The sequence below is a fragment of the Methanosphaera sp. WGK6 genome (assembly GCF_001729965.1).
In the GTDB taxonomy this organism is placed as follows: Archaea; Methanobacteriota; Methanobacteria; order Methanobacteriales; family Methanobacteriaceae; genus Methanosphaera.
Genome location: NZ_JRWK01000010.1, coordinates 1 through 57,671, shown reverse-complemented (window position 1 = coordinate 57,671; position 57,671 = coordinate 1). Strand labels below are relative to the sequence as shown.

Below are 57,671 nucleotides of genomic sequence, written 5' to 3'. Positions count from 1 at the left end.
CATCGTTATGGTTATTATAAAATAGAAACATTTGCTTCTATATTTATTGCAATATTATTGTTTGTAGTTGGATATGAAATTATTGTATCTGCAATAGATAGATTTAATGGTGTAGGTACGCCTAGTGTTACGTTTATTAGTTTCCTAATTTTATTAATAATCTTAATAATTAATATTATCTTAGCTATATATGAATATAGAAAAGGTGTAGAATTAAAGAGTGATTTATTAATATCTGATAGTCAGCATGTTAAAAGTGATGCTTTATCAACAACTGTTGTTTTAATAGGTTTAATTTTTATTTATTATGGTTATATCATCATAGATTCAATACTTTCAGTATTGATAGCAATACTCATATTTAAAGTAGGTTTTGAAGTATTATATAAAAATATGAATGTATTACTCGATAAAACAATGATAAATGAAAAAGAAATTAGGTCTATATTAAGTGATATTCCTGAAATAGAAGATATTCATAATATACGTTCAAGAGGAACACCTGCAAGTATTTTTTTTAGATATGCATATAGTATTAAATAATAATTTATCATTAGAAGAAGCGCACCACATATCAGAAATATGTGAAAAAAAGATAAAAAAAGAATTTTCAGAAATAAATGATGTTTTAATTCATATGGAATCTAAAGAAGGATTAAATGATAAAATAAAATATAAATAAACTCTTTTTACTATTTTTTTTTAAAAAAATTTCTATTTTTTCTTTCAATTTTTTTAATAACTTTTAAATTATCTTAGAAATAAATATTTAAATAATTATTAATTAAACTAAGAAATATTTTCACTATTTTTTTAGAAATATTCACAGTCCCTAAAAGAATATTCTAAAAAGATAATATGAAAAAAAGGAATTGTTTGATATAATGGAAAATAAAACTTATGAAAATAATAAATATTCGGATTATAATTTAATTAAAGAATCAAAATACTTTGATGAAAAATTTTACCGTGAAAATAATCCAAATATAACAGAGGATATTGATTGTATTGAATATTTTTTAGAAAATGGATGTGAAGAAGAATATCCTACAAGTAAATATTTTAATCCAGCATGGTATTTAAAAACACATGAAGATGTTGCATCATCTAATATTAATCCATTACTTCATTTTATTAAATATGGAATAAATCAGAACAGAACTTATAGATATGCTAGAATAGACATGAATTCTTTAGATATAGAAGATAAAAAATCTGTTGAAAAATATTATAATACAATTTATGATTCTGATGAATTTGACATTGAATACTATTTAAAACAAGCTGTAAATATAACTCAAGATATGGATCCAATTATACATTACATATTATATGGAGCAAAAGAATGCTTGGATCCTAATAAATATTTCTCCACAGATGAGTATACAATACATACAAATCCAAACAATGTATCCTTAAATCCATTATATCATTACATTAAATATAATGACATGTTAGTATCAGATTATCTAAAAACAAGAGATGTAAATAATAATTTCGACTCTAAATATTCAAATATACAATCAAATATTATAATTAAACAGCTTAAAAATAAAATATCAATAATAATACCTATATATAATGCATATGAAGAAACAAAAGAATGTATTAGAAGTGTACTGTTAAATACTCATTTAAATTATGAATTAATATTAATAAATGATTGTAGTACTGATTCAAGGATAAATGAATTATTAGACACGTTAAAAGAAATACCATTTGTCAAAATAATTCAAAATAAAGAAAATAAAGGATTTGTAAAAAATGTTAATATAGGTATAAAAGCAAGTAATGGTGATGTGGTTTTACTAAATAGTGATACAATAGTAACACCCAAATGGTTATCACACATTATATTAACAGCATACTCAAAACATAATATAGCTACAGTAACACCATTTTCTAATTCCTCAGACATATCCATACAAGAATTAGGCTTCAAGAAAGACACAACATTTTTAAATAAAATGGCATACCAAGTAAATAAACTACCTAAAGAACATTTAGTAAGTCCAACAGGAAATGGATTTTGTTTATTTATCAAAAGAAAAGTTATAAATGAAATAGGATTATTTGATGAAATATTTGGTAGAGGATATGGTGAAGAAACAGATTTCACATCACGTGCAAGAAAATCTGGCTGGATAAATGTCAGAGATAATTCAGTATTTATATATCATAGACGACATGCATCATTCACAAAAGAAAAAACAGATGAACTTAAAAAACATAATAAAAAAATTCTACAAAAAAGACATCCTGAAGTATATGATGAATGGGATGCATTTGTAACTTCACTGAGCTTAAGAAGATCTATTGAAAATATAGAAGAGAATATAACGCCATATAAAAATGCTGAAAGAATATTATATGTAACTCATCTTGATGAAAATGAGAAATTAGTCTTGGATAATAATTTTCATAAAATAGCAAGAAATTATGAATGTTATGTACTTACATTAACAAGGCACCAAGAAAAATTAACACTACAATTCTATAATAAAGTAAGTAAATTTATAAAAATACGGGAATGGCCAGTTAAAAATTATAGGGATAAAGAATACTATCGTAATTTCTATTTTAATTTATTAACAAATCTTAAAATAGATTTAATTTATGTTAAACATTGTTATGAGTATTTTACACCAGTATATCCTAATTTATCTTATTTCATGAACTTAAAAATTCCTCTCGAACTTAGTGTAATGTATGAAGGAACATTTTTCAAAAATCATGAAGTTTTAAATGAAATTTCAAGGAAACTAAATCCAATAAATACACTTGAAAAAGTTGTTGAAGAAAAATCTAATGTCTTTGATTTTACTAACAAAAAAATAGCAGTATATACGGCAATAACTGGAAACTATGATGATTTAATAACACCATCAGTAATAGAATCTGATTTTGACTATATCTGTTTTACAGATAATCCTGATTTAAAATCAAATTTTTGGGAAATTAGACAAATGGAAGATTTAGATTTAGATGAAATTAGAAAAGCAAGACATTATAAAATATTACCTCATAAATATTTAGATAATTATGATTATTCAATATGGATAGATTCTAACTTTGATATAACAGGTAATTTAAAACATTATATAAAAAAATTCTCTAAAAAACATAAATTACTAGCAATTAAACATGAAGAAAGAGAATGTTTATATAAAGAAGCCCAAACATGTATTGATTTAGGAAAAGATGACATAGAAATAATTAATTCACAAATACAAAAATATAAAAATGAAGGTTTTCCTGAAAATTATGGTCTTATTGCAAGTGGTATTTTATTTAGAAATCATCATGATACTAATGTAATCAATCTTCTTGAAACATGGTATAATGAAGTAGTAAATCATAGTCGTAGGGATCAATTAAGTTTTAATTATGCCTGCTGGAAGACTGGATTTAAATATGATGAAAGTAATATATTCTACTTTAAAAATGAATATTTCCAAAGATATTTACATTCAAAAATAAATTCAATTGATATGAAAATAAGTAATAAAAGAAAAGATATTATTCTAACAGCTATACAAGAAAAAACATCAATCATTATTCCAATTTATAATGCTTATGAAGAAACAAAAGAATGCATTGAATCTGTAATAAAATATACAAATATGCCCTATGAATTAATACTTATTAATGATTGTAGTCCTGATAAAAGAATAACTGAATTATTAGATAATTTAAGTAAAGAAGAGAATATTAAAGTAATTCATAATAAAATCAATCAGGGATTTGTAAAAAATATTAATATAGGTTTTAAAGAAGCAAAATATGATGTTTTAATATTAAACAGTGACACTATTGTAACAGATAAATGGTTAACAAAACTTAAAACCACAGCTTATACTCGTGATGATATTGCTACAGTAACTCCACTTTCTAATAATGCAGGAGCATTTTCAGTACCTAAAATAGGTGAAGATAATATTATTGATGAAAGATTAGGAATTCAAGGAACTGCTAATATCATTGAAAAAATTAGTGATGATACATTAATAACAACACCTACTGGAAATGGTTTTTGTATGTTTATCAAACGAAAAGCCATAGATGATGTGGGCTGCTTTGATTTGCTCTTTGGTAGAGGTTATGGTGAAGAAAATGATTTCTGTATGAGATTAGTTAATGCAGGATGGATAAATGTTATAGATATATCAACATATATTTATCATAATCGTAGTGTTTCTTTTGGTGAAGAAAAAAGAAAATTAATTGAAGAACACAAAAGTTATATTAGAAACAAACATCCATCATATAAGAAATTAATTGATGAATTTATTCGTTCAGAAAAATATGCAAAAATCAGAAGCGATATAAACTTTACATTAAAGTCAGCTGATGTTTCTAAATATAATCGAAAAAGAATATTATATGTTCTTCATGAAGGTAAAGGTGGTACATTATATACTAGTGTGGATTTAATGAAACATGTCTATAACGACATGGATGTTTATCTATTAACAGCTGGTAGAAAACAATTTAAATTATTCAAATACACTTCATTTGAATCAAATAAAGGAGTAGATGATGAATTTAAAGGACATTTAAAACAAATAGCATCATTAAATATTAAAGAGAAATATACTCTTGCAAAACCAACAATTTATCAGTATGCTGCAGTATATTTCAATGTTCTTAAGAATTTACATATTGATATAGTACATATTAGACACATGATTAGACATTCATTAGACATGCCACATATTGCACATGCATTGGGTATTCCTGTAATAATGTCATTCCATGATTTCTACTGTGTATGTCCATCACATAACTTAATTGATGATACTAATCAATATTGTGGAGGTCATTGTAATTCAAGTACTGATAATGATAACATAGAACAATGTAGAATCACTATGGGTCTTGGAGCACCATTACTTAAACCATTTATTAATACCTGGCGAGAAAACATGAATGATGTATTTAAATGTTGTTCAGCATTTGTAACAACATCACAATCAGCATATGATATACATACTGAATTCTATCCTGAACTTAAAGAAAAACAATTTAAAATAATAGAACATGGAAGAGATATTAAAACACCATCTAATATGGATAATATAGCCACAATAGATGATAAAGTCATAAGAATAGTATTTCCAGGAAATATAAGTACAAGTAAAGGAGCTTCATTTATAAAAGCAGTGAAAAAATATGATGTGGAAAATAAATTAGAATTCCATTTTTTAGGTAATATGGATTCTAATTATTGTCTTGAAGAAATTGGTATAGTTCATGGGCCTTATAAACGAAGTGAGTTTTGTAAATTAGTTCATGAAATAAAACCACAATTCATTGGTATCTTTTCAATATGGCCTGAAACATATTGTCATACAATGACAGAATCATTAGGTTGTGGAATTCCTATTCTTGCAATGGATATTGGAGCTTTAGGTGAAAGAATTAAACGAGATGGTGGAGGATTTTTAATATCATCTAATCCTAAAGAAGCATACACTAACATATTAGAAATAGTAAATGATTCTGATAAATATAATAATGTAGTAAAACAAATACCATCAATTAAATTTAAAACTACTAAAGAAATGGCTGAAGAATATATGGAATTATATAATAAATATCTCAATGATGGAGTATAATTAGTACTATTCATTTTTTTGAGAAAATTATAGAAAAAATATATTAGTAATATTATAAATATATTTAATATAATATTTAATGTAAGGGAAATAAAATTTTAAGATAGTTGATATAATGGATGAAGTAACAATAATGTCTTATGAACATATCATTGGAGGAATTGTAGCTGGAATAATATCTTATTTATTTAGTGTTAAAGGAATTTTACCTATCACAAATGAATTTATAGGAGTTATAATCTCAGTTGTAATAGTATATTTATTAGGAAAAATAGCAGAAAGTAAGTATGGTCGAGAAAAAATATCATTAGGTTCATGGATAATGAATGGTATTTTACCATTTTATTTCATGTGGATGGTAGTTTGGATTATGTTATTAAACTATATAGTACTCTAATATGACTATTCTTAATCTCCATTTTAATCTTTTTTTTATAATAATTTTCATGGTATTATTTTATGTGTTCAATAGTAGGAATTAACGGACAAAATGTTAAAACTCAATTACTAGAAATGATGAGTGTTTTATCTCATAGAGGGCCTGATGGACAAGGAATTTATTCAGTTAATAAAATTTATTTAAATGATGATATATATGATGCAATTGATTCAAATTTTATGTTAGGTCATAATTTATTATCAATAGTAGGAATAAATGAATTGCAACCCTTATTTTCAAATAATTTAGTTTTAATTTCAAATGCAGAATTATATAATTATGAAATATTAATTAACCAATATGATATTAATGATTTAAGAACAGGATCTGATTGTGAAGTAATTTTGAAAATTATTGAATATAATTATAAAGGTAATCTTAAAGAAGCTGTTTTAAAATCAATAAATTTATTTGACGGAGATTATGCTTTCTGTATAACTGATGGTTCTGATTATATTGTTATACGTGATGATGTTGGTGTTAAACCTATCTATTATGCAATAAATGATAATTGTTTTGCTTTTGCTTCAGAACAAAAGGCATTAAAAAAGATAGGTTTGACAAATGTAAGAAATTTAAAACCAACATGTATGATATTCAATGATGAAATTATAGAAATAAGAAAAGAAAAAGTACATGGCAATTATTTTAAAGATTATGAAACTGCAAAAAATACTCTTAAAAAAGTAATAAAAGAATCAGTTTCAAAAAGAGTACATAAATTAGATAATGTAGCATTATTATTTTCAGCAGGAGTTGATAGTACTCTTATTGCAATTTTACTTAAACAATTAGGAGTTAACGTTACATTATATACTATAGGAACTGAAAATAGTCAAGATTTAAAATATGCTAAAAAAGTTGCAAAGGATATAGATTTACCTCTCAAAACAAGAATAATTAATAAGGATATTATTGAAGAATCATTTTGTCCTACAATAAAAACAATAGAAGATACAAATCTTATGAAAATAGGAGTGGGAATGATAATTAAATTAACATCCCAATTAGCAAGAGAAGATAATCATAAAGTAATTTTATCAGGTCAAGGAGCAGATGAATTATTTGCAGGATATAATAGATATAAAAGGAAATATAATCAACCAAAAGAACTCCTCATTGAATTAGATCATGATTTGAATAATATTTATGATGTTAATTTAGAACGTGATGATAAAGCTACTATGAGTAATTCAGTAGAATTAAGAGTACCATTTCTTGATAAAAATGTAATTGACACGGCATTAAAAATGCCAATAGACTACCTACTTGATTCTGAAGATGATAGTATAAGAAAACATATACTTAGAGATGTAGCTTATGAATTAGGAGTACCCAAAGAAATAGCATACAGACCCAAAAAGGCAGCACAATATGGAACAGGTATTGATAAAATAATAAAAAAGAAAATAATAAAAAAAGAACCATATAATGAAATCTTAAACTAACACGAACTAGTTTAATTAACTATTACATTACTTATAGAGTAAATCTATTTAAATAAATTTAAACATATTAAATAACATAACTAACTAACATAAAACTAAAAAAATTAAGGAGCAGTATAATAATGGAAATAGAAAAAGAAGCAGAAAATATATTAAACAAATTCTCAGAAGTATTAGATCAAATACCTGATTTAGAAGAAACACAATACATAGTAGACAACCTAAACAGGACAAGAGAAGATAAAAAACTAAGTAAAAATCCTGAAAAAATATTACGTAACACACACCTTGATAAACAAGGAAGTGTAATTGCTGAAAAAGGGAAATGGACAAAATGAGACTAAAATTACTAATAGAATTACCAGATACTCCTGGACAATTAGTTAACATACTACGACCATTATCTGGACTTGGTGCAAATGTATCTACAATAATACATGAACACGATAACAGAACAGCTGATGGAAAAATTCCAGTACACTTTACAATAGAAGGATCCCGTGAAATATTAAAAAGAGGAATTGAAGTTATACGTGCAGAAAATATTGATATTGTGGAAATTGATGGAGTTTTACAAAAAGAAACACAAACTTTTCTATTATTAGGAAATATTTCTACAAATAATATGATGGATACAGTTCATAAAATTGATGAATTACATGATATTAAAATATCAAGTATTGATCTTAACATAGGAAATGACCTTAAAGAATCTGTATGTAAAATAGTTGTAGAAACTAAGAATAATAAACGTTTAGAATCTATTCGTTTAATACAAGAAATTGTAGATCAAGATAATCTTGTATTAATTAAAGAAATCTAGGAGAAATATTCAATGACTACAAATAAAATGAGATTATGTATTCTTGGTTTTGGAGCAGTAGGTCAAGGATTAGCAAAAGTAGTACTCATGAAACATGATGAATTAATTGAAAGATATGGCTTAGACTTAGTAATTACAGCAATATCTGATAGATCAGGCGCAGCAATAAATCCTGATGGTTTAAATCCACAACAAGCATTAGATATCAAAGAAGAAACTGGTAAAATCAAAGATTATCCTGAATATGGAATAGCTGATATTGATGGTATAGGTGTATTAGATAAAGCAGAATATGATTGTCTAGTGGAAGTAACTCCAACAAATATAGAAGATGGAGAACCAACACAATCACATATATTAAAAGCTATGAATGATAATAAAGATGTAGTAACATCTAATAAAGGACCATTAGCATTAAACTTTAAAACATTAATTGAAGAAGCCCGTAAAAATAATGTTAAATTTAGATTTGAAGCTTCTGTTGGTGGAACAATGCCTGTTATTAATTTAGGTCGTGAATCATTAGCAGGAAATAAAATTCATTCAGTTCAAGGTATATTAAATGGTACAACTAATTATATATTATCACGTATGGCTAATGAAGGAACTGAGTATGAACCAACACTTAAAGAAGCTCAAGAATTAGGAATTGCTGAAACAAATCCTTATCAAGATGTAGAAGGTTTGGATGCTGCATGTAAAATAGTTATTATTGCAAATTCATTAATGGGTTGGGATGTATCATTAGATGATGTTTCATTACAAGGAATATCAAATATATCATCAAATGCAGTTAAATTAGCACTTAAGGATGGATATTTAATAAAATTAGTAGCTGAAGCAAATGATGGTAAATTAACTGTAGCTCCAATGTTAGTTAAACAAGGTTCACCATTTGCAGTAAATGGAACATTAAATGTAATTACATTAAAAACAGATTTATCTGAAGATGTTACTGTAGTGGGAGTAGGTGCAGGGTCAATAGAAACAGCATCTGCATTATTGAGTGATATAATTAGTATAGGAAAATATAATACAAATTAAGTATTATATTCTGCTTCTTACTTTTTTTATCATCTATTAACTAATTTTAAACAAAAATATTTCTTTTTGAAAGATATAATAAAATTTAAACTAATTTTTAAAAATATTATTTTATATAAAGGTGATAATAATGTCTGATGAACAAAAAACATATATAGCACCACCATGGATTAAATATCCTACATATCCTGAAAAATCAAATTTTTGGCGTACTGGAACTGGTGCTGAATACTTAATACAATTTAATGAAAATGTCAATGATAAAGATGAATATTATAAAATATTTCCTAAAGCACCTTCATTTGGTGATAAAATAATTGCTGATGATTCTTTAAGTGAAAATACTAAAAAATTATTGGGTGATTCAACAAAACCTTTATTTATTAATTTATGGAGTTCTACAGGAAAACCTAAATATAATATTGATTTTAATAAAAATAATGATTATATTTTCATGTATGATCAATTGATTAAAGATGAATCAACACATATTCATATAGGTACAGACAAATATTCTTCAGCTAAGGAAATAATAAGTGTTATAGAAAATAATTTTAGAAATAAATCTGATAAAATATGGGAAGAATTAAAATACACAGTATACATCAATGCTTTATATTATAAAATCGTAACAGATATTAATTTCACAAAAGAATTAATAAAAACTGGTGATAAAGGCATAGTATTCAAGAGTGATAATTTAGAATGGGGTGTTGAAGAAGAAAATGGTAAATTCATAGGTAAAAACTTATTTGGTTTAGCTATGATGGAAATTCGTGATGTATTAAATGCAGTTTATAAAAATTATGATAAAATAGATTGGGATTTATCTGGTGATCCTTACAGTAAAGAAAGATGCATGTGTTCACATATGCATTAAATTTAAGTTAACCTAAATTTTAGGAAATAATTAATAATCTAAAAATAATATATAATATTAAACAAATGAAAACAATAAATTATAAGTGATTCGATGAAATACGTAATAGTTATAGCTGATGGAATGGCAGATGAGCCATTAAAAGAAATCAATGGAGAAACTCCAGTAATACATGCAAATACACCTAATATGGATTTTATAGCTAAAAATGGTTATACAGGTATGGTAAAAAATGTTCCTGATGGAATGACTCCTGGATCTGATGTAGCAAATACATCAATTATGGGATTTGATCCATCCATGCTTAAAGGAAGAGGACCATTAGAAGCACCTAGTGTAGGAGTAAAACTTGGAGATACTGATGTTGCATTCCGTCTTAATTTTATAAATATGAAAGATGGAGCAATTAATGACTTCACAGCAGATCATATATCAACAGAAGAATCTGATGAACTTATAAAAGCATTGAATGAACATTTTGGTGATTTAGGAACATTTTATACTGGAGTAAGTTATAGAAATTTATTTGTAATTGATGATTTAGCAATGGAAGATTTAAAATCAACACCACCTCATGATGTAGTAGGTCAACAAACAAAAGATAATTATCTTAAACCAATTACTAATGAAAAAGCACAAATTATTAATAAATTAATGGAAGACTCTGTAGAAGTACTTGAAAATCACCCTGTTAATAAAAAACGTGTAGCAGAAGGAAAATTACCTGCTAATATGATTTGGTTATGGGGTCAAGGAGCAAAACCAGTTATTGGTAATTTTCCAGAAAAATATGGTTTAAGTGGTGCAACAATTACTGGTGTAGATTTACTTAAAGGTATAAGTACATATATTAACTTAGATGTAATAGAAGTTCCAGGAGCAACTGCATATTTCGACACTAATTATGAAAATAAAGTTGATTATGCATTAGAATCTCTTAAAACACATGATGTTCAATATATACATATAGAAGCACCTGATGAAGCAGGACATGAAGGTAACTTACCTGAAAAATTAAGAGCTATTGAAAATATTGATAGTATAATTCTTGATAAATTATTAAAAGAATTACCAAAAATTGATTCAAATTTCACAATAGCATTATTACCTGATCATCCAACACCTATTGATATAAAAACACATACAATGTCTCCTGTTCCATTTGCAATATATAATCCTAATATTAAAGAACCTGATGCAACAGAAGTATTTTCAGAAGATATGTCAAAAGGAAACTATGGTACTATTATTGGCCATACATTACTTAGTGAAATGATAAAAATTAGTAAAGAATAATTGTTAATTAATTATTTCTAATTTTTTTTTAAAAATATTTTTTTATAAAACTTTTTTTTAGACATTGACTTATTAAATGTAAAATCTAAATATAATAAGTTATAAATATTAAAGTAACAGTAAATTTTTTATAAATTTTACAAAAATATATATTAAATAATTAATATAATTTAGTCTAAGTATTAGTATATTATTCAAATAACCATAAATTATATTAATAATATTACAACATTAAAGGGAAGAGTTGATATTTTGTCAAAGTATATAGTAGTAACTGGTGGTGTAGTAAGTTCCATTGGAAAAGGAATTACTTCAGCATCAATTGGAAGAATTTTAAGATCATATGGCGTTAACGTAACAGCAATAAAAATTGATCCTTATCTTAATTGGGATTCTGGTACATTAAATCCTTATCAACATGGTGAAGTTTATGTAACTGATGATGGGATGGAATGTGACTTAGATTTAGGACACTATGAAAGATTCCTTGATGTAGAATTATCTGGAAAAGCAAATATTACAACAGGTAAAGTTTACTCATCAGTAATAGAAAAAGAAAGAAAAGGTGAATATCTTGGTGCATGTGTACAAATTATACCACACATTACTGATGAAATTAAATTAATGATAAGAAATGTTGCTGAAAAAACAAAAGCAGAAGTTGTCATGGTGGAAATTGGTGGAACTGTTGGTGATATTGAAAGTCAACCATTTATAGAAGCAGCAAGACAACTTAAAAATGAAGAAGGACATGAAAATTGTATGTTTGTTCATGTGACATATGTTCCTTACTTAAAAGCTGCAAAAGAATTTAAAACTAAACCAACACAACACAGTACTAAAGAATTAAGAGGTTTAGGAATAAATCCTGACATGATTGTATGTAGATCTGAGCTTGCTTTAGATAAAAATCTTAAAGAGAAAATAGCACATTTCTGTGATGTACCATTTGAAGCTGTAATTAATACGCCTGATGCTCATTCAATCTATGAAGTACCATTAGTTATGTATTCATCCAATGTAGGAAATTATGTTTTAAATAGATTGAATATAGAAGCTCCTGAAAAAGCAGATTTATATGAATGGAGTCAAATTGTAGAAGATTTAAAAATAGAAACACCTAAGGTAAAGATAGCTGTTGTAGGTAAATATGTAGAATTAGAAGATGCATATATCAGTATACGTGAATCTTTAAAGCATGCAGGTGCAGCTAATAAAGTTAATGTTGAAATTGATTGGATAAAAGCAGATAATGAATTTAATTTAGATTCATTAAATCAATATGATGGTTTATTAATACCTGGTGGATTTGGTGAAAGAGGAATTACAGGTAAAATTGAAACCGTGAAATATGCAATTAAAAATAACATACCTATCTTTGGTATATGTCTAGGTTTACATGCTATGGCAATTGCTATTGCTCAATTAAATGGTTATGAAGATGCTAATAGTACTGAATTTGATGAAAATTCAACATGTCCTGTTATTGATATGATGGAAGAACAAAAGAAAATCAATAATATGGGTGGAACCATGAGACTTGGTGCTTATCCATGTAAAATAAAAGAAGGAACTATTGCTTATGAAGCATACAAAGATACTCAAATCTCAGAAAGACATAGACATCGATATGAAGTAAATAATGAATATAGAGATGCATTAATTAAATCTGGAGCTATTATATCAGGTACATCTCCTGATGATTTCTTAGTAGAAATGATTGAACTTAAAAATCATCCATGGTTCTTAGGATGTCAATTCCATCCTGAATTTAAATCAAGACCAAATAAAGCACATCCTATATTCAAATCATTCATTAATGCAGCAAAGATTAATAAAGAAAATAAAATATAATCTTTCTCTTTCCCTTTTTTTTAATTTAAGTAAGTTATGAATTTAGATATTTTAATAAAAATCTTAGGAATAGTAATTATAGTAGTATGTTGTAGTATATCAACATATACTGATATTAAATGGAATATTATACCAAATAAATTAACTTTAACTACTATTTTAATAGGTTTAATGCTTGTTAGCATTTATCATCTTTTAATTAATAAATTTAGTTTATTTTATTATATTTCTGTCATTATCACGTTTATAATATCTTATACTTTATGGTATTTAGGTGTATGGGCCGGAGGGGATGTTAAATTACTCACTGCAATATCTACTTTATTTATTCCAGAGTTTTTAGATATTGTACCTATGTATCGTATTGGGTTTTTAAAATTACCCTTTTATTTTTTAGAGGATAGTATTCCTAGTTTATGGGTAATTATAAGTAGTATTTTTTCAGTAATGCCATTAATTGTAGTAATTATGTTTTATATTATATTAAAAAGAAAACCATTTTTAATTAAAGATTTAAAGAACACTATCAAGATTAAAGAATGTATTTTTAATTTGGATTTATTAATAATTAGTTCTATATTAATTGGTTCATGTCATGTAGATAATATACTTTTAAAATTAATAATTATGATTATATTCTTATGTTTAATGAATAAATTATTTAAAGAAAATAAATATGTTATTATTTTATTTACAATTATAGTTTTAATATGGGAATGTATTGAGGGAAATTTTTTAATATTTTTAAGTCAATTTATAATAATTGAATTTATAGTTATTATAAGAAATATTATGAAAATACGATTATTTAATAAGGTATTCACTGATTTTTATGATGTGTCTTGTTTAAATAATGGTATGATTCTAGCATATCCATTATGTAGATATGATAATCAGTATTATTTCAATGAATTATCATGGTTTAATAAACTAAAAAATAATAGTCTTTGTGAAGTTATAATTTATGCAAATGCTGCAGGTTTAGAAGATAATGATATTTTATTACTAAAGAAACTAAATGAGCGTAATTTTATTTCAAATGTACCTATTAAAAAAGGTTTACCATTTGCACCTTTTATTTTAGTGGGTCTTATTATAACTTTATTATTTGGAAATATATTTCAAGTATTTTTATTTATAATGGAGTTGATTTAATGGATAAATATGGTCAAATTGCTGTAGAGTATTTATTAATTTTTATTATATCTATGATTATATTATCCATAATTTCTATACCTTTATGTATTGATGAAATAGATGATATAAGTGATATTAAAAATACTGTTGAAGTTAAAAATACTTTGATTGAACTTTCAAATAATGTTAGGATGATTTATTCATCAGATTATGGTTCTTCTAAAGTTATTAGTATTAAGTGTCCAGTGGATATGAAAATTTATTATAGGTTAGTTAGTGGTAATCATTATTTATATTCTTATGTAGATTTATCGGATGATGAAACAAAGGAAGTTCGTGTTTTGGTTCCTTGTAAAATTAGTTTTAATGGTAAATCTACTTATTATTATGTTAGTTTAAAAAATCGTTGGTATTATAATACAGAGATTAAGTGGATTAATTCATCTACTGGTGAAAGAAGTGTAAATATTTATTTTAAATGAGGATATTTTTTTATTATCCTCTTATTTTTCATGATCATAAGTGTTTTTTGCTAGTTCTTGTAATTCTTTATACATTCGTTTTCTATCTTCAGCTGAACGATTTTCATGATATACTATTTCTTCTAGTTCTTCTTGTCTTTGAATTAATAAGTTTAGTATTTCTGTGATAGGATCAGGTATTTTTCCATGTTCAAGGTCATGTTTTTGTTTTGTTTGTTTTCTGATTGATTCTAATGTTTTTCCTGGAATTCCTACTATTGTAGATCCGGCTGGTGCTGGTTTTGTTACTACTGCTCCAGCTCCTACTTGACAATTATCACCTATTTCTATGTCTCCAAGTACTATTGCATTAGTTCCAACTACTACATTATTTCCTAAAGTTGGATGTCTTTTTTTACTTTCAAGGCTTGTACCTCCTAGTACAACTCCTTTGTATAATAAAACATCATCTCCTATGATTGTGGTTTCTCCAATAACCACTCCCATTCCATGGTCTATAAAGAATCTACGACCTATTGTAGCTCCAGGATGTATTTCAATTCCTGTTAAGAATCTATTAATGTGTGATATAAATCTGCTTAATAATTTATTATTTTTTTTCCAGAACCAGTGTGCAATTTTATGAAGCCACAATGCATGTAATCCAGGATAACATAATATTACTTCTATTTTGCTTTTAGCTGCTGGATCATTTGCGAAAACAGTATTTATGTCTTCTTTTAGTATATCAAACATTTTTTTAATCCTCTTGTTTTATATTAATCATTTAGTTATTTTTCTTATTTGTATTTTTTTATTGTATTTTTTGTATTTATTAGTATATTAACATTGTTATAATAATTTATCTATGGATTATTATCTTATTTTTTTGAATATAACAATCGTTAAGTTTATATAGTTTATATATTAAAATAGTATATGTAAGAATAATTGTTATTAAAATAAAGAAAGAAATTAACTTATATTTAATTAATTGTTTTTTAAGTATATTTATTCGTTAAATTTATATACTATATTAATCATAATTGTTTAATGAATACTATAATTATGTAATATATTTAAAAAATTAACAGTGTTATTTAAAACATGAGTTAATTTATTTTTTTATTATTTAAAAATATAACTATTGTTATATTTTTTTTCAATGTTAATCAATAAAAAAAATTATACATTTAAATATAATAGAATTACTTAACAAAAATAAAATTAAAGATAATAATGATACAAATCAAAAAAAAATAGGAGTGGAACAATGGCAATAGAAAATATAGAAATATTAAAAAAACCAATAGCAAATGATATTACAGAAACAATAGGTAATACTCCATTAGTACGATTAAATAATTTAACTGAAGGACTAGAAGCAGAAGTACTAGTAAAAGTAGAATCATTTAATCCAGTAAGTAGTGTAAAAGATAGAGTAGCAGTATCTTTAATAGAAGATGCAGAGAAAAAAGGAAAAATAAACAAAGATACAACAATCATAGAACCAACAAGTGGTAATACAGGTGTAGCATTAGCATTTGCAGCTGCAGCAAAAGGATATAAATTAAAAATAGTATTACCTGAATCATTCTCAATAGAAAGAAGAAAACTAGTGAAAATCTTTGGAGCAGATTTAATATTAACACCAGCAGCAGATGGAATTCCAGGAGCAATCAAAGAAGCAGAAAGATTAAATGAAGAAATTGAAAATTCCATAATATTACAACAATTTGAAAATCAAGCAAATCCTGAAATTCATGAAAAATTAACAGGACCTGAAATATATAAAGACACTGAAGGAAATGTAGATATTGTTGTAGCAGCAGCAGGTACTGGTGGAACAATAACAGGAATTGCTAAGTCCATAAAACCATTAAAAGAAGATTTTAAAGCAGTAGCAGTAGAAGCAGCTGCATCACCAGTAATAACTGAAGGAAGAAAAGGAGTACATAAAATACAAGGAATAAGTGCTGGATTTATACCAGATACATTAGATTTAGATGTAGTTGATGAAGTACTCACAGTAGCTGATGAAGATGCAGGAAACACAACAATAGCTTTAGCACAAAAAGAAGGAATTCTTGCAGGAATATCTTCAGGTGCAAATGTATTTGCAGCATTAGAACTAGCTAAAAGACCAGAAAATAAAGGTAAAACAATTGTAGCAATATTACCTGATACAGGAGAAAGGTATCTTAGTGTTGATTGGTTAGTTGATTTATACTACTAAATAATGTACAATTTATCATCAACATAACATTCTTATCACCAATTATATATTTACTCACCCCCATCTACCTTTTTTAAATAAACAATAATAGATATATTTTTTAAATTGATTATACTATAAAATAGGATATTTTTTTTAAAAAAAGAATAATTATTTACTTTCAAATGATTTTAATTAAGTATTCAAAAAAAATAAAAAGAATATTATTTATTTATAATTTCCTCAATGAAATTATATATAATATCACGATCTTCTGAATCAATAGCTCTTGTTATAAATAATGCAATAATATAAACAAGTAATCCTATTAAAACTCCAATAATAAATGGAAAATTAAATATAACTATTACAACAGTCATAAAAATACTTGAAATTATTACTTGAATTATAGGAATTATTGATTTTTTCAGACTTAGTTTAAACTCTGTTTTAGACAATGCATATAACATTAACACAACAATTAAAAATTCAGTAAGTACAGTACTAATACTTGCACCAATATAAGAATATTTATTAATCATAATTATATTTAAAATTACACTGAATAAAGCACCAACTCCTGTAATTTTAGTAACAGTAACTTGTTTATTGATAGCTCCAAGCATTGTTGATGAAATATTACTAAGAAACATAAACATTCCAGCCCATATAAGTATGGTTAAAGCTCCGGAACCAACAACATATTCTGATCCATAAATAATATAAATAATATCTGCCGAATAGAATGAAACAATTATAGCCATACCTATTCCCATTATCAAAGCATATTTCATTACTTTATGATATAAGTGTTTTAATTGTTTTTTATCAGTAGTAAATAATCTACTCATTACAGGGAATATTACATTAAAGAACAATGTAAGAATTGCTGCAACTATAAGTAAAAGTTTCTGTGAAGAGCTAAATAATCCTACAGATGTACTATTAGACATATATGTCAATATAATTTGAGCTATCCAAAAATATATTGATGTGAATGCTGCAGATACTCCAAAAGGTATTCCTTTAACAAATAATTCTTTTATAAATGATTTTTCTAATGATACTTTGAATTTAGGATAATGTTTTATTGCAGCATAAGTTGTATATATGAAAGATAAAAACATTGCTATAGGATAGCCTGCTGCAACACTTATAACATTACCATTATAGAATATTATTAGTAATATGATTAATAAAACAGATACACTATATACTACAGTACCAATTGTTTGGTATTGTACTTGTTCATTGCTCTGAAATAATGAATTATAACAATATGTTAGTGAACTTATCACCATATAAATACCGAAAAGAATCATTACAAGAGTAGTTTCATAATTAAAATTACTATTTAATATGAATATGATATAGAATATAAATACAATTAAGGAAAATATTACTCTAAAAAATAATACTGTACCAAAGTATTTACTTGTCAATGAGGTGTTTCGTGAAACTTCACGTATAGCATATGTTGCAAGTCCCAAATCAGTGAATACTGTTAAAATTCCAACAATAGATATTGCTGAAGATATGATTCCATAATTATATGTTCCAAGATACCGTGCTGTGAATAATGTTAATATAAATGTCATTAAATTATTGATTATTGTAGCAATTATTAGTAAACTTGAATTTTTTATGATTTTACTTGCTGTATTCATAGTAATCAATTAGTCTTGTTAATTTTTATAAACTTGGATATTTTAGTACCATTTTTTTAATTAATATTATATTACTATTTTTAATTATATAATAATTTTAATAGAATCAATTAGAAATATATAAATTAGTACTTTAAAAAAATATTTGGAAGGTATTAGTTTCATGATAAATGTAACCACATTTTTAGATGCAAATGCATGTAGATTAGATAAACCAGTTTATTATTGTATAGATAGAAATAAAAGGTATAATTCTAGAGATATTTTAGGGATAATTTCAGAAATAGGCAGAAAATTAATAAACTTAGGAATATTAAAAGGAGATAGAGTTCTCATATATTTACCAAATGGTCCGGAATACTTATTTTCATTATTGGCCTTGTGGCGTATTGGTGCAGTAGCTATACCAACCAATAGAATATATACAAAAAATGAATTACAATACTTTATTGATGATTCAGATGCTAAATTAATAATAACTGATGAAAATATAGCAGATTTATCTATTGAATCTTATTTAATTCATTCAATGGATGAATATGTTGATGCACCAATATTAGAGGCATGTAATACTAGTTGGGATGATTTATGTCAACTTCAATATACTAGTGGAACAACAGGAAAACCTAAAGGAGCTATGTTAACTCATGGTAATTGGTTTAGTGCAATACAAAATGAATGTGATGTATTAAAAATGAATCATAATAGTGTAATGTTCTGTATTTATCCAATGGCACATGTAGGTATATCATGGGCAATATCAGCACTACGCTCTGCTGCATTATGTATTACAAAAAGTAAATACACATTCGAAGAATACTTAGATATAATATTTGAAAATCATGTGACTCATGCAACAGGAATGCCACCTGTGATTCATTCAATAGTATCAAATCCTGATTTAGTTGGAAATAAATTATACACTGTAGAAAGTATTATTTCTGGAGGAGGACCTCTTCATAAAGAAATATGGAAAAAATTCTATAAAAAATATGGAATTGCAGTGTTAAATGCATATGGATTATCCGAAACAATAGTAATAGGAACAGGAACAGTAATACGTCCAGAAGATTATGCATTTGCAGATAAATTTGAAAGTGTAGGTCATCCAGTATGTTTTAGTGAAGTAAAAATAGTGGATTCTAATAATCCGGAAATAGAATTAGATAAAAATGAAACAGGAGAAATAGCTTTAAGAGGACCATCAACAGCCATTGGGTATTGGAATAAACCTGAAGCAAATAAAAAAACATTTCTTGAAAATGGATGGTTTTTAACAGGAGATATTGGATTTTTAGATAAAGATAATCGGTTATTCATAACAGACCGTAAAAAAGACATGATAATTATGTCTGGTTGGAAAATATATCCAACAGAAGTAGAAGAAACACTACTTAAATATGAATCTGTTGATGAAATAGCAGTATTTAGTTTTCCACATGAACATCGTGGAGAAATACCTGTAGCTGCAGTTATATGGAAAAATAAAGAAGATGTAGATGGTTTGCTTGAATATGCAAGAGAAAATCTTGCACGATATAAAATACCAAGAAAAATATTTACAACTGAAGAACTTCCAAGAGTTAATGGATGGAAATTACTTAGAAAAGACTTAAGAAAAATGTTTTTAAAATAGGTGGATTATATAATATAATTATTTATAGTAACATTAACCTAAATAGTAATATATTAAAATAAAATAGTTTATATTAACATTTTAAAATTATGGGAAAATAATGGATAAGTGTTTTAAAATGCATGGAAAAGAAATAAGTGAAAATATTGAAGAATATTTAGAAACCATTTATAAAAAAAGTCTAGCTGGAGATATGGCAAAAACAACTGAAATATCAAAAGATTTAGATATAGCTCCAGGTAGTGTAACTCAAATGCTTAAAAAATTAGAAGAGGAAGGTTATGTTAATTACTACCAATACAAAGGAGTAAAACTCACAGATAAAGGTTATAAAATAGCAAAAAGCATAGTACGTAAACATAGACTTCTTGAAACATTTCTTTATGAAACATTAGGCTTAGACATGGAAGATTTACATGAACAAGCCTGTGCTATGGAACATTCATTATCAGATGAAGCTGAAAGAAAGTTATGTCAACTATTAGGATATCCTAATCAATGTCCCGATGATCATAATATAATACCTGTCTGTGATTTAAACATATCTTCCTGTTATGAATGTTCAACAATACATAGTATTGAGGAAATATCACGTAGAGTTGAGAATTTAATAGCAGTAGGTAATATGAAACCAAAACAAGTAGGTAAAGTAAAATTTATTCGAGGAGACAATAATAAAATTCAGGACTTATTAAATCTTGGAATTACTATTGAAAGTGAAATTACATTAATTAACTCCACACCATTAAATGGCCTCGTTAAAATCTTAGTAGAATCTGAAGAATTATTATTAGACAAAGAATTATCTTACAATACATTTGTTGAACTAGAATAACTCTTATCCTAATTCTTTTATTTTTTAATATTTTTTAATTTATATTTTGGACTATTTTTTTCATTTAATTCAATATTTCATCTTATTTTTCATAAATGAATCACTGTTAAATATATTAACTAAGGAGATAATATATTTAAATATTAAAATAGGAGGATATCAATATGGTACAATATAAATGTATGTTATGTGGTTGGGTTTATGATTCAGAAAAAGGAGATGCAGACCACGGAATAGAACCAGGAACATTATTTGAAGATTTACCAGATGATTGGACCTGTCCGTTATGTGGTGCAGGTAAAGATGTATTTGAACCTGTAGCATAGATAAACTAATATACTTTTTTTATAATTTTTTTTATTTTTTATTTCTAAAAATCTTTTTAATAAATTTACTTTTTATCAAAATTTTAGTATTAAACATTAATTAAAAAAAATCACTAATTTTTGCTAATAATATATAAATATCATAATTAATAAAAATATTATTAAAAAAAATAAGTGTTTAGGTGGTGATACTATGTTATTGGTTGAAGGAGAAATAGGTGGGAAAAAATATCAAGAACCCTTTTCAAAAGGTATACTTTCTAAATCATTAGTACGTTCTGAAGTAGAACCTGGGAAAGCTTATGAAATAGCAGTAGAAATAGAAAAATCTTTTGAAGAAGAAGGAACTACAGTAGTATCTATCGTTGATTTAATCAATAAAGTTAAAGATAGATTAGAACAAGAAAATCCATCATTAGCTAAAAAATATTTAACATGGAAGGCAATTAGACGATCAGAGGATCCTTTAATTATACTAATAGGTGGTGCATCAGGTATTGGAACATCTTCTATTTCATTTGAACTAGCTAATAAACTAGGAATTAAAAATATGCTAAGTACTGATATGATTCGTGAAGTAATGCGAAAAATGGTATCTAAAGAATTATGTCCAACATTATTTGAATCTAGTTATACCGCAGCAGATGCATTAACAACTCCAGCACCACCCGAATTTGATAAAACATTATTGGGATTTAAAGACCATGTTAATACAGTAAGTGTTGGATTAACAGGGGTTGTTGAACGAGCTATAAAAGAAGGTATAAGTATAGTTATAGAAGGTGTTCATATTGTACCTGGATTTATTGATGAAGAATTACTAAATACACCTAATGTACATTTATTTGTATTATCATTATCTGATGAAGAAATTCATAAAAGTAGATTTTATTCAAGATGTCGTCAATTATGGGCAAGAAGACCATTAAAAAGATACTTAAAACACTTCACAGCAATACGTAAAACTCATGATTATATAGTTGGTGAAGCACATAAATATTCTGTTCCTGTAATTGAAAATATTGATGTAACTAATACTATTGATTCAATGATTGAACATATCATTGAGGAAAAACAGAAAGAAGAGTTATCACATGAAAAATAATTAAATTTCATATTCTTTTTTTTAAATAATAATTTTAATACATATTTCATATTTTTTTAAAAAGGGGAGTTTAGGGAAATGTAAGTTAACTTACATTTTTTTTATTTCTTCAGCGATTTTTACACCTAGATCAAAACATTTTTCTAAATCTTCATCACTTGGAACATATTGAATTTCAAGATTATCAACCATTTCAAATCCTGCTTCTTCCATTTTAGTATTTAACCATGCAGGACCATTTCCTCCCCATCCAAAGGAACCAAAGGTTGCTCCTAATCTTTTTATTCCAGTTCTTGCAAATTGTAATTCATCAGTGTATAATAATACATCTGCTATACTTGGAAATACCTTATTAAATAGTGTAGGCACTCCCATAAGCACAGCTTTACTTTCAAGAATATCTTTTACAGTTTCACTTCTTTCATCTTCTTTTAAGTAATGCATTTTTACATCTACACCTTGTGACATTAATCCTTCAGCAATTGCATGTGCCATGTATTGTGTGGAGAAGTGCATTGTATCATAAATTAAAGTTGCTTGATCTCTTTGACAAACTCCACTTGCCCAGTTTTGGTATGCTTCAATAATTTTCATTGGTTCTGTCCATATTTGTCCATGAGATGGTGCAATTGTTTTTATCTGTTCAAGTAATCCTAGTTCTACTACTTCTGCGAGTTTTTTATTTAATAATGGAGTTAATGGTGTAAGTAGGTTTGCATAGAATTTTTGTGCTGCTTCCATTAATTCTGCTTCTGGTATTTCATAGTCATATCTATCCATTTTACATAGGTGTTGTCCAAATGCATCATTTGAGAATAGAATTCCATCTTCTTGTAAAAATGTGAACATACTATCTGGCCAGTGTAACATTTTTGCGTCAAGGAATGCGAATGTTTTTTCACCTACTTTTAATGAATCTCCAGTTTCAACTGTTATAAATGTTGCATCAGCAAGATCAGGATAGTGTTTTATGAGTCCTATTTTTGCTATTGGTGTACAGTATATAGGTGCATCAGGGAATTTTTCATGAATTTCTGTTAATGCTCCACTATGATCTTTTTCCACGTGATTTTGGATAATGTAATCAATTTTCATTTCTTTTCCTTGATCTTCAAATGCATTTTGTATTCTTCCCCACATTTGTGCTGAGTATATTTTTCCTGGATATACATTATCTATTAATGCACATTCATCTCCTGAAAATACGAGAAATGCATTGTACGTTGTTCCATGTAATGTGTATCCATGATATTCTCGTCTATCCCAGTCATTAGTTCCTACATAATATATGCCTTCAGCTATTTTTGGTGCTTTTGCTTTTATAATCATTTTTTATACATCCTATTTTTTCATATGAATATGGGTTATATTCATTATTAATTTAGTAGTCAATCACATATAATTTTTATCTAAATATTTCTTTTAATCCTTATTTGAGATTAATTTTTTTTTAAAAAAGTTAAAAAAAAGGTGGGGGTTATTAAACTTGCCAGAGGCCATGTTTAGTACAAAATTCTCTTGCAGTAATATTTTCTGCTTCTGGTATTTTGAATGTTGCTTCTGGTTTGTCACCTGGCTTTAAGTATTGTTTGTGAACTTGTCCATCTGCAATGATTTCAATTACTGCTATGTAGTGATCTTCATCCATAGGATGTTCAATATCTCCTACTTTCACAGTGTATCCATCATCTACTCTTGTAATTACAGGTAAATGTTTTGCTTCTCCTTCTCCTTCTGTTTTTGCTTCTACAATATTTACATGGTTCACATCTACAGTAGGTCCTGGATAGATAAGTTCCATTACATTTCCACTATTTTTACATTGTATTATGTTTGTGAAATCAAAATCTACCATAATTTTTATTCTCCTATTTAAGAATTTATTTTTTGTATTTTTCAGTTTTAGAATTCATCTACTGATAATTCAAAGTAGCTTGTTGGGTGTTCACAAATTGGACATTTTTCAGGTGGTTTTTCTCCTTTGAATACAAATCCACATTTTCTACATACCCATGTAATTTCTTGATCTCTGTTGAAAAATGTTTTTCCTTCTACCATTGCTAATAATTTTTTGTATCTTGCTTCATGGTGGGATTCTACTAATCCTATATTTCTTAATCTTGCTGCAATTATTGGTAATCCTTCTTCTTCTGCAATATCTGCAAATTCAGGGTACATTGATGTTGCTTCTTCGTTTTCTCCAGCTGCTGCTGATGCTAGGTTTTCTGCAGTTGTTCCGTAGTCTAAGCATACTCCTGTATCAATGTCTAATGCATCTTTGTCTTCTTTTAATTCTTGAATCATTTTGAATAATACTTTTGCGTGTTGGAATTCGTTATCTGCAGTTAAAAGGAATATTTCTGCTATTTTTTCATATCCTTCTTTTTTTGCAACTTTAGAGTACATAGTGTATCTGTTTCTTGCTTGACTTTCACCTACAAATGCTTTTGCTAAATTTTCTAATGTTTTTACCATTTATATCACCTATTATGACAAAATATATTTGTTTCAAATTAATATATTTTTTTTACTATAATTTATTATTATCTTAATTAACTATATAAATCTTGTTATTTTTTTTAGTTTATGATATAAATTGGTGTATTGTATTACTTTTTTATCTTGTATATTTTTAATTTTTTATTGTTATTTTTATTATTTTTATAAAATTAATGTTTTTTATTAATATTTTGTATAATTTATTTTTTAAAGTTTTTCAATGTATTTATAGTTTTAAAATAAATAAAAATTTTATATTAATGAATATATTTTAGCAAACCTTCTATAGATTCTCAATCAAAATTCATAAATGTAACTCTATTTCATAATTTCAAATTTTATTTTGAACATGAAATAACTGAAAAGATAAAAAAATGAAAGTAATGGAAGTGGTGGTTATATTCTAAATATCCCGAATATTGTTATTAATGCAGCAACTAGAAATACTAGGGGTGCTAATAATTTAGCTACTGATAGAATTGATGATAATGTTGTTACTAGTTGTGTTGAATTGTTTGGACCAAATGCTTTTAGTTGTATTTTAGCAGTTCCTGATGCTACTTGTACATATTCTAAATCATTTATTGCTTTAGGAATTAGTTTAAGTATTTCTTTAAGTAGTATTTCTTGGTGTTTACTACCTACTGTTAATCCTCCACCAGATATTGTGTTTACAAGGTGTGTGTCTGTTGTCATGACTTCTATCATGTCAATTTCAGGATATTTTTCTTTTATTGTTGTTATTATCTGTTCTCTAAAACCTTTTTGCATGTTATTACCGTCAAATACAACATAGAGCATCTTTTGTGTATCTACTTCTGTTAACATTAGTTTTACTCCACTTTCACCAATTCCATCTTTTACTGGAATTTCATCAAGTGGATTATATGCATAGCCCATTTTTATTGGATATAGTTCTTGATTTGGATTTATTTGTTCAATAGCATTTTCTAGTTGTGTTACTCTGTTTTGTCCAGCAAGTAGTCTATCATAGTTTCCTTCTAGACAATTATGACAATCAACAAAGACTATATCTTTTACACCAGTTTGTGCTTTTGCTTGATAAGATAATGCTAGCCCTATACCATAATCTATATCATCACCAGGATTTGGTGCAAATGTGGTTAATAATACTAGTCCATCATTGAATTGTTGAACTCCTAGTTTTGCATCTTGTGATTTTATTCTTTGAAATTTACTTGCTTTATCAGAGTATTTTAGATTAGGTAATATTGAATTTATTGCTTCAGTTATTTTATCTACTTCTTTTTCTGTAACAGGATTAAAATCATGAGTAGCTGCTCCATGAGCAATTATACTGAAATTTTCTAGTTGATTTGCAACAATTGTTGGTAAATTACTACCTCCAATAGAGCCTACAGGTCCTGGATGTACGCCTGGTGATATGTAATTTGCTTTAATACCTTTTTCTGTTTTAAAACTTATTAAACTAACACTTGTATCTATTTCTTCACCAATTTCATTAAATATTTGTTCCATGCCCTGTGATCCATCACTTATCTGTGCAACAAATAGGCTTAGTAATTCTAAACCTCCAACACCTAAGTTATTTTTGATGGGTGATTGTATTATTTCTACAAATGCATAAACTGCTATAGCTAAAACTATTGCTCCAAGTATTGCTTTAAGATATAATGATAATACTGCATTAATGCTTATGGTTGCAAATGTAATGTAGTTAATTAACACTAACATACTAAGTATAAGTATGGGTTGTATTGCACCTATTAATATTCCTTGATAATAACGTATATTTGATGTTGCCCATAATATCATGGATTCTATGGCAAATGTGAATAGAATACCTAGTACTAAAAAATTAAGTAATGTAATGTTTGTTACTACTGATATAATATATCCTATAATATATAATATACATACAATTAACATACCTATAAATGATAAAAACATTGCTTGTTTTTGTTTTATATGTCTCTTGTTTAGTTTGTTTACAAGTGTATATACTAATCCACCAGAAGCTATTGCTGTGGTTCCCAAGAGGAAAAATGTTGTTGCTCCACCACTGAGAAAGTAATATGCTAATGAATTAAGAGAAAGTCCAGGTTCTAAACAACTAGAGATACCTCCAGTAATAAAACTTACTATAATTATAAGAAGTAAAGAACTCTTTGTTTCAGGTAATTTAATTAGATATTTAGAGGTGTTCATTATTCGATCTGTTAATGCCATTTAATTTTTAATACCTCTTAAATTTTTTTTTATTAGTATAATGTATATTAATATATGTTATTAATTTTTATCTCTGTATATACTTTTATTAAGAAAATAATAATAATAAATTAATCATATAATATTATATAATAAGATTTTTATTGATTTTTTTTACTAAAAAATAATATTGGAGATAATCATGGAATATGAATTAAAGACGCCATTAACTAATAATGATATAAATAAATTAGAAGCAGGAGATACAGTTTATCTTACAGGAAAAATATATACTGCACGTGATAGTGCACATAAAAGAATAATAGAGGAAGGAGCTCCTATTGATTTAGAAGGAGTAGTGTTATTCCATGCAGGTCCTATTATTAAAAAAGAAGAAGACAATTATAATATTGTAGCTATTGGCCCTACAACTAGTATGCGTATGAATCCTTATGAACCAGAAGTTCTTTCAATGGGTGTAAAAGCAATTATAGGTAAAGGTGGAATGGATGAAAATACTCAGAAAGCACTTGTTGATAATAATTGTGTATTTCTTACAGCAGTTGGAGGTTGTGCTGCATTATATGTGAATAGTATTAATAATGTTGATTCTGTTAATTGGCTGGATTTAGGGATGCCTGAAGCTATATGGGAATTAGATGTTGAAAAATTTGGACCACTTATAGTTACTATGGATTCTAAAGATAATAATTTATATAAACGAGATTAGAGGTTTTTATATTGAAAAAAATAATATTACCAGTATTACTAGTTTTATCAGTAGTTTTTATTGCAGGATTTTTTGTATTAACACCATCTTATATTCAAGAAAATGGCAATATAAAACATTTTGAGGATTCAGATATGTCTTTTGATTTAAGTAAATCATGGACTGTTTATGAATATGATGATCCACTAAAAACACCATTTTTATCAAGTAGTCCATCTAGTTTGTTATTAAATCCAGGAAATAGTTCACAATATAGTTATTATGATGGTAATGTAGAAGATTTAACTGCTAATGGTACAGTTTTAAATACAAGTACCACTAATGCTACGGATGTAGTTATTGTTAAAACAGAAATTACTAAAATGGATTCATTACCTGATGGTGTAACAATTGATGAAGCTTATAAAACAGATAGTTTGTATGGAATAATGTCAGGAACAGGTGATTTCCAATTATTAAATCAATCTACATTTGATTTGAATGGACAAACAGCTCATCAATTTATATATACTGTAACTTATACTAAATATCAAGATACTTGGTTTGAAGTGGATGGACATTATTTCAGAGTTTTAAATCAAGCACCAACTTCTGTGTATGATGAAGCAGAAGGTCCATTTAACACTACATTAAGTAGTCTTAACTTTAAATAAATATTTATTCTCATATCCCTTACTTTTTTTAGAAAAATTCTTAGTTTTAAAATTATTATTTGTTATTAGAAATATATTAATAAAATAATTATTTAATATAATATTAAATAATTTTAATGAGAGAATAATATGGATGATAGATTAGAGAAAATATTTACTAATTTTGCTAATGATCAGGCTGATGCTTTAAAAGAAATGGGTATGACTAAAGAAGAATTTGTAGAAAATGCTAAAGAATGGTCAAAGACCGAAGAAGGGAAGTTAGAAATTCAAAAATTCATTTTAAATCAGGAGATTAAAAGTATTGAAGATGAAATTAATGAATTAAAAGATAAGATTACTAAGAAATTGAATTCAATTGGAGAAATTGATGAAGAATTAAGTAAGTTATGATGAGGAGGTAAATGTATTATGGAATTATCCTTTAATAAAAGAGTAAAAAGAGAAAATGATGATGAAAATAAACCTATGTATGTTGAAATTCCTGATGTGATTATTGATGCATATAGTTTACATGATGGTGATAAAATAGAATGGAAGTATTTTATTAATTGTAAAAATCAGAAGAAGACAACATTTACAAGAGAATATAATGGAATGGATTAAATAGATTAATTCCACTTTATTTTTCTTGTGTTGTGTTTATATATTGCTTATTTTATTTTAAATTTTAACTTATTTTTTATTCCACTTTCCCTAATTTCACCCCTATTTTGTTATTATTGTAATACAAAAGTATTACTTTTTAGTAAATCTTTTTATATACCTGTATTACTAAAGTATTAATTATATTACAAAATACTTATAAAGGAGTAATACTTATGATGAAAAAATTTGAAGAATTAATGCATTTTCTTGAAGGACTCAAGATGACTGCAGTGGGAGGTGTATTCCTATTATTCAGTTTAATACTGTTATTCACTAATCATACATTACCTGTAGATCCTGCATGGGTAACAATTATTATTTCTGGACTTCCACTATTATACTTAGCACTCAGTAGACTTGTATATGAACACTGGGTATCATCAGCATTACTAATTGTAATGGCAATGTTTGCATCATTAATGATTGGTGAAATATTTGCAGCTGGTGAAGTAGTATTTATTATGGCTTTAGGAGCACTTCTAGAAGATTATACAGTAAATAAATCAAAACAAGGATTAAAAGATTTAATTGACCTTAAACCACAACAAGGAAGAATAATTGTAACAGAAAATGGTCAAATAGTAGAAAAATTAATTGATGCATCTGAAATTAATAAAGGTGATATTTTAAGAGTACGTCCTGGAGAAAAAATACCTGTTGATGGGGTAATTATAGATGGTAATACCTCTGTAGATCAATCAGTGATGACTGGTGAATCATTACCATTAGATAAAACTATTAATGATGAAGTATTTTCAGGAACATTGAATTTATATGGATCAATTGATATTAAGGCAACAAAAATTGGGGAGGATTCATCTCTTGAAAAATTAATCAGAATGGTTCAAGAAGCAGATGAAAAACAAGCTCCAACACAGAGAATTGCAGATAAATGGGCTACATGGTTAGTACCAGTAGCATTAGCAATAGCAATAGTAACATATCTTGTAACATGGAATATTGAAAGAGCAGTAACTATACTTGTAGTATTCTGTCCATGTGCATTAATACTTGCAACACCAACAGCAATTATGGCAGCAATTGGTCAAGCAACTAAACATGGTGTTCTTATTAAATCAGGTGAAGCATTAGAAAACATGGGAAAAGTAGATTGTATAACTTTTGATAAGACAGGAACCTTAACCTATGGTAATTTAGAAGTATCTGATATTATACCATTAACTGATAATGTAAGTTCACAAGAGTTATTAAAATATGTAACAATCTCTGAAATTAAATCAGAACATCCAATAGGAAAAGCTGTTGTAAATTATGGTAGAAAAGAAGGAATAAATTATATTGAACCTGATGAATTTAATATGATTCCTGGTAAAGGTGTTGAAGTAGAATATAAAGGAGATAAAATACGTTCTGGTACTACTAGATTCATGGAAGAAAATAATATTATTATAGATGATATTTGTATGACTAATTTAGATGAATTACGTGATGAAGGTAAAGCATCAATAGTCGTGGCATTAAACAATACTGTAATTGGACTTGTAGGATTATCTGATGTATTACGTGAAAATTCTGGTGAGGTAGTAAGTACTTTAACTAATGATCTTGAAACGGATATTGCATTACTTACTGGTGATAATCATAAAGCAGCAAATTATTTTGCAAGTAAAGTGGGAATAACGGATATCTATTCTGAACTTTTACCTGAAAATAAAGTGGAAATAGTAGAGCAACTTAAATCAGAGGAAAAAACTGTTTGTATGGTTGGTGATGGTGTGAATGATGCTCCAGCTTTAAAAACAGCTGATGTAAGTGTAGCAATGGGTGGTATGGGTAGTGATATAGCTATTGATGCAGCAGATATTGCATTACTTGGTGATGATATTGAGAAATTACCATATCTTAAAAAATTATCTAATTCCACATTATTTACAATTCATTTAAGTATATCTATTTCAATGTGTATTAATGCAGTAGCTATTGTATGTTCTGTATTGGGATTATTAAATCCAATTACTGGTGCTTTAGTGCATAATGTTGGATCTTGTGCAGTTGTAATGTTAGCAGCATCTTTATATGATAGGGATTTCAGTGATTATATAAAAGCTGTTGAAGTTAAGGAAATCTCTGAAAATCAAAGTATATCTAATTAAGTATTATTATAATCTACTTATTTTATTTTTTTTTAAATGATAAGTGTCTGCTATGATACTATTTATGTAATATTTTCTTTATTTTTCAATTGAAGTAAAATTATCACTTATCAAAAGTTAATTTTTTGAATTTTAGAGAATGTTCTGAATTATTTTTTTGTGCATATTGTATGAATTAATGTTCTTATTTTTAGAATCATTATTAATTTTTGTTCTTATTTTGAGAACTAATTTTCATTAAATTATGCACTATTTAGGAACAAAAAATATTATCAAATCACTTTTTGAGAACTATTATATGAGGTTTATTTCATGCATATGTTTTAAATAATCATTTTTTATCAAAATGAAGCATTAATAATTATTATTTTTAAAAATAGACTTTTTTTAAGCTTTATTTGTAGTTTTTACTATACTTTGTTTTTAAGCTTAGTTTAATATTTTATAAAGTTAATATTCTTTATTTTATAATTGTTGTTATATTTTTATTTTATTTTAATTATAATTATATTTATCCAAATTATATTTGAAATAAAGTAGTTATACAACGTTTTTAACACGTGTTTTTTCAATGTTTTTTTAAGTTTTATTTTTTTGTAAATTTATTCTTATAAAAATATATTAATTGTTTTATAAATTACTTTAAAATAGATGAGTATTTATATTTATTAAAATAAAAAAATATAATAATGTTTAAACATTCAGAACAATTTTTTTAATTAATGTTTTTATATTAGTATAACTTATATAATATTAATTAATAATTAATTATATTCGGACTATATAAAATTTAAAATTATACATATGTTATAATAATTATGAACTTAATATTATCGTATTTGTTATGAGGGATATTAATTGGGCAAGAAAGATGAAAACTCTGATGGAATAGATGAGTTGGTAGCTGCTCGTAAAGATTATAAATTACATCTAACTATTTTACTATGTATAGTAATTGCAGAATATATAGGTATTTATACAATAAATATAAGTGGAATAAATATTGTGTTAATGCCATTATTATATTCATTAGTTTTAGCCATAGCATTTTATTTGGCAAAACCTGCTAAATGGATTGGTAAAGAGCAATCACAAAAATCAGGAACTATTATGATGTTATTAATAGGTCCTTTGCTTGCTAAACTAGCAATTGCTAGTGGTCAAAATATTCAGATTATATTTAATGCAGGACCTGCGATTCTTTTACAAGAAGTAGGTAATCTAGGTACAATATTTGCAGCAATGCCTATTGCATTATTACTTGGATTCAAACGAGAATCAATTGGTATGACAAGTTCAATATGTCGTGAACCACAAATGGCTGTGGTTATAGATAGATTTGGAATGGATTCACCAGAAACTAAAGGTTTCTTCTCAGTATTTTTAATTGGAACTGTATTAGGAACTCCATTCATAAGTTTATTAGTAAGTGTCTTAGTATATTTACTACCATTACATCCATATGCATTTGGAATGGCATGTGGTATTGGAAGTGCTAGTATGAATGCTGCAGCAGTATCATCTGTTTCAACAATATTTCCAGCATTTGCCACACAAATTGAAGCATTTAGTGGAATGACAAATCTAATTTCCATGGTTACAGGTATGTATGTATACATATTAATTGCAATACCATTAACTGAGTGGTTGTATAAGTGGCTAGAACCAATAATTAATAATATACGAATAAAAATATTTAAAATTGAAGAAGATAAAGGGGATATGTAAATAGTGTCAAAGATGTTATCAGTTAGAATGGTTTCAGAATGGATTCTTATATTATTCATATTTTCAATCATGGCAGCTATAAGTAATTGGGTAGGTTATCAATATCCCTTCCAAGAATCATTAATTGGAATGTTTATGTTATGTGCTATTACACTAGTAGGTTTAATGATGGAAAAATTCATACCATATAATATTCCTGCAATTATATACATAAGTTTAATTGGATTGATAGTAGCATTACCCTGGTCACCTATTTCTGGATTATTAATATATTACACATCAAGAGTTGATTTAGTATCTTTAACAACAGTACTACTAGCATATGCTGGTATTTCAATGGGTAAGGATTTGGGTGACTTTAAAAAAGTTGGAATAAGAGGTGTAATTGTAACTTTTTTTGTAATTATAGGAACTTATCTTGGATCCGCTCTCATAGCTCAAGGAGTTTTACTATATACACACATGATATAAAACTACCTTCTTTTTAAAAACCTTTTTTTTATAAAAAAATTAATATTTAAAAATTAAACATCTGAATTATTTTATATAATATTTTTGTCTGTTTTAATGTGATTTATATGAATAAAAAATCTAAAAAAAATAACAATGATTTATTTAATTATAAAATTCATATATCTGTACTATTCTGTGCTATTATAGCAGAATATATAGGAATAACTAAGATTCATATTTATAATGGAATTAATTTTATAATATTGCCTCTTGTATATTCATTAATACTAGCAATACTTCTTTATTTGATAAAACAATACACTTGGATTCAGGAAAAAGAATCAAAAGTTGCTTCAAAATTACTAGTCATATTAATTGGTCCATTAATTGCAAAGTTAGCTATATCAAGTGGTCAAAATTTTACATTACTTATGAGTATAGGACCAGGTTTACTTCTTGAAGAATTAGGGGATATAGGTTGTATATTTATAGCATTACCTGTAGCATTACTACTAGGATTTAAAAGAGAATCAATTGGCATGGCAAGTTCGATATGTCGTGAACCACAAATGGCAGTTATAATAGATAAATATGGATTTGAATCACCAGAAGTAAAAGGATTTATGGCTGTATATCTAATAGGATCAGTTCTAGGAACTATAATTATTACAATTATAGCAAATATATTAGCATACATAATTCCATTACATCCATATGCATATGCAATGGCATGTGGAGTTGGAAGTGCTAGTATGAATGTAGCAGCAGTATCTGCATTACAAACAATATATCCAGAACTAGCCCAACAATTATATGCATTTAGTGGAATTTCAAATCTAATATCAGTAGTATTCAGTTTATATATGTATATATTCATATTACTCCCATTAACAGAAAAACTATACAAAATACTATATCCTATGATGAATAAATATGTATTTAAGAGATAGTTATTAAATTAACCTTTTTTTTTCAAATAATTTTATTAAATATAAAAAACATAATTATAATTACTTTTTCTAATAAAAACAGGAGAATTTATAATGAAAGAAACAATAATTGAAAAAACAATAGAAACCATGGAACAATTAAGAACTAATAGTCCACTAACACATTGCATAACAAATGTGGTAACAGTTACAGATTGTGCAAATGCAGTACTTGCAGTAGGTGGATCACCAATCATGGCAAATGCTCCTGAAGAAGCTGAAGAAATAACAGGAATATCAAATTCCTTACTAATCAATGTAGGAACACCAACATCAGAACAAGTAACAACAATGATAAAATCTGCTAAAAAAGTAAAAGAAACAAATAAACCCTACGTACTTGACCCAGTAGGTGTAGGAATTAGTAAAATTAGAAATGAAACACCCATAACTTTAATTAAAGAAGCAAAACCCGCAATTATAAGAGGAAATTTATCTGAAATAAAAGCAATAGCAATGTTCTTCAATATACTAGATGAATGTACAAAAGCAAAAGGGGTAGATGTTGCAGAATCTGATAAAATAAATGAAGATACACTTGAATCACAAGGAGAACTAATAAAAAACATAGCTAAAAAATTAGATACAACAATAGCAGTATCAGGACCAATAGATATAATTTCTGATGGGAATGAAGTATATGTGATTGAAAATGGTGATGCAATGATGTCTAATATTACGGGAACTGGTTGTATGCTTGGATGTATATTAGCAGCATATGCAGCAATAACAGAACCATTAATTGCAGCAATAACAGGAACTGTTGTAATGGGCATAGCTGGAGAAATAGCTGCTCAAACAACTATAAATAATAAACAAGGAACAGGGTCATTTGGAACATACTTAATTGATGAATTATCCTTGATGAATGATAAAACATTATTTGAAAAAGCTAATATAAGAAAACTATAGGTGGATTCTATGGCTATTGATTATAGTGTATATCTTGTAACTGATCAATTTGATTTTAATGAAGAAGAATTTCTTAATATAATAGAAGAAGCAATTATTGGTGGAACAACAATAGTTCAAATAAGAGAAAAAAATAGTAGTACTCTTGACTTCTATAATTTAGCTTTAAAGGTTAAAGAAATAACTGATAAATATGAAGTACCATTAATAATTAATGATAGATTAGATATAGCACAAGCAGTAGATTCTGCAGGAGTACATCTAGGACAAGATGATATGCCCTGTAAAATAGCACGAAAAATTTTAGGACCTGAAAAAATAATAGGAATTAGTGCAGAAAACTATGAAGATGCAAAACAAGCACAAATGGATGGAGCAGATTACTTAGGAATTGGAGCAATACAAAAAACAGCCACTAAAGAAGACTGTGATGTAATACCAAGAGAAGATTTATTAAAAATAAAAGAAACAATAACTATCCCCTATGTAGCAATAGGTGGAGTAAAAGAATATAATACACGAGAAATTATAGAAAATTATGATTTTAATGGTGTTGCAATTGTATCAGCAATAATGAAACATAAAAATCCAAGAGAAGCTTCAAATAATTTTTATAATATAGTAATCAATGAAAAATAACTTCTCTACCTATTTTTTTATAAAAAAACTTATTCTTCAAAAAAAGTGTAATTAGTGAAAATAATTATTACACATGTTTAATATTAGTATAATTAGAAATTTCACTGTTTGTTGTTATTAAATCGTTAATATTCAAGTCATGAATATTATCATGACCAGTAATACGTGAAAATGTTTTAATTTCATCTAGACTAGCATTTAAAAAGTTTGTTAATCTTTTTGAAGCAATGTCTATTTTTAATCTTTTACGTAATTCAGGTTCCTGTGTAGCAATACCTACAGGACATTGTCCTTTATCACATGCTCTGTATTGTTGACAAGCAATTGCTATTAAGCTTGCTGTTGCAATAGCAACTGCATCTGCACCCATTGCTAAAGCTTTAGTAAAATCACTAGATACTCTAAGACCACCAGTTATTATTAATGAAATATCTAATTCATGTTTATCCAGATATTTTCTTGCACGATGTAATGCATATATTGTAGGAACACTTGTTGAATCTCTAACAAGTAATGGACTTGCCCCTGTAGCTCCACCTCGTCCATCAATTGTAATAAAATCTGGTTTAGCATAACTTATGTATTCTAAATCATCTTCAATATGACCTGCTGCTATTTTAATACCAATTGGTCTTCCATCAGATAATTCACGTAAATTATCTACTTTTTCTTTAAGATCTTCTCGTGTTTTAATTCCAGGGAATGTTGCTGGTGATATAATATCTTCGCCCATATTTTTATTCCTGATTTTTGCAATATCTTTAGTAACTTTGTGTCCTGGTAGTAAACCACCCATTCCAGGTTTTGTTCCTTGACCAATTTTTATTTCTATAGCATCAGCATTTTTAAGATTTTCCTCAGTTACAGAGTATTCATTTGGAATATATTCAAATATATATTTATATGATTCTGCTTGTTCTTCGGGTAATATTCCTCCTTCACCACTACACATTGCTGTTTTTGCAGCTGCACTTCCTTTTGCTAAGGCTATTTTACTTTCCTCAGATAATGCACCATAAGACATGTGAGATACATATATTGGATTATCAAGTATCATTGGTTTTTTAGCATTTTTACCAATTATTGTCTTAGTATTTATAGGAACATCTTCTTCTAAGGGTAATGGATTTAATTGATTGCCTAGTATAAGTATATCATCCCAACTAGGCATGGACATTTTTGTTCCCATTGCAGCTACTATAGGAGTACCTGTTTTACTTAATTCTTGTATAGTACTCATATGTCTAATTGATGTAGTGGTTCTTTCAAATTCAAGAGGATATGAAATTAATTCAGTGTTTTCTTCACTTGTTTTATCTGAAATTTTATTTGTTTCTTCTTTTTCTTCTACTGGTTGGAATTGTGATGCATTTAAGCCACATACTGGACATTTTTCAAGTTCACTTATTTTTCCTTCCTTTTCTTCATCGTAGATATACCCACATATTGGACATTTATATTTCATATTTACAAAACTCCCACTTATTTTATAAGATTATTATATATTTTTAATTTTTATAATTAAAATAAGTTAAGAAGTAGTGTGGATAATTATATAAGGAGTTATAACCATTTCTTATATTTGAACCAAGATAATCCAAATATAATTATAATTATACTAACTATTATCACAGAAGGATATCCCCATGTGTAACTTAATTCAGGCATATTATGGAAGTTCATTCCATACCATCCTACTATTAACATTAAGGGTGTGAATAATGCTGTGACTATAGTTAACATAGTCATTATATTGTTTTGTTTTAAATCAATATGTGTTTTATAAATATCCATTACTTGTATTGTATAATCCATTAATAGTGTTGATTTATCATGTAATCTTTCTATTTTGTTTATGAATAATCTGAAAAATCTTAAATTTTCTTCTTCAAAGAATCCATTTTCATTTTCTTCAAGAACTTCTCCTAAATCTATTAATTGATCATAATGGTTCCTTAAATAACGTATGTCTGAACGAATTTCATTCACATGATTAAATATTTGGTCTACTTCGTTGTGTTCATCAATTATTGTTATTTTGATTTTATTTAATTTTTGTTCGTATGTTTCCATCAGTTTAAGGTCGTCTTTAATAATTTGGTTTAAAAAATCATATAAGAAACGTTCTAGTCCTGGAAATCGCCATTTTTTATATTTTTTATAGTTCTGTATATATTTTTCCACTATTTTTTCATCATCAATAAATACTATTCCTTTTTCATCTAGTGCAAATGAAAATGTTTCATCGTTTTTTGTTAAATCAATTCTATTAGGTATTGAGAAAGTTCCTGTTATTGAATCATAGTTTACTTCTGCTTCTGTGATGAGAATTTCATTTGTTTGATGTTCAATGTCTATTCCCATGTCAAAGTTTTGTTTCTGTTGTTTCCATTCATCATAGGTGAGTATTGCAACGAATTGCTTTTTTGTGTTTAGTATGTCCTGAAAAGTTACTTCTTCTAGTTTTCTGTTAATTATATAGTACATTTATTTTAGCTCTCAAAAAAGTATTAGTATATAATAATATATGGTTTATTATGGAAGTAGTTTTTTGTTATATTTTTATTAATTTAGACCATTCTGGGTGTTTGTCTATGAATTCTTTGAATATTAATTCTAATCCTATTGCAAAGCCTATGTCTTCAGCATACCATCCTTGATTTTCTATCATGTTTATATATAGTATTCCATATGCTTTCATTTTATAGTTTTCATACATTACAGCTCCCGGATATTTTTTATTGTATTCTGATGGATTTATATTTAGTATGTATGCTAGTTTGGTAGGATATGCATCAGGACTATTTTGTAGTTCTTCTTTTATTGTTTTTGCATATTTTCTATTAAGTTTTAGTTTTCCACTGTATTGTCCTGGAAGATTCATGTACCATTCAATGTTTTTTATCATTTTATCTTTTTCTTTGGATAGTATTTCATTTATTTTTTGATTTATATTGTTCATGGATGAATGTTCCTTTTTATTTTTTTAGATATAAATTTAGTTTTAGAATAAGTGTTATTTTATGGAGGGAGGTGATGTTTGGAGGGGATATTCTTATTCATCGTTTATTATTATGTCTTTGAATTGTGGGAATTCTTCTATGAAGTCATATATTTCTTTGTCTAGGAATTCTTCATATCTTTCTTTTTGATCAGAGTTTGGATCTGCATATTTAAATTGTAGTTCTGTTCTTTTTTTGTATGTGTTTTCTAGTCTTTCTTTTACTTCAGGGTCGAAGTTTTTGAATTTTGTTGGTCTATCATGGTCATGACCTTTATATGCAACTCCTATTGTGTTAAATCTGTAAGGCATGATTGTTCCAGCATTTAATGCTACTTCATACATTTCAAAGTAGTGTTCTGTAATAAATTCATAATTTAATTTTACTGTTGTTTCTTTTATATTATCATCAAATTTTTTAAGATTATTTATATATTCTTCGTCCCAGTCTTTTCCTAGGTTCATTTTAATCACTTTTCATGTTTTAATATTCATATATATTTTTATAACTATAGTTATAAATAGTTATTGTTCAAAAAAAATTAAACACAATTTAACTTAAGAATAAATAAAAATAAATCCATTAAAACATACTATAATTTAAATAATAAGATATATAAATTTAATTTCATTATAAATCTAAAGGAAGTGTTAAAAATAGGTTTTGCCGAAAACAGATTCATGATACAAGGACCCCTATTAACATTCATGTTATTATTTTATAATTTTTTCATACTAAGCTCACTAAATAATATTCTAGAATTATCAATTAACAGTTATACAATATTTATAATAGTACTAATAATAGCAATTTCAAGGATAACTTCAATGACAATAGAAAGAAATAAAACACACACCATAACACAATATTTAATGGAATTTGATGGAATATGGTTATGGGCATCATTCATGTATCTCTTTGAAATAATAATATTATATGTAATAGAACAATTCATAATAATACCATTATCACTAAAAGCAATATTCATACTATTAATACCAGTACTTGGAATAATTGGTTATTATATAGCACATAATATATACATTAAAGAATATGAAATATACTTAAATGAAAAATCACAGACACAAAGTAAACCCATGACTATAATACAAATATCTGACTTACATATAGGATCAATAAGACGTGAAAAAACCCTGAAAAAAGTAGTAAAAGCAATCAACAAAATAGCCTCACAAAAAGAAAATACCCAAGTAATAACAGTAATAGCTGGAGATATAGCGGATGGTTCATGTCCAATAACGCCAGATATGTTTATGACATTTAAAGAAGCAACAATGCCAGTAATATTTACACCAGGAAACCATGATTACTATCAAGGAATAGACAATGTAAAAACAGCACTAGAAAATGCTGGAATAACAATACTTGATAATGAAAATATAATATATGATAAAGAGAATATAAATCTAATTGGACTTAAGTTCTCATTTAATGAATCAGAACAAGATGATACATATCAACTACCAATAAAACAAGATAAAAACAATATAGTAATATATCATGCACCCTTTTATTGGGATGAATTCTCAAAAATGGGTGTTGACTTAGAATTATCTGGTCATACACATGGTGGACAATTTTATCCAGCAATATGGTTTACAAAACGTATGTTTAAATATAATAGAGGATTATTTAATCGTCAAGTTATACAAGAAAATGGAACAAAAACCAATTCATATCTTTCAGTAACAGATGGTGTAGGCTCATTTGCAACACCAATAAGACTAGGAACACACTCAGAAGTAGTAGTATTAGATATAAATAGAGTTCCAAAAAAAGAATAAACACTAGTTAAAAATTATTTTTTCTATTTCATTTTTTTTTCCTAAAAAAATAAGTAATATTATTAGATTTAATCATCTATATAAAATGAAATATTATCTGAATCTTCACAAGCTTTTTCAAATATTTCCATAAGAAGTGGAGTCATACAAGTAGTATTAATAAAATGAATTTCAATTTCTTCATCTAATTTTATTAAAAAATCATATATTTCATCAATATTTCCAGTATACTCTGGAAATTCAAGAACATCTTGTAAATAATATTTTGGATCTTTTCTAATAAATTTTCCATTAATATCAATATATCTCATAATATCACCATAAATTTTTAAAAAATAGTAATTATCATCTAATCACTACTAAATGTTAAAAAATCACTTTCACATGCAGCATCAAAGAAAGTATCATATAAATCTAGAGATATATCTTTACTATTAATTAAATGTATTTCAGTTTCTACTCCAATTTCTGTAAGACAATCATATAATGCATCTAGATTTCTACCATAATAACTAGGTAAATCAAGCATTTCTATTAAGTATTCATGTGATAATAATTTTATTTTTTTACCATCAAGTTCTATAATATTCATAAAATTAAAAGTCCCCATTTATATTTCTGTGAATGTTTCATAATGATTTGATGTATAATATACTTTATAATTTTCTGTAGAATACACTATTCTTTTTGCACCACGATTAGTTCCATTAGCATCAATATCACATTCAATATACTTTTTATCACTATGTGGTAGAACACCTTGTCTATTAGTAAATACATCTCCACCTATACTTTTTCCTGGAGCATAACTTGCTAAAGATCCACCAGTCCATCCTAAACGTTGTGCTTCTTTTTTAGTTATATAATTACTGGGTAACTTATGATATGTTTTAATATATGCTGCTACCTCATCTACACTACAGTATTCTCCAGTTTCAATAACATCTACAGTAGTATTATTTAATGAAGCATTAATATTATAACCATCACTGTCAAGACTATCTGTACCAAATAAACCTACAAGTATTGCAATTATAACAAGAGTTACTGTTGATATAATTTTTTTATTCATATAAGAAACTCCGAATAAGTTATTTTAGTATATTAATATTACATATGATTTTTTTAGAATAAGTATTTTATAAAATAAATAAGTGGTGGTTAGTAAATAGTAATTTATATAACAAGAACTACTGCTGTGATAGTTATTAGTATAATAACCATTATTGAAATAAAATTTTGAAATAATGAATGATTAGTAACATTTTTTCTTATTATATTATGTAAATTACTATTAAATTGTGCCGCATATATTCCTGCAGCTACAAATGATATTATTAAAACCCATACAAGTAATTTTATCAAGAATGATAAATGATGAGCATTCTCTAGATAGTATTCTGTAACTACTGAACTATTCATATTAACATATGGTAGAAAATGGGATCCAATTAATGAAACTAATGACTGTGGATTTGATGAAATCATTATAGTATTTAATCCTATAATATATACTAATACAATAAGCACACCTACAATTGCAGTCCATATATAGAAACTTGTTTTATAGAACATATATTCTGATTTGAAATCTATCTTTGTCTCAGATGGTGCATATGTATGTTCAGTTCCTTCATAGTTTACTCTCAACTTATAGTCCTTTCGACTAATAGAAACTACTATGTCTGTAGTTCCATTTCTTATCTTTCCAGTACCAACAACTTTTTTACCTTTTCTTGTTGTGAGAACTACTTTTCCTTTCGTAACTGGTTCTTTTGTTTTTTTCTCAGTTACTTTCACTGAAACAGTATACATCTTTGTATCAGAATTTGTAATTTCTGCCCTTGTTTTAGTTTTTATTTTTTCATTTTCAGAGTTCATACTACTACCCCAATTCTTTGTTTTATATTTATCCAAACATTAATTATTGAGGATAATAATTTATTATCATATATAATTTTAATCTTTTATTATAATATTATTTTACAATTTTATACTATTAATACTTAATGTTCAATGAATAATGTTTAATTATAATATATATTTTTTTACAATAAATTCTAAGTTAATATTAATTTAAATATTGTTCAAGAAATGACTTATCTATTAGTTCAAGAAAAATTTATAATTAATAAACAATATAAACTATAATTAATAGTCTTAAATTAATAAAATAATAGAAACAATACTTTATTTTAGAAATTATAGGATTATATTAAACAAATAACATATGTAGGAATATAATGAGAAATGAAATGAAACTAATTCTTGCAGTAACAGTTATAGTAATTATAGCCATAGTAGCAGTTAGTGGCTATATGATCTATCAAGACAATATAGAAAAACAGCAAGAACAAATAAATCAACTTAATGCATCACTAAATCAAGCACAAGAACAACTAGATGCACAAAATGACACAGTAGAAGCTACTTCAACCTCCACCAGTAGCTCAAATAACAAAGTATCATCATCCAGCAATAAAGTAACCTACGAGGAAGCAGGAGTAAATAAAAACATAGGATATACAAAAACATGCAAATACCCAGGATGTGGAGCTAGATATAACTCAGCATTAAGTCGCTGCCCAAGTTGTGGACACAGAAACATATATGTATAAACTATTTATACAAAACATATTTTCTTTTTTTTTATGTGCGTCGGCTAAAATTATATTTTTTTAAATTTCATCTTTTAACTTTTTTTCGCAAAGGGAGTGTCCGCCAAAAATAAATTTTTTTATATGAACTTTTCTTTATTTTACAATTGAAGTCCGAATAGGCATTATTAAAAATCAATTTTTGAATTTTGGCGAAGACCCAAAGGATAGTTTACCCTGGAAAAACTATTTTTTTCATTGATTGTTTAATTTTCTAAGCTAAATAGACCTAACTTAAGTAATGTTAAACTATTTAATTTGAAATAGTGTTACTCAAAAATTTTTAAAAAAATTGTTGAATTAGAAAGTAATCATAGAAAAATTTATAGTTCTTCTCGAAAAATTTAAACCATGTGAATTATAATTTAAGATAATGACTAGCCACACAACAAAGTAAAATAGATAGAAATAAATCATCCATATCAAAAAAAATAACTTAGAAACTATCTCAAATAAAAATGGTATAAAAGTTTAGAGATAAACTATAAAATAACTAAAAAATAAATATATATTTAAAAAGAATTAGTTTAATATTATACTTGATTTTTTAATTCAAAAACATATCTTATTCCTTAATTTAGGGAAATATTAAAAATTAAGGGATTAAATTATAGTTAATATTAAAAATATATTAGATATATGTTGGTGAAATAAGTTATGAACTATGGTGGAAAGAAAATTGATTTAGATAATTTATCATTTAAACTAAACTTAAATTCAGAGAACAAATTTTTTCATAAAAAACAGATTCAATTAATGAATTCACCTGAAAATTCTCTTGAAGATAGTTTATTAAATAATTCACAAATAAATTTTAGATTTTCAATTATAATGGCTATTTATAATACTGAGCAATATTTGGATGAATCTATTAATTCTGTTATTAACCAATCTATTGGTTTTGAAAATAATATTCAATTAATACTTGTTGATGATGGTAGTGCTGATAATTCTCTTAAGATTGCTGAAAAATATCAACAACAATATCCTAATAATATAATAGTTTTATCTCAAGAAAATCAAGGACCTGCAGTTGCTCGTAATAATGGATTAAAATATATTCAAGGAAAATACGTGAACTTCTTAGACAGTGATGATTACTTATCCAAAGAAGTATTAAAAGAGGTTGATGAATTTTTCAATAAACATTATGATGAAGTAGATTTAGTTGCAATTCCTATAAAATATTTTGATAGAAGAGGTGGTGATCATAGATTAAATGATAAATTTAAAACAACAAGGGTAATTGATTTAACTAAAGAATTGAATAGTCCACAACTATCAGCATCTTCATCTTTTTTTAAAAATAATCTTTTTAATAAATTTGAATTTTCAACAAAAATTATTTCTTCAGAAGATTCACTAATGATAAATAAAATGCTCCTTGAAAAAAGAAAATATGGTGCTATAAGTAATGTTTATTATTACTATAGAAAACGATATGATAATAGTTCAACTATTGATGTAACATCTAATAAAAAAGAATACTTTACAGATAAATTAAAATTTTATTATATGGAATTAATTAATACTTCAATAGCTAAATATAATAGAGTTCCAGCATTTATTCAATATTTAATGGCTTATGATTTACAATGGTTATTAAAACAACATGATTTATCAATTCTTGAAACTGAAATAGAAATTGAAGAATTTTGGTATTATCTTAATAAAGTATTATATTATATTGAAGATTATGTAATTTTAAAAAATAACTATATTACTAATCCAATATTTGTAAAATCTTTTTTTGTTTTGAAAAATAAAAAAGTACATACTGAAGTAATTAACAATAAGCAGGTTATAAAAAAATCAGGAACATACACTATAGATAACTTAAATAATCATAAATTCTGGATAGATATAGTTGAAATTAGAAATAATTCATTTAACATATCTGGTTTTTTAAATAGCATGTTTGAAGATAATTTTATTTCAATTGAAGCTAGGAAAGAAACGATAGATGGTGATATTTCCTATTTTTCTTCAAAACAAGTAAAATATAATACTCGTAAAAATGTAATTTATTTATCTAAAACATGGCAATATAAACATAATTTTGATATAAGGATTCCTGTACTTAAAAAAGAAATATTTAATGTTAAATTAGTTGTAAACTATCATAAGGATGGAGATAATACTAATTTTAATAAAGATAATATTATACCTATTCGATTACTAATGGACTTTACTCAGCATGCTAAATTATCACAATCAAGTACTTATTTCAGTACAAATTCAAATATTGTTATATTACATGAAAATAGTTTTAATGTTGCACCATATAATTTTAAAAGACTAGTTAAACATGAATTGCATGATATGAAATCAATTTTTTCAGAAAAAAAGGCAGGGTATAAATTAGCATTATTATTAAGATTCATGTATTTAATAATACATCCATTAATTAGAAATCCTATTTATTTATTTATGGATAGACAAGAAGTTGCAGATGATAATGCGGAGCATTTATATAAGTATGCTTTAAAACAAAATGATAATATAAATAAGTTTTATGTTGTTTTAAAGGATACCAATGACTTTAGACGTTTATCTAAAATTGGAAACGTAGTTCCATTCGGATCATTTAAACATAAATTATTATTCTTATTATGTGATAAAGTAATTTCATCATATCCTGAGGAATCAGTTATAAATCCATTTTTCATTTATGATAGAAAAAATAATGTAATTAATGATGAACGAAATTTATATAGTGGATTAACAAATACACCTTTGTATTTTCTACAACATGGTGTAACTAAAGATAATATTTCAACTTATCTGAAAAAATATGATAAAAATGTATCATTAATCTTAACAGTATCTGATAAAGAACATGATTCTTTCTTAGATGAGGGTTATAACTATGATGAAATTATTATTCAAACATTAGGGTTTCCTAGACATGATAATTTAGAAAATAAACGTAAGAAAAAAATATTATTTATTCCAACATGGAGAAGTTATTTAGAAAATGATAAAGATTTATTTTTAGCTTCAGAATATTTTAAACAATTAAATAATATATTAAATAATGAAAGTTTAATAAATTTAGTTGATGAAAAAGGTTATGAAATAATATTTAGGCCACATCCACGTTTAAATTACTATATAAGCAATACAAATTTAAGATATATTGATTTATTTGATATAAATGATAAAATATATTTATCTAAAGATGAATCTTATCAAGAATTATTTAGTGAAGCTTCTTTATTAATAACAGATTATTCATCAGTTTTCTTTGATTTTGCATATCTTAAAAAACCAGTAATTTATTATCACTATGCAAATGATTATCATCATGCAAAAGGTTATTTTGATTATGAAACTATGGGATTTGGTGAAGTTATTTTTGATGAAGAAAAATTACTAGATAAAATTACATATTATTTAGAAAATAACTGTACTATGGAAGAAGAATATATAGAAAAAGTAAATTCTTTTTTCAAATATAATGATAAAAACAATAGTGAACGGGTATATAATTGGATTTGTAAGCATTAATGTAAATTTAGAAAATACAAATTATATTTTTTAGAAGAATAATGGGCTGTCTAAAAATAATTTATTATAAAACTAAATTTTTACATTGATTGTTTAATTTTCTAAGCTAAATAGACCTAAATTAAGTAATGTTAAACTATTTAATTTGAAATAGTATTACTCAAAAATTTTAAAAAATAATTTAATAGATAATTTTTATAATAAACTAAGAAGATTTGATTGTATGATTGTTGATCTTATGGATTGTGATTCTAACACAAATTTGAATAAACCTCCTATTTATAAATTTAGAATAGACTCACCACATTTTGATGTAAACTTTGAGATAAAAAATTTAATTAATGGAAATTTCCCACATATTGGTATAAGTGCAAGAGAAGGGCTATTAATTTTATATAAACATCCTATAGAACAAGTATGGTTAAATGTAGATGCATTAGTTAAACGTTCTAATCCTTCTATAAATTTATCACATATGGTTGATGAAGGTGTAACTTATGAAGTAATGATTTATGGACCAGTATTAAGTGAATTATCTAATTTAACCATATCCTCTTCTTCTGCAAAACATATAACTAAAATTGAAAATAAATTTGAACATAAAATTTTATTTGCTGGAGGAATACATAGTTTTGGTATTGGTTGTACAACAGTAGGTACTACATTTTCATCGATCATTGGAAGAAAAATGAATGTAGAAATAAATAATATTGTATTTAATAAACCTAATTTCCTTCCTAATTTATATGTTGAATTGAAAGAATTGCCAAATAATTATAAAGTGGATATATGTATATTAGAAGTAGATTATATTAATCAAAATGATGAATATGTTGAAGAATATCTTGAAAAAATAATGGAATTATTAACTAATATATCTTCCAAAGTTATTTGTTGGTTTACGATTCCAAACACTAAATCTTACAAAAAAAATAAACTTCATGATTTATTTGAAAATAATTCTTTTTCAAAAGAAGTTTTACTCAAAGATTTTTCTTATTTATATGATGAAGAATTTATTGATCGATGTACGTTTAGTGGAAAGTTTATAAATGATTATGGGAACATATTAATTTTTAAAGAATTCAACCACATATTAGGAGGTATAATATAATGGAATATTTATGTTCAATCACTGATAAATTAAAACAAATTGATGAAACAGATATAAATTACATTGATTTGTTACAACATCCTGAATTTTTTCATGGAAATATTGATTTCACGGGAAATACTGTGAATTTTTGTAAATTTCCTAAAATGACTCAAGATGAAATGGTTGAATATGAGGAGGGTGCAGTACGTGAAATGGCTAATTTGAATAGTGCTCCATGTGGTGTTCGTTTACGTTTTTATACAGATTCTAAAAAAATTATTTTTAAAATAAAATTAAAACGTAAATGGGGTTATCTAAAAATGCTTAATTGGAATGCATTAGGTTTTGATATATATCAAGTAATTGATGATAAATATATCCATAACACAGTATTTTCTCCTATGGATGGTCATGATACATTTGCTGAATTAGTTTATGTTCCGAATAATGGTCAATTATGTATCTTTTTACCTAATTATGATAAAATTGAACAAATGTATGTTGGTCTTGAAAAAGCATCTAGTATTAAACCTCTTCCTTATCCTAAAGAAAATATACTTCCAATAATATTTTATGGTAATTCAGTTACTCAAGGAGCTGCAGCTTCTAGAAGTGGTAATAGTTTTCCAAATATTATTAGTAGAAAGCTGAATAGGGATATTATTAATATTTCTTGTTCGTCCTGTTGTAAGGGTAATGACAGTATAGCTGAGTTAATTGGTAAAATTAATTGTCATAGTATTGTTTTGGATTATACAAGAAATGCGTCATATACTCATATATTTAGACAAACACATGAAAAATTTTATAAAAAAATAAGAGAGTTACATCCTGAAACTAAAATTATTTTAATGACCTCAGAATCCTATAATTTATGGAAAGATTATGATGATTTTGATAAAATAGTAATTGAAACCTATGAAAATGCTATTAAACGAGGAGAAAACACAGTTCTATTAAATCAACGTTCTTTATTTGACATCAATGAATATGACTATGTTACAATTGATGCTTCCCATTATACTGATTATGGCATGTTTAAAATAGCAGATAAAATTTGTGAATTATTAGAAGATTAAATATTTGGGGAAGGTTATTATGAAAATTATACAAGAAGATGAAAATTATAATAAAATAATTATAAATGGTAGCGAAAAAGAACTAGATTTAGTGGATAGTAAAATAAATTTTCATGGACACAATAATGTTTTGATTTGTGAGGATAATGTTAAATTAGTTAATTCTCTAATTGATTTTAGACAGAATAATTCCATTATTTATTTATCATCAAGTATTAATAATTATAATATAATGGTTAGTGTTAATAATAATTCTGTATTATTCATTGGTAAAAATAATTATATGAATGGACGTTTAAATCTGATTTTATCTGAATCAAAGCACATATTTATAGGTAATGATTGTCTTTTTTCTTTTGGTTTATGGTTTAGATTAGCTGATCCTCATTTAATTTATGATATAAATTCAATGACACGGATTAATCCTTCAAAAAGTATTTTTATAGGTGATCATGTATGGATTGGTCAAGATTCAATGATTTTAAAGGGAACTCAAATTGGTTCTGGAAGTATAATTGGTGCAAAAAGCTTAGTGTCTAATAAAATAATTCCATCAAATACAATTTATGCAGGAAATCCTGTTAAAGAAGTACGAAAGAATGTATTCTTTGATAGTCATAGTGTGCATGCTTATGTTGAAAAAGATACATTGAAAAGTATGAATTATGATAGTAATAGATGGATTTATGAAGATGATGGAAATATCATTAAGTTTGATGATATTGATGAACTTTTTAATTCTAATAATTTTGATGAAATAATAGAATTTTTAGTTAATTTAAATAATGAAAAATTACATAATCGATTTTTTATTGATTAATTTTTTTTAGTGTCATATGTTTATATTTATACTTCTTTTTTTATTTTTGTATAAACTTTTTTTATTTTTGTATAAAATATTCTTTTTGTATTATTTGATGTATATGTTCTTTGTTATTTTTGGTGTTTTTCTTGTTTTTTGTTGGTTTTGATTATTTGGTGTAGGGTACTGTTTTTTTTTGGATAGGTTTTTTTTAAGAGTTTTGGTGGAATTTAATTTTTCGTGTTTTATGTTAATTCGTTGTTTTTTATTTTTTTGGGTGTTAATTTTTCTTGTTCGTTATATCACGGTATAGCGAAGTAATTTTCATCATTTTTTCATGCCAAAAAGTACCCTAAAAATAGTATTTTTGATACACTTTATATATACTAAATAGTATAAAATCACTGTTTTTATAAGAAATCGGTAAAAATACCAATATACACTTGAAATAGTGCGATTACAAGTGAATATATTTCTCAATATAACATGACTCATATAAATATAATTTAGATAACAACTCATTAATAAAATTATTTTTTGAAAGAAGAGTCTCATCTAAAAAATAAAATTTATTCATGTAAAATTCTCTTTAGTTTATAATTGATCTAATATAGGTACATTATTAAAAGTTAATTTTTGAGTTTAGTTGAACACTATAGTATGAAAACTCCATTAAAATTCTCATAAAAAACTATGTTTATTCAAAAACACATTAAACTATAATTTATAGAACAATACATATATCCCAATTATGTTCATTTTCATATTTTTTAAAGAAATTTATATATTAAAGATAATAATATACTATTGATGATATAATATAATTATCTAACTAAACAATTTTTCTGGAGAAAATTATAATGACTAATAAAAAACGATGTTTCTGGTGTAATCTTGATAATGAAATATATGTAAAATATCATGATGAAGAATGGTGTCAACCAAATCATGATGAAAGGTATCTCTTTGAAATGCTAGTACTTGAATTATTCCAGGCAGGACTTTCATGGGAAACAATTCTTAACAGACGAGAAAATTTCAGAAAAGCATTTGACAACTTTGATGTAAACAAGGTAAGTAACTATGATGAAGAAAAAGTAGAACAACTAAGAAATAATCCTGGAATAATAAGACATAAACTTAAAATAACATCAGCAATAAACAATGCAAAAATATTCATGGAAATACAAAAAGAATATGGAACATTCTATGAATACATAAAAACATTCACTAATAATAATATAATCTATGAAAATGATAAAACAACATCAACATTATCAGAAAATCTATCTAATGACTTGAAAAAAAGAGGTATGAAATTTGTAGGACCAACAATCATGTACTCATACCTACAAGCAATAGGTTGTATTAATTCACATGATGATGATTGTTTCTTATATAAGAATGTTTAAATAAAAAAAGATGATGAATATAATTATAATTCATCTATATAAGTTATATAATCATCTTTTCTTGGTGCAGCTTGTACTTCTGAGTCATCTGCAGGATATCCTAGTATTGCATGTCCTACACCTATATAGTTATCAGGTATATTCCATGTTTTAAGTAATTCTTTACCTTCAGGACTATCAAATTCTTCTCTAGCTCTATGTATCCAACGACCTCCAATACCTAAAGCATGTGCTGCATTAAGAATATTTCCTAAAACTAGGGAAGCATCTTCAAGTCCTGTTGGATGATTTTTATCAGCTAGTACTATAACTAATGTAGGAGCTCCATAGAATGGTTTAACATCAGTCATTTTTTCAAGAAGTTGTGGTGGGAAGAAAGATTTATTCATTTCTTCTAGTTTATCAATTAATTCTTTGTCTTGTGTTACAAGAATTTTAGGAGATTGACTTCCCATACCATTAGGTGCATAAGTTCCTGCTTCTAGTATTTTTTCTAAGTCATCTTTACTTACTTGTTTATCACTATAATTTCTGATACTACGTCTTGTTTTGAAAAGATCTATATTTTCCATATTTATTCTTTTCCTTCGTTTATTAATTTAATTATTACAATAGGTATCGGTCAATATTATTTTTATCTAATAAAATTAACTGATAGTTATTATATAATATAATCTTTTATATATATGTTAATATTTTGAATAAATGAGAATAGAATATGATTTTTTAGAATTTAATTAGTAATAATTTAAAATAAGATATTATTTAGAAAATAAGTTAATGGAATAATTATTATAAAAAGAAAAATAATAGTAGTAATTACTATTATTTAGAAAATATTCTTTATTCTGAATTTGTTGGAATAACAAGTACAGGTATTGTTGAATATTTTATTGTTTTTGATGTTACACTACCTAAGAGGAATCTGTCAAGGATATGTTTTCCACTACTTGCTATAACTATAACATCCATATTTTCTTTTTCAGCTGCTTTAATTATTGCAGTTGCAGGATCTCCTTCTGCGGTAATGGATGATACTTTTATGTTTTCATCAGTTTCTTTTATAAGTTCTTCAACATGTTTTGTAACTACATCACCATGTTCTTCAAATACAAATTCTGTATCGTCATCTAATGCATCTTCTGGAAGACTAGTTAAATGTTTACTGTCTATTACATTAATAACTACTATTTCTGCGTGTTCATGGGTTGCCATGTTACATGCATGTTTTATTGCTTTTTCTGAATTTTTAGAACCGTCGGTTGGTAATAATATTCTTTTATACATAATAATCCATCGTTTTTTTTTAATAATTATTATTTTATTTGTTTTAAGTTATTAAAAAATTTTTTCATAAAAAAAGTGAAAAAATGAAGATAAGGAGTTTATTGTTGTATTTCTGATAATTGTTTTCCAGCTACACCTACATTATCTGCAGGTACATCATGGATGATTACACTTATTGCTTGTATGGGTACATCATACTCTTCAGATACTACTTTTGATACTTTTTCTATTATTTCTTTTTTGGTTTCTTTTGTAGCATTTGCTACTCCTTCTATTGTTATTATTGGCATTTTATTTATTCTCCTTTTGATTTTACAGTATTATATTTATAATTTATTGGTTATAATGTTGTTACTTCACAACCTTCTTTTTCTACAATTATTGTATGTTCAGTTTGAGCTACCATTCCATCATTTTTATCTTTAAGTACTGCAAATGGATATACACATCCTGATGATATAAGTGGACGTAGTGCTCTGTTTAGTTTACGTTCATCAAATTTATCATTTAGCAAGTGTCTTCCTGCAAAGTTAAATTGTGAGTAGTTGTTTCTGATATTTTTTAGTAGTTGATTGGATAATGGTTGACGTTGTGGTTTGCTTTTTATGTATGAGTAGATTGCATATTGTGGAAGATCACTTACTATTCCTGCTCCATTTGTTGCAAATGGTTCTATTGCTACATGATCTCCTTCTTTAAGTTGTGTTGTATTTCCATCAGGATAGTTTGGTATACTTAATCCTGCATGTAGGTTGTATTGTTCTAGACTGTGTCCTGCTAGGTTTGTTATTGGATTATATCCCATGTCCTGCATTGTTGTTTCTACTTCTTTTCCTATATCATTTAGGGTTACACCATCTTTGACTATACTTATAACATTTTCTAATGCTGTTGCTGATGCATCTAATATGTTATATCTTTCTTCTAGTTCGTCATCTGTTACTACTGGGTTTCCATCATCTAGTCTTCCAGGCATGTTTAATGGTTTTCCATCTTCATCATAGGGGTCTGCATTGTCTCCTTCAATTATTACTGTTACTGCTGTGTCTGATATGTATCCATCTACTTCTGCTCCAAGGTCTATTTTTACTATATCTCCATTGCATAGGAGTGTGTCATCGTTAGGTACTGCTGTATAGTGTGCTGCGATTTGGTTTATGGATATGTTACATGGAAATGATAGTCCTGCTCCTGTACTTTTTATTTCTGATTCAATCCAGTCAACAAGATCTACAACTTTCATTCCAGCAGTTGCTTTTTTTGCTGCTTCATTTCTTACTTTTGAAGCTATTTTTCCTGCTTCTCGATATTTGTCTAACATTTTAATCGTGTCTCTGTTTTATTTTACTGTTTTTATGTTATATATTATATTTATGTTATTATGATGTTTTTAATTATTTTGGATTTTTTGTTAATATGTGGTAGTTTCATAAAAAGTAATACTTTTTTATAAAAAAGTATTTATCTTAGTATTTATATAGTATTATTGTAGAAAAGTAATAAAAAATATTAAATTAGTATGATAAATATTATTTTTTCTACTCACAAGTTAAATGAAAAGAAATAATATTGAATATTTCTTATCCTCAAAAAATAATCTATTTAAAAAATTAAATAAAACTCCAAAAATAAATTAAATATAATCATATTGTGTTCAAAAAAAAATATAAAATAAACTATTAGTAATAAAATATAATTTCCGGACTAAATCTTATAATAATTATTTTTTATTTAAGATTTAGAATATTTCTCTTTTTTTTAATAATTCTTTTAGGTTTATGTATCATAGTTATATACTAAAAACAATATAATAATATTATACAATACTTATATTACATAAGAATAATATTATATAACAATAATATTAATATACTAAATAGGTTTGGTTTAATGAATAATGAAGAAAAAATCAACAGAAATGTCATATTAATAGGAGTAATTGCTTCTTTCATTGTCTCATTCATAACAAATGGAATTTCCGTTGCTCTACCTACCATAGCAACAAACTTTCATATAAGTAATATTACACAAAATTGGATAATTACCATATACTTATTAACTATAAGTATGGCAAGTATACCTCTTGGAAAAATTTGTGGAAAAATTGGATTAAAAAAATCAATGACATATGGAATAATATTCTTTATAGTAGGTTCAATACTTGCAGGTTTATCATTAAATGTTTATTTCATGATGATATCCATGATTATTATGGGAATAGGTTCATCAATTCAATTTATAAATATACTTGCACTAACAACTAAACAAATACCATCAAATGAACGAGGAAAAGCACTAGGTTATGGAGTTACAGGAGGATATTTAGGTTTAACATTAGCTCCTACAATAGCAGGAATACTTATTCAAAATATAAGTTGGAGAAGTGTATTTTTTATAACAATACCCTTTTTACTCATAGTTTACCATCTTTTAATATCAATAGATAAAGAATATTACATGCAAAAAGAACGTCCAATAGATATTAAGGGATCATTCTTATATTTAATAGGCATAGTACTATTATTATATGGATTTACAATCCTAAATGAATTAAGAGGATTTTTCTTTGTAGTAGGAGGTATTATATTCCTATTAATATTTGCAAAATTCGAATTAAAAATAAGTAATCCTATTTATGATATGAGATTATTTAATAATCACACATACACAGCTTCAAGTATAGCTTCATGGATAAGTTATTTTGCAACATTTGTAGTAACATATGTTCTTAATTATCATTTTCAATACTTACAAGGACTAACTCCACAAACAACCGGTATAATATTAATTGTAAGACCCTTATTCGTTGCAATAGTAAGTCCCTATGCTGGACGATTATCAGATAAATATGACCCACATATATTAACAGCTATTGGAATGTTTATTGTATCAACAGCATTAATAATACTTTGTTTCCTAAATCAGTCAACACCACTATATATGATAATTATATCAATAGCATTACAAGGAATAGGATTTGGATTATTCACAACACCTAACAATAGTATGGTTTTAGGATCCATTGATTCAGAGGAAATAGGAACAGCTTCAGCATCAATAACAACTCTACGAACAATAGGTCAAGCATTCAGTGTAGCATTACTAAGTTTAATATTTGCAATTATCATGGGAAATGTAGCAATCACACCATCAAATTATCCATTACTTGTTGAAAGTAATCAAATAACTATGATAATATCTACAATATTATGTGTAATAGCAATCTTATTATCATTAATTGGGATGAAATTTAAAGATAATCTAAATTAAAACAAAAACACTCTTTTTTTATTTTTATAAACTTTTTTAAAGACTTCTTACAAATTTATCTTGTTTATTAATAGTCAAGTTTATATTTTTTTAATAGCTAATATATTATCAAGAAAAGTTTATTTTTTTTAAACCACATAGTAACATATCATGTTATCTATTTTTTAAAAGTAATAAATTCAAGTAATTTAACTCCTTTTCTACAAAAAAGGAAAAAATTGTGATAAGATGAACAGTGAAAATCAAACTAATAATAACTTTAATTCTAAAAATTATCCTAACGAGGAAATCTTACAAAAATCAGATAAAACTATGAAATTTTGTATGGTACTAGAATTCTTCATGCCTTACTTCTATGGGGGGGGAGAAATCCGTTACCACGAGTTAACAAAACGTCTAGTTAAACAAGGTCATAAAGTAGATATATTAACAATGAATGTGGAAGGTGCCCCACATCATGAAATTCAAGATGGTATCAACATATATCATATTGGACCAACAATTAAAACTCCGCCCTATAGATCAAAAGGAAAAATACTCAAGTACATGTATGCAGTTTTCAAATGGTTAAATAGTCATGACTATGATATTATTGATGCACAAGCATACTCACCACTATTTCCAGCAGCATTATACTCAAAGAAATCACACAAACCACTTATAGGTACAATATATGATGTTAGTAATGGAAATCAAGACCAGTACAGTCAACAAGCCACAATAGCATATCTTGGTGAAAAATTCTTTGTTAAACTACCATTTACTAAAATATTAACTATCAGTGAAGATACTAAAACATCACTTATAAATAATTTTAATAGAAATGCTGAAAATATAGAAGTTAATTATATTGGTGTTAACCTTGAAGGTATTGATAGTGTAAAATGTGATAAAAAAGATAATAATCGTGTATTATTTGTAGGAAGACTTGTTCCACATAAGCATGCAGATCATTTATTAAGTATAATTAATAATATTAAAGAAAAATATCCTGATATTCACTTAGTAATAATAGGTAAAGGAACGGAAAAAGAAAGTTTACTCAAATATGTTGAGGATAATAATTTAGAAGATTATGTTGAATTCATGCAAGAATTAAGTAATGAAGAATTAACTTATCAAATGAAACTAGCTAATGTATTAGTACTGCCATCTACTAGAGAAGGATTTGGAATGGTATTATCTGAGGCAAATGCTTGTCATACACCTACAATTGCCTATGCTTCAGGAGGAGTTGTAGAAGTAGTTGATGATACAAGAACAGGGTATCTAGTAAAACCTGGAGACATAACTACACTTCAAGAAAAAATTGAATATATACTGGATAATAAAGATGTGGAAGAAAAACTAGGACTTCAGGGAAGAAAATATGTTGAAGAAAAATTTAACTGGGATAATTTAGTTTCACAATA

General features: G+C 26.0%; 55 protein-coding genes (1 of these 55 running past the window's edge). 37 read left to right on the top strand and 18 right to left on the bottom strand.

Annotation, left to right across the window (positions count from 1 at the left end):
- From NL43_RS06155 to NL43_RS06100, 13 genes are all read left to right on the top strand, one after another.
- Positions 1–543 carry the 3' portion of a cation diffusion facilitator family transporter gene (locus tag NL43_RS06155; protein WP_084790439.1) on the top strand. It extends 207 nt beyond the left edge of the window, so the window shows 543 of its 750 coding nt (coding positions 208–750); the start codon falls outside the window, past its left edge; its stop codon occupies positions 541–543.
- The gene (locus tag NL43_RS08170) at positions 524–682 is read left to right on the top strand and encodes a cation transporter dimerization domain-containing protein (protein WP_084790438.1); all 159 of its coding nucleotides are present in this window, start codon (positions 524–526) and stop codon (positions 680–682) included. Before NL43_RS06155 ends, NL43_RS08170 begins: the two co-directional genes overlap by 20 nt.
- Positions 683–884: 202 nt before the next feature.
- Positions 885–5,618 (top strand): glycosyltransferase, encoded by a 4,734-nt coding sequence (locus tag NL43_RS06150; RefSeq protein ID WP_069593177.1) that lies wholly within the window; start codon positions 885–887, stop codon positions 5,616–5,618.
- Between the two features lie 115 nt (positions 5,619–5,733).
- Positions 5,734–6,015 (top strand): DUF5379 family protein, encoded by a 282-nt coding sequence (locus NL43_RS06145; protein ID WP_069593176.1) that lies wholly within the window; start codon positions 5,734–5,736, stop codon positions 6,013–6,015.
- A 62-nt stretch (positions 6,016–6,077) separates the two neighbouring features.
- Entirely contained in the window at positions 6,078–7,505 is a 1,428-nt protein-coding gene (locus NL43_RS06140; protein ID WP_069593175.1) for an asparagine synthetase B, read from the top strand.
- Between the two features lie 122 nt (positions 7,506–7,627).
- Positions 7,628–7,843: an Asp-tRNA(Asn) amidotransferase subunit GatC gene (gene gatC, locus NL43_RS06135; protein WP_069593174.1), complete on the top strand. Its 216-nt coding sequence runs from the start codon at positions 7,628–7,630 to the stop codon at positions 7,841–7,843.
- On the top strand, positions 7,840–8,328 hold the full coding sequence (locus NL43_RS06130; protein ID WP_069593173.1) for a hypothetical protein: 489 nt from the start codon (positions 7,840–7,842) through the stop codon (positions 8,326–8,328). The genes gatC and NL43_RS06130 overlap by 4 nt, the downstream gene beginning before the upstream one ends.
- 12 nt (positions 8,329–8,340) lie before the next feature.
- Positions 8,341–9,372: a homoserine dehydrogenase gene (locus NL43_RS06125; protein WP_069593172.1), complete on the top strand. Its 1,032-nt coding sequence runs from the start codon at positions 8,341–8,343 to the stop codon at positions 9,370–9,372.
- A 130-nt stretch (positions 9,373–9,502) separates the two neighbouring features.
- Positions 9,503–10,252: an NADAR family protein gene (locus NL43_RS06120; protein ID WP_069593171.1), complete on the top strand. Its 750-nt coding sequence runs from the start codon at positions 9,503–9,505 to the stop codon at positions 10,250–10,252.
- 93 nt (positions 10,253–10,345) lie between these two features.
- Positions 10,346–11,548: a cofactor-independent phosphoglycerate mutase gene (locus NL43_RS06115; RefSeq protein ID WP_069593170.1), complete on the top strand. Its 1,203-nt coding sequence runs from the start codon at positions 10,346–10,348 to the stop codon at positions 11,546–11,548.
- Positions 11,549–11,800: 252 nt separating this feature from the next.
- Complete coding sequence (locus NL43_RS06110; protein ID WP_084790437.1) at positions 11,801–13,402, top strand: CTP synthase; 1,602 nt, start codon at positions 11,801–11,803, stop codon at positions 13,400–13,402.
- A gap of 36 nt (positions 13,403–13,438) precedes the next feature.
- Positions 13,439–14,557, top strand: a complete 1,119-nt coding sequence (locus NL43_RS08525) for a prepilin peptidase (protein ID WP_069593168.1) — start codon at positions 13,439–13,441, stop codon at positions 14,555–14,557.
- Positions 14,557–15,021 (top strand): hypothetical protein, encoded by a 465-nt coding sequence (locus NL43_RS06100; RefSeq protein ID WP_069593167.1) that lies wholly within the window; start codon positions 14,557–14,559, stop codon positions 15,019–15,021. Before NL43_RS08525 ends, NL43_RS06100 begins: the two co-directional genes overlap by 1 nt.
- Positions 15,022–15,042: 21 nt before the next feature.
- On the opposite strand, the gene cysE is transcribed toward NL43_RS06100, so the two are convergent.
- Complete coding sequence (cysE, locus tag NL43_RS06095; RefSeq protein ID WP_069593166.1) at positions 15,043–15,756, bottom strand: serine O-acetyltransferase; 714 nt, start codon at positions 15,754–15,756, stop codon at positions 15,043–15,045.
- A 523-nt stretch (positions 15,757–16,279) separates the two neighbouring features.
- Between cysE and cysK the strand changes: the two genes are divergently transcribed.
- A complete protein-coding gene (gene cysK, locus NL43_RS06090) occupies positions 16,280–17,236 on the top strand; it encodes a cysteine synthase A (RefSeq protein WP_305791259.1) in 957 nt (318 codons plus the stop codon).
- 203 nt (positions 17,237–17,439) lie between these two features.
- Here cysK and NL43_RS06085 read toward each other — a convergent pair whose 3' ends face one another.
- The gene (locus NL43_RS06085) at positions 17,440–18,882 is read right to left on the bottom strand and encodes a flippase (RefSeq protein ID WP_069593164.1); all 1,443 of its coding nucleotides are present in this window, start codon (positions 18,880–18,882) and stop codon (positions 17,440–17,442) included.
- 163 nt (positions 18,883–19,045) lie between these two features.
- Between NL43_RS06085 and NL43_RS06080 the strand changes: the two genes are divergently transcribed.
- From NL43_RS06080 to NL43_RS06065, 4 genes are all read left to right on the top strand, one after another.
- Positions 19,046–20,518 (top strand): class I adenylate-forming enzyme family protein, encoded by a 1,473-nt coding sequence (locus NL43_RS06080; RefSeq protein ID WP_069593163.1) that lies wholly within the window; start codon positions 19,046–19,048, stop codon positions 20,516–20,518.
- Between the two features lie 100 nt (positions 20,519–20,618).
- Positions 20,619–21,353 carry a metal-dependent transcriptional regulator gene (locus NL43_RS06075; RefSeq protein ID WP_241776228.1) on the top strand — a complete coding sequence of 245 codons (735 nt, stop codon included), beginning with the start codon at positions 20,619–20,621 and terminating at the stop codon, positions 21,351–21,353.
- Positions 21,354–21,517: 164 nt separating this feature from the next.
- The gene (rd, locus tag NL43_RS06070) at positions 21,518–21,679 is read left to right on the top strand and encodes a rubredoxin (RefSeq protein WP_069593161.1); all 162 of its coding nucleotides are present in this window, start codon (positions 21,518–21,520) and stop codon (positions 21,677–21,679) included.
- Between the two features lie 193 nt (positions 21,680–21,872).
- A complete protein-coding gene (locus tag NL43_RS06065) occupies positions 21,873–22,784 on the top strand; it encodes a 2-phosphoglycerate kinase (protein ID WP_069593160.1) in 912 nt (303 codons plus the stop codon).
- A gap of 90 nt (positions 22,785–22,874) precedes the next feature.
- Here the strand turns inward: NL43_RS06065 and NL43_RS06060 are convergent, their stop codons facing one another.
- The 4 genes from NL43_RS06060 to NL43_RS06045 all read right to left on the bottom strand — a co-directional run bounded on the left by NL43_RS06060 (position 22,875) and on the right by NL43_RS06045 (position 27,494).
- Complete coding sequence (locus NL43_RS06060) at positions 22,875–24,107, bottom strand: FprA family A-type flavoprotein (RefSeq protein ID WP_069593186.1); 1,233 nt, start codon at positions 24,105–24,107, stop codon at positions 22,875–22,877.
- Between the two features lie 157 nt (positions 24,108–24,264).
- On the bottom strand, positions 24,265–24,639 hold the full coding sequence (locus NL43_RS06055; RefSeq protein ID WP_069593159.1) for a desulfoferrodoxin family protein: 375 nt from the start codon (positions 24,637–24,639) through the stop codon (positions 24,265–24,267).
- Positions 24,640–24,686: 47 nt separating this feature from the next.
- Complete coding sequence (gene rbr, locus NL43_RS06050; RefSeq protein ID WP_069593158.1) at positions 24,687–25,259, bottom strand: rubrerythrin; 573 nt, start codon at positions 25,257–25,259, stop codon at positions 24,687–24,689.
- 420 nt (positions 25,260–25,679) lie between these two features.
- Complete coding sequence (locus tag NL43_RS06045) at positions 25,680–27,494, bottom strand: DUF2070 family protein (protein ID WP_069593157.1); 1,815 nt, start codon at positions 27,492–27,494, stop codon at positions 25,680–25,682.
- Positions 27,495–27,675: 181 nt separating this feature from the next.
- On the opposite strand from NL43_RS06045, the gene NL43_RS06040 reads away from it, so the two are divergent.
- The 10 genes from NL43_RS06040 (at position 27,676) to thiE (ending at position 36,339) form a co-directional block, all read left to right on the top strand.
- Entirely contained in the window at positions 27,676–28,203 is a 528-nt protein-coding gene (locus NL43_RS06040; protein WP_069593156.1) for a FumA C-terminus/TtdB family hydratase beta subunit, read from the top strand.
- Positions 28,204–28,214: 11 nt separating this feature from the next.
- Positions 28,215–28,856 carry a hypothetical protein gene (locus NL43_RS06035; RefSeq protein ID WP_069593155.1) on the top strand — a complete coding sequence of 214 codons (642 nt, stop codon included), beginning with the start codon at positions 28,215–28,217 and terminating at the stop codon, positions 28,854–28,856.
- Positions 28,857–28,985: 129 nt separating this feature from the next.
- On the top strand, positions 28,986–29,249 hold the full coding sequence (locus NL43_RS06030) for a hypothetical protein (protein ID WP_069593154.1): 264 nt from the start codon (positions 28,986–28,988) through the stop codon (positions 29,247–29,249).
- An 18-nt stretch (positions 29,250–29,267) separates the two neighbouring features.
- Positions 29,268–29,462: a hypothetical protein gene (locus NL43_RS06025; protein WP_069593153.1), complete on the top strand. Its 195-nt coding sequence runs from the start codon at positions 29,268–29,270 to the stop codon at positions 29,460–29,462.
- A 215-nt stretch (positions 29,463–29,677) separates the two neighbouring features.
- Positions 29,678–31,618 (top strand): cation-translocating P-type ATPase, encoded by a 1,941-nt coding sequence (locus tag NL43_RS06020; protein ID WP_241776227.1) that lies wholly within the window; start codon positions 29,678–29,680, stop codon positions 31,616–31,618.
- A gap of 858 nt (positions 31,619–32,476) precedes the next feature.
- Entirely contained in the window at positions 32,477–33,346 is an 870-nt protein-coding gene (locus NL43_RS06015) for a DUF3100 domain-containing protein (RefSeq protein WP_069593152.1), read from the top strand.
- Between the two features lie 12 nt (positions 33,347–33,358).
- Positions 33,359–33,817 (top strand): hypothetical protein, encoded by a 459-nt coding sequence (locus NL43_RS06010; protein WP_069593151.1) that lies wholly within the window; start codon positions 33,359–33,361, stop codon positions 33,815–33,817.
- A 107-nt stretch (positions 33,818–33,924) separates the two neighbouring features.
- Positions 33,925–34,749, top strand: a complete 825-nt coding sequence (locus NL43_RS06005) for a DUF3100 domain-containing protein (RefSeq protein ID WP_069593150.1) — start codon at positions 33,925–33,927, stop codon at positions 34,747–34,749.
- A 93-nt stretch (positions 34,750–34,842) separates the two neighbouring features.
- On the top strand, positions 34,843–35,700 hold the full coding sequence (gene thiM / locus NL43_RS06000; protein WP_069593149.1) for a hydroxyethylthiazole kinase: 858 nt from the start codon (positions 34,843–34,845) through the stop codon (positions 35,698–35,700).
- Between the two features lie 9 nt (positions 35,701–35,709).
- Entirely contained in the window at positions 35,710–36,339 is a 630-nt protein-coding gene (gene thiE / locus NL43_RS05995; RefSeq protein ID WP_069593148.1) for a thiamine phosphate synthase, read from the top strand.
- A 67-nt stretch (positions 36,340–36,406) separates the two neighbouring features.
- Here thiE and NL43_RS05990 read toward each other — a convergent pair whose 3' ends face one another.
- From NL43_RS05990 to NL43_RS05975, 4 genes are all read right to left on the bottom strand, one after another.
- The gene (locus NL43_RS05990) at positions 36,407–37,804 is read right to left on the bottom strand and encodes a glutamate synthase-related protein (RefSeq protein ID WP_069593147.1); all 1,398 of its coding nucleotides are present in this window, start codon (positions 37,802–37,804) and stop codon (positions 36,407–36,409) included.
- Positions 37,805–37,902: 98 nt separating this feature from the next.
- Entirely contained in the window at positions 37,903–38,826 is a 924-nt protein-coding gene (locus NL43_RS05985) for a CorA family divalent cation transporter (protein WP_069593146.1), read from the bottom strand.
- Between the two features lie 67 nt (positions 38,827–38,893).
- Positions 38,894–39,301, bottom strand: coding sequence for a hypothetical protein (locus NL43_RS05980; protein WP_069593145.1), 408 nt, complete (start codon positions 39,299–39,301; stop codon positions 38,894–38,896).
- A 93-nt stretch (positions 39,302–39,394) separates the two neighbouring features.
- On the bottom strand, positions 39,395–39,805 hold the full coding sequence (locus NL43_RS05975) for a hypothetical protein (RefSeq protein ID WP_069593144.1): 411 nt from the start codon (positions 39,803–39,805) through the stop codon (positions 39,395–39,397).
- 216 nt (positions 39,806–40,021) lie between these two features.
- Between NL43_RS05975 and NL43_RS05970 the strand changes: the two genes are divergently transcribed.
- A complete protein-coding gene (locus NL43_RS05970) occupies positions 40,022–41,146 on the top strand; it encodes a metallophosphoesterase (RefSeq protein ID WP_069593143.1) in 1,125 nt (374 codons plus the stop codon).
- Between the two features lie 68 nt (positions 41,147–41,214).
- Here NL43_RS05970 and NL43_RS05965 read toward each other — a convergent pair whose 3' ends face one another.
- The 4 genes from NL43_RS05965 to NL43_RS05950 all read right to left on the bottom strand — a co-directional run bounded on the left by NL43_RS05965 (position 41,215) and on the right by NL43_RS05950 (position 43,027).
- The gene (locus NL43_RS05965) at positions 41,215–41,457 is read right to left on the bottom strand and encodes a hypothetical protein (RefSeq protein ID WP_069593142.1); all 243 of its coding nucleotides are present in this window, start codon (positions 41,455–41,457) and stop codon (positions 41,215–41,217) included.
- A 38-nt stretch (positions 41,458–41,495) separates the two neighbouring features.
- On the bottom strand, positions 41,496–41,738 hold the full coding sequence (locus tag NL43_RS05960; RefSeq protein ID WP_069593141.1) for a barstar family protein: 243 nt from the start codon (positions 41,736–41,738) through the stop codon (positions 41,496–41,498).
- 18 nt (positions 41,739–41,756) lie between these two features.
- Positions 41,757–42,218 carry a ribonuclease domain-containing protein gene (locus NL43_RS05955; protein WP_069593140.1) on the bottom strand — a complete coding sequence of 154 codons (462 nt, stop codon included), beginning with the start codon at positions 42,216–42,218 and terminating at the stop codon, positions 41,757–41,759.
- 104 nt (positions 42,219–42,322) lie between these two features.
- Positions 42,323–43,027 (bottom strand): hypothetical protein, encoded by a 705-nt coding sequence (locus NL43_RS05950; protein WP_069593139.1) that lies wholly within the window; start codon positions 43,025–43,027, stop codon positions 42,323–42,325.
- Positions 43,028–43,389: 362 nt separating this feature from the next.
- Between NL43_RS05950 and NL43_RS05945 the strand changes: the two genes are divergently transcribed.
- From NL43_RS05945 to NL43_RS05920, 6 genes are all read left to right on the top strand, one after another.
- Positions 43,390–43,764, top strand: coding sequence for a hypothetical protein (locus NL43_RS05945; RefSeq protein WP_069593138.1), 375 nt, complete (start codon positions 43,390–43,392; stop codon positions 43,762–43,764).
- Between the two features lie 696 nt (positions 43,765–44,460).
- Positions 44,461–47,313: a CDP-glycerol glycerophosphotransferase family protein gene (locus NL43_RS05940; RefSeq protein WP_084790435.1), complete on the top strand. Its 2,853-nt coding sequence runs from the start codon at positions 44,461–44,463 to the stop codon at positions 47,311–47,313.
- Between the two features lie 223 nt (positions 47,314–47,536).
- Entirely contained in the window at positions 47,537–48,427 is an 891-nt protein-coding gene (locus NL43_RS05935; protein WP_069593137.1) for a hypothetical protein, read from the top strand.
- Positions 48,427–49,488 (top strand): SGNH/GDSL hydrolase family protein, encoded by a 1,062-nt coding sequence (locus NL43_RS05930; RefSeq protein WP_069593136.1) that lies wholly within the window; start codon positions 48,427–48,429, stop codon positions 49,486–49,488. Before NL43_RS05935 ends, NL43_RS05930 begins: the two co-directional genes overlap by 1 nt.
- 19 nt (positions 49,489–49,507) lie before the next feature.
- Positions 49,508–50,308, top strand: coding sequence for an acyltransferase (locus NL43_RS05925; protein ID WP_069593135.1), 801 nt, complete (start codon positions 49,508–49,510; stop codon positions 50,306–50,308).
- A gap of 842 nt (positions 50,309–51,150) precedes the next feature.
- Positions 51,151–51,702 carry a DNA-3-methyladenine glycosylase I gene (locus NL43_RS05920; protein ID WP_069593134.1) on the top strand — a complete coding sequence of 184 codons (552 nt, stop codon included), beginning with the start codon at positions 51,151–51,153 and terminating at the stop codon, positions 51,700–51,702.
- 23 nt (positions 51,703–51,725) lie between these two features.
- On the opposite strand, the gene NL43_RS05915 is transcribed toward NL43_RS05920, so the two are convergent.
- The 4 genes from NL43_RS05915 to NL43_RS05900 form a co-directional block, all read right to left on the bottom strand.
- Positions 51,726–52,274, bottom strand: a complete 549-nt coding sequence (locus NL43_RS05915; RefSeq protein WP_069593133.1) for a nitroreductase — start codon at positions 52,272–52,274, stop codon at positions 51,726–51,728.
- A 271-nt stretch (positions 52,275–52,545) separates the two neighbouring features.
- A complete protein-coding gene (locus NL43_RS05910; RefSeq protein ID WP_069593132.1) occupies positions 52,546–52,989 on the bottom strand; it encodes a universal stress protein in 444 nt (147 codons plus the stop codon).
- A 98-nt stretch (positions 52,990–53,087) separates the two neighbouring features.
- Positions 53,088–53,279, bottom strand: coding sequence for a 4-oxalocrotonate tautomerase DmpI (gene dmpI / locus NL43_RS05905; RefSeq protein WP_069593131.1), 192 nt, complete (start codon positions 53,277–53,279; stop codon positions 53,088–53,090).
- A 50-nt stretch (positions 53,280–53,329) separates the two neighbouring features.
- On the bottom strand, positions 53,330–54,310 hold the full coding sequence (locus NL43_RS05900) for a M24 family metallopeptidase (RefSeq protein WP_069593130.1): 981 nt from the start codon (positions 54,308–54,310) through the stop codon (positions 53,330–53,332).
- Between the two features lie 569 nt (positions 54,311–54,879).
- On the opposite strand from NL43_RS05900, the gene NL43_RS05895 reads away from it, so the two are divergent.
- Positions 54,880–56,259 (top strand): MFS transporter, encoded by a 1,380-nt coding sequence (locus NL43_RS05895; RefSeq protein WP_069593129.1) that lies wholly within the window; start codon positions 54,880–54,882, stop codon positions 56,257–56,259.
- Between the two features lie 228 nt (positions 56,260–56,487).
- Positions 56,488–57,671 (top strand): glycosyltransferase family 4 protein (locus NL43_RS05890; protein WP_069593128.1); only part of this gene is annotated, 1,184 nt, incomplete at its 3' end.

Coding starts and splice junctions, on each gene's coding strand:
- NL43_RS08170 (WP_084790438.1), top strand. CDS start 524: ATGCATATAGTATTAAATAATAATTTATCATTAGAAGAAGCGCACCAC.
- NL43_RS06150 (WP_069593177.1), top strand. CDS start 885: ATGGAAAATAAAACTTATGAAAATAATAAATATTCGGATTATAATTTA.
- NL43_RS06145 (WP_069593176.1), top strand. CDS start 5,734: ATGGATGAAGTAACAATAATGTCTTATGAACATATCATTGGAGGAATT.
- NL43_RS06140 (WP_069593175.1), top strand. CDS start 6,078: ATGTGTTCAATAGTAGGAATTAACGGACAAAATGTTAAAACTCAATTA.
- gatC (WP_069593174.1), top strand. CDS start 7,628: ATGGAAATAGAAAAAGAAGCAGAAAATATATTAAACAAATTCTCAGAA.
- NL43_RS06130 (WP_069593173.1), top strand. CDS start 7,840: ATGAGACTAAAATTACTAATAGAATTACCAGATACTCCTGGACAATTA.
- NL43_RS06125 (WP_069593172.1), top strand. CDS start 8,341: ATGACTACAAATAAAATGAGATTATGTATTCTTGGTTTTGGAGCAGTA.
- NL43_RS06120 (WP_069593171.1), top strand. CDS start 9,503: ATGTCTGATGAACAAAAAACATATATAGCACCACCATGGATTAAATAT.
- NL43_RS06115 (WP_069593170.1), top strand. CDS start 10,346: ATGAAATACGTAATAGTTATAGCTGATGGAATGGCAGATGAGCCATTA.
- NL43_RS08525 (WP_069593168.1), top strand. CDS start 13,439: ATGAATTTAGATATTTTAATAAAAATCTTAGGAATAGTAATTATAGTA.
- NL43_RS06100 (WP_069593167.1), top strand. CDS start 14,557: ATGGATAAATATGGTCAAATTGCTGTAGAGTATTTATTAATTTTTATT.
- cysE (WP_069593166.1), bottom strand. CDS start 15,756: ATGTTTGATATACTAAAAGAAGACATAAATACTGTTTTCGCAAATGAT.
- NL43_RS06085 (WP_069593164.1), bottom strand. CDS start 18,882: ATGAATACAGCAAGTAAAATCATAAAAAATTCAAGTTTACTAATAATT.
- NL43_RS06080 (WP_069593163.1), top strand. CDS start 19,046: ATGATAAATGTAACCACATTTTTAGATGCAAATGCATGTAGATTAGAT.
- NL43_RS06075 (WP_241776228.1), top strand. CDS start 20,619: ATGGATAAGTGTTTTAAAATGCATGGAAAAGAAATAAGTGAAAATATT.
- rd (WP_069593161.1), top strand. CDS start 21,518: ATGGTACAATATAAATGTATGTTATGTGGTTGGGTTTATGATTCAGAA.
- NL43_RS06065 (WP_069593160.1), top strand. CDS start 21,873: ATGTTATTGGTTGAAGGAGAAATAGGTGGGAAAAAATATCAAGAACCC.
- NL43_RS06055 (WP_069593159.1), bottom strand. CDS start 24,639: ATGGTAGATTTTGATTTCACAAACATAATACAATGTAAAAATAGTGGA.
- rbr (WP_069593158.1), bottom strand. CDS start 25,259: ATGGTAAAAACATTAGAAAATTTAGCAAAAGCATTTGTAGGTGAAAGT.
- NL43_RS06045 (WP_069593157.1), bottom strand. CDS start 27,494: ATGGCATTAACAGATCGAATAATGAACACCTCTAAATATCTAATTAAA.
- NL43_RS06040 (WP_069593156.1), top strand. CDS start 27,676: ATGGAATATGAATTAAAGACGCCATTAACTAATAATGATATAAATAAA.
- NL43_RS06030 (WP_069593154.1), top strand. CDS start 28,986: ATGGATGATAGATTAGAGAAAATATTTACTAATTTTGCTAATGATCAG.
- NL43_RS06025 (WP_069593153.1), top strand. CDS start 29,268: ATGGAATTATCCTTTAATAAAAGAGTAAAAAGAGAAAATGATGATGAA.
- NL43_RS06020 (WP_241776227.1), top strand. CDS start 29,678: ATGATGAAAAAATTTGAAGAATTAATGCATTTTCTTGAAGGACTCAAG.
- NL43_RS06010 (WP_069593151.1), top strand. CDS start 33,359: ATGTTATCAGTTAGAATGGTTTCAGAATGGATTCTTATATTATTCATA.
- NL43_RS06005 (WP_069593150.1), top strand. CDS start 33,925: ATGAATAAAAAATCTAAAAAAAATAACAATGATTTATTTAATTATAAA.
- thiM (WP_069593149.1), top strand. CDS start 34,843: ATGAAAGAAACAATAATTGAAAAAACAATAGAAACCATGGAACAATTA.
- thiE (WP_069593148.1), top strand. CDS start 35,710: ATGGCTATTGATTATAGTGTATATCTTGTAACTGATCAATTTGATTTT.
- NL43_RS05990 (WP_069593147.1), bottom strand. CDS start 37,804: ATGAAATATAAATGTCCAATATGTGGGTATATCTACGATGAAGAAAAG.
- NL43_RS05985 (WP_069593146.1), bottom strand. CDS start 38,826: ATGTACTATATAATTAACAGAAAACTAGAAGAAGTAACTTTTCAGGAC.
- NL43_RS05980 (WP_069593145.1), bottom strand. CDS start 39,301: ATGAACAATATAAATCAAAAAATAAATGAAATACTATCCAAAGAAAAA.
- NL43_RS05975 (WP_069593144.1), bottom strand. CDS start 39,805: ATGAACCTAGGAAAAGACTGGGACGAAGAATATATAAATAATCTTAAA.
- NL43_RS05970 (WP_069593143.1), top strand. CDS start 40,022: ATGATACAAGGACCCCTATTAACATTCATGTTATTATTTTATAATTTT.
- NL43_RS05965 (WP_069593142.1), bottom strand. CDS start 41,457: ATGAGATATATTGATATTAATGGAAAATTTATTAGAAAAGATCCAAAA.
- NL43_RS05960 (WP_069593141.1), bottom strand. CDS start 41,738: ATGAATATTATAGAACTTGATGGTAAAAAAATAAAATTATTATCACAT.
- NL43_RS05955 (WP_069593140.1), bottom strand. CDS start 42,218: ATGAATAAAAAAATTATATCAACAGTAACTCTTGTTATAATTGCAATA.
- NL43_RS05950 (WP_069593139.1), bottom strand. CDS start 43,027: ATGAACTCTGAAAATGAAAAAATAAAAACTAAAACAAGGGCAGAAATT.
- NL43_RS05945 (WP_069593138.1), top strand. CDS start 43,390: ATGAGAAATGAAATGAAACTAATTCTTGCAGTAACAGTTATAGTAATT.
- NL43_RS05940 (WP_084790435.1), top strand. CDS start 44,461: ATGAACTATGGTGGAAAGAAAATTGATTTAGATAATTTATCATTTAAA.
- NL43_RS05935 (WP_069593137.1), top strand. CDS start 47,537: ATGATTGTTGATCTTATGGATTGTGATTCTAACACAAATTTGAATAAA.
- NL43_RS05930 (WP_069593136.1), top strand. CDS start 48,427: ATGGAATATTTATGTTCAATCACTGATAAATTAAAACAAATTGATGAA.
- NL43_RS05925 (WP_069593135.1), top strand. CDS start 49,508: ATGAAAATTATACAAGAAGATGAAAATTATAATAAAATAATTATAAAT.
- NL43_RS05920 (WP_069593134.1), top strand. CDS start 51,151: ATGACTAATAAAAAACGATGTTTCTGGTGTAATCTTGATAATGAAATA.
- NL43_RS05915 (WP_069593133.1), bottom strand. CDS start 52,274: ATGGAAAATATAGATCTTTTCAAAACAAGACGTAGTATCAGAAATTAT.
- NL43_RS05910 (WP_069593132.1), bottom strand. CDS start 52,989: ATGTATAAAAGAATATTATTACCAACCGACGGTTCTAAAAATTCAGAA.
- dmpI (WP_069593131.1), bottom strand. CDS start 53,279: ATGCCAATAATAACAATAGAAGGAGTAGCAAATGCTACAAAAGAAACC.
- NL43_RS05900 (WP_069593130.1), bottom strand. CDS start 54,310: ATGTTAGACAAATATCGAGAAGCAGGAAAAATAGCTTCAAAAGTAAGA.
- NL43_RS05895 (WP_069593129.1), top strand. CDS start 54,880: ATGAATAATGAAGAAAAAATCAACAGAAATGTCATATTAATAGGAGTA.